Source organism: Pseudomonas sp. zjy_15, assembly GCF_043101865.1.
GTDB classification, from domain to species: domain Bacteria; phylum Pseudomonadota; class Gammaproteobacteria; order Pseudomonadales; family Pseudomonadaceae; genus Aquipseudomonas; species Aquipseudomonas putida_Y.
In genome coordinates this window covers 54,009-99,016 of sequence record NZ_JBICII010000137.1, presented here as the reverse complement: position 1 = coordinate 99,016, position 45,008 = coordinate 54,009, and the positions used below count along the sequence as shown (strand labels likewise).

At 62.8% G+C, this 45,008-nt stretch carries 37 protein-coding genes (1 of these 37 only partly in view); 22 read left to right on the top strand and 15 right to left on the bottom strand.

Features of this window, described 5'->3' with window-relative positions:
• Nucleotides 1-130 precede the first annotated feature (130 nt).
• The 6 genes from recC (at nucleotide 131) to ACF8EF_RS25385 (ending at nucleotide 11,787) form a co-directional block, all read left to right on the top strand.
• Complete coding sequence (recC, locus tag ACF8EF_RS25410) at nucleotides 131-3,613, top strand: exodeoxyribonuclease V subunit gamma (RefSeq protein WP_176685805.1); 3,483 nt, start codon at nucleotides 131-133, stop codon at nucleotides 3,611-3,613.
• Complete coding sequence (recB, locus tag ACF8EF_RS25405) at nucleotides 3,610-7,284, top strand: exodeoxyribonuclease V subunit beta (protein ID WP_392462195.1); 3,675 nt, start codon at nucleotides 3,610-3,612, stop codon at nucleotides 7,282-7,284. Before recC ends, recB begins: the two co-directional genes overlap by 4 nt.
• Nucleotides 7,281-9,356 (top strand): exodeoxyribonuclease V subunit alpha, encoded by a 2,076-nt coding sequence (gene recD / locus ACF8EF_RS25400; RefSeq protein ID WP_392462194.1) that lies wholly within the window; start codon nucleotides 7,281-7,283, stop codon nucleotides 9,354-9,356. The genes recB and recD overlap by 4 nt, the downstream gene beginning before the upstream one ends.
• 100 nt (nucleotides 9,357-9,456) lie before the next feature.
• A complete protein-coding gene (locus ACF8EF_RS25395; RefSeq protein ID WP_392462192.1) occupies nucleotides 9,457-10,023 on the top strand; it encodes a YfiR family protein in 567 nt (188 codons plus the stop codon).
• On the top strand, nucleotides 10,020-11,291 hold the full coding sequence (locus tag ACF8EF_RS25390; protein ID WP_392462190.1) for a diguanylate cyclase domain-containing protein: 1,272 nt from the start codon (nucleotides 10,020-10,022) through the stop codon (nucleotides 11,289-11,291). Before ACF8EF_RS25395 ends, ACF8EF_RS25390 begins: the two co-directional genes overlap by 4 nt.
• A gap of 4 nt (nucleotides 11,292-11,295) precedes the next feature.
• A complete protein-coding gene (locus ACF8EF_RS25385; protein ID WP_129932575.1) occupies nucleotides 11,296-11,787 on the top strand; it encodes an OmpA family protein in 492 nt (163 codons plus the stop codon).
• A gap of 284 nt (nucleotides 11,788-12,071) precedes the next feature.
• Here ACF8EF_RS25385 and ACF8EF_RS25380 read toward each other — a convergent pair whose 3' ends face one another.
• Nucleotides 12,072-13,022, bottom strand: a complete 951-nt coding sequence (locus ACF8EF_RS25380; RefSeq protein WP_176682500.1) for a LysR family transcriptional regulator — start codon at nucleotides 13,020-13,022, stop codon at nucleotides 12,072-12,074.
• Nucleotides 13,023-13,154: 132 nt separating this feature from the next.
• Here ACF8EF_RS25380 and ACF8EF_RS25375 point away from each other — a divergent pair, with 132 nt between their 5' ends.
• The gene (locus tag ACF8EF_RS25375) at nucleotides 13,155-14,681 is read left to right on the top strand and encodes a CoA-acylating methylmalonate-semialdehyde dehydrogenase (RefSeq protein WP_010955322.1); all 1,527 of its coding nucleotides are present in this window, start codon (nucleotides 13,155-13,157) and stop codon (nucleotides 14,679-14,681) included.
• 10 nt (nucleotides 14,682-14,691) lie between these two features.
• Nucleotides 14,692-15,579 carry a 3-hydroxyisobutyrate dehydrogenase gene (mmsB, locus tag ACF8EF_RS25370; protein WP_176682502.1) on the top strand — a complete coding sequence of 296 codons (888 nt, stop codon included), beginning with the start codon at nucleotides 14,692-14,694 and terminating at the stop codon, nucleotides 15,577-15,579.
• Nucleotides 15,580-15,771: 192 nt separating this feature from the next.
• Here the strand turns inward: mmsB and ACF8EF_RS25365 are convergent, their stop codons facing one another.
• Both ACF8EF_RS25365 and ACF8EF_RS25360 read right to left on the bottom strand, forming a co-directional pair.
• Complete coding sequence (locus ACF8EF_RS25365; protein ID WP_003251579.1) at nucleotides 15,772-16,116, bottom strand: cupin domain-containing protein; 345 nt, start codon at nucleotides 16,114-16,116, stop codon at nucleotides 15,772-15,774.
• A 141-nt stretch (nucleotides 16,117-16,257) separates the two neighbouring features.
• Entirely contained in the window at nucleotides 16,258-17,139 is an 882-nt protein-coding gene (locus tag ACF8EF_RS25360; RefSeq protein WP_392462189.1) for a LysR substrate-binding domain-containing protein, read from the bottom strand.
• Between the two features lie 78 nt (nucleotides 17,140-17,217).
• Here ACF8EF_RS25360 and ACF8EF_RS25355 point away from each other — a divergent pair, with 78 nt between their 5' ends.
• The gene (locus ACF8EF_RS25355) at nucleotides 17,218-17,982 is read left to right on the top strand and encodes a sulfite exporter TauE/SafE family protein (protein WP_176682504.1); all 765 of its coding nucleotides are present in this window, start codon (nucleotides 17,218-17,220) and stop codon (nucleotides 17,980-17,982) included.
• Here ACF8EF_RS25355 and ACF8EF_RS25350 read toward each other — a convergent pair.
• Nucleotides 17,972-18,286, bottom strand: a complete 315-nt coding sequence (locus ACF8EF_RS25350; protein ID WP_010955318.1) for a putative quinol monooxygenase — start codon at nucleotides 18,284-18,286, stop codon at nucleotides 17,972-17,974. The genes ACF8EF_RS25355 and ACF8EF_RS25350 overlap by 11 nt on opposite strands.
• A 163-nt stretch (nucleotides 18,287-18,449) precedes the next feature.
• On the opposite strand from ACF8EF_RS25350, the gene ACF8EF_RS25345 reads away from it, so the two are divergent.
• The 3 genes from ACF8EF_RS25345 to ggt all read left to right on the top strand — a co-directional run bounded on the left by ACF8EF_RS25345 (nucleotide 18,450) and on the right by ggt (nucleotide 21,905).
• Nucleotides 18,450-19,040 (top strand): NAD(P)H-dependent oxidoreductase, encoded by a 591-nt coding sequence (locus ACF8EF_RS25345; protein WP_176682506.1) that lies wholly within the window; start codon nucleotides 18,450-18,452, stop codon nucleotides 19,038-19,040.
• A 183-nt stretch (nucleotides 19,041-19,223) separates the two neighbouring features.
• Nucleotides 19,224-20,120: a LysR family transcriptional regulator gene (locus tag ACF8EF_RS25340; RefSeq protein WP_392462187.1), complete on the top strand. Its 897-nt coding sequence runs from the start codon at nucleotides 19,224-19,226 to the stop codon at nucleotides 20,118-20,120.
• A gap of 117 nt (nucleotides 20,121-20,237) precedes the next feature.
• On the top strand, nucleotides 20,238-21,905 hold the full coding sequence (gene ggt / locus ACF8EF_RS25335; protein ID WP_021784305.1) for a gamma-glutamyltransferase: 1,668 nt from the start codon (nucleotides 20,238-20,240) through the stop codon (nucleotides 21,903-21,905).
• Between the two features lie 139 nt (nucleotides 21,906-22,044).
• On the opposite strand, the gene ACF8EF_RS25330 is transcribed toward ggt, so the two are convergent.
• Together ACF8EF_RS25330 and ACF8EF_RS25325 are read right to left on the bottom strand one after the other, a co-directional pair.
• A complete protein-coding gene (locus tag ACF8EF_RS25330) occupies nucleotides 22,045-24,006 on the bottom strand; it encodes a methyl-accepting chemotaxis protein (protein ID WP_392462197.1) in 1,962 nt (653 codons plus the stop codon).
• A gap of 129 nt (nucleotides 24,007-24,135) precedes the next feature.
• The gene (locus ACF8EF_RS25325; protein WP_392462186.1) at nucleotides 24,136-25,017 is read right to left on the bottom strand and encodes a neutral zinc metallopeptidase; all 882 of its coding nucleotides are present in this window, start codon (nucleotides 25,015-25,017) and stop codon (nucleotides 24,136-24,138) included.
• 200 nt (nucleotides 25,018-25,217) lie between these two features.
• Between ACF8EF_RS25325 and pcaH the strand changes: the two genes are divergently transcribed.
• Entirely contained in the window at nucleotides 25,218-25,937 is a 720-nt protein-coding gene (pcaH, locus tag ACF8EF_RS25320) for a protocatechuate 3,4-dioxygenase subunit beta (protein ID WP_009682255.1), read from the top strand.
• Nucleotides 25,938-25,947: 10 nt separating this feature from the next.
• The gene (gene pcaG / locus ACF8EF_RS25315) at nucleotides 25,948-26,553 is read left to right on the top strand and encodes a protocatechuate 3,4-dioxygenase subunit alpha (protein ID WP_010955312.1); all 606 of its coding nucleotides are present in this window, start codon (nucleotides 25,948-25,950) and stop codon (nucleotides 26,551-26,553) included.
• A gap of 137 nt (nucleotides 26,554-26,690) precedes the next feature.
• Here pcaG and trmA read toward each other — a convergent pair whose 3' ends face one another.
• The 3 genes from trmA to ACF8EF_RS25300 form a co-directional block, all read right to left on the bottom strand.
• Entirely contained in the window at nucleotides 26,691-27,776 is a 1,086-nt protein-coding gene (gene trmA / locus ACF8EF_RS25310) for a tRNA (uridine(54)-C5)-methyltransferase TrmA (protein ID WP_392462184.1), read from the bottom strand.
• Nucleotides 27,773-29,068 (bottom strand): NCS2 family permease, encoded by a 1,296-nt coding sequence (locus ACF8EF_RS25305; RefSeq protein ID WP_176682511.1) that lies wholly within the window; start codon nucleotides 29,066-29,068, stop codon nucleotides 27,773-27,775. The genes trmA and ACF8EF_RS25305 overlap by 4 nt, the downstream gene beginning before the upstream one ends.
• A gap of 229 nt (nucleotides 29,069-29,297) precedes the next feature.
• The gene (locus ACF8EF_RS25300; RefSeq protein ID WP_176682512.1) at nucleotides 29,298-30,518 is read right to left on the bottom strand and encodes an MFS transporter; all 1,221 of its coding nucleotides are present in this window, start codon (nucleotides 30,516-30,518) and stop codon (nucleotides 29,298-29,300) included.
• Nucleotides 30,519-30,861: 343 nt separating this feature from the next.
• Here ACF8EF_RS25300 and ACF8EF_RS25295 point away from each other — a divergent pair, with 343 nt between their 5' ends.
• From ACF8EF_RS25295 to ACF8EF_RS25285, 3 genes are read left to right on the top strand one after another with little or no spacing between them, the layout of a single operon-like run.
• Complete coding sequence (locus tag ACF8EF_RS25295; protein WP_019438403.1) at nucleotides 30,862-32,298, top strand: cytochrome ubiquinol oxidase subunit I; 1,437 nt, start codon at nucleotides 30,862-30,864, stop codon at nucleotides 32,296-32,298.
• Between the two features lie 3 nt (nucleotides 32,299-32,301).
• A complete protein-coding gene (gene cydB, locus ACF8EF_RS25290; protein WP_003251612.1) occupies nucleotides 32,302-33,309 on the top strand; it encodes a cytochrome d ubiquinol oxidase subunit II in 1,008 nt (335 codons plus the stop codon).
• Nucleotides 33,310-33,318: 9 nt separating this feature from the next.
• On the top strand, nucleotides 33,319-33,474 hold the full coding sequence (locus tag ACF8EF_RS25285; protein ID WP_012274180.1) for a DUF2474 domain-containing protein: 156 nt from the start codon (nucleotides 33,319-33,321) through the stop codon (nucleotides 33,472-33,474).
• 105 nt (nucleotides 33,475-33,579) lie between these two features.
• Here the strand turns inward: ACF8EF_RS25285 and ACF8EF_RS25280 are convergent, their stop codons facing one another.
• Both ACF8EF_RS25280 and ACF8EF_RS25275 read right to left on the bottom strand, forming a co-directional pair.
• Nucleotides 33,580-34,704 carry a methyltransferase gene (locus ACF8EF_RS25280; protein ID WP_176682513.1) on the bottom strand — a complete coding sequence of 375 codons (1,125 nt, stop codon included), beginning with the start codon at nucleotides 34,702-34,704 and terminating at the stop codon, nucleotides 33,580-33,582.
• A 96-nt stretch (nucleotides 34,705-34,800) separates the two neighbouring features.
• Complete coding sequence (locus ACF8EF_RS25275; protein WP_392462182.1) at nucleotides 34,801-35,508, bottom strand: autoinducer binding domain-containing protein; 708 nt, start codon at nucleotides 35,506-35,508, stop codon at nucleotides 34,801-34,803.
• Nucleotides 35,509-35,724: 216 nt separating this feature from the next.
• Between ACF8EF_RS25275 and ACF8EF_RS25270 the strand changes: the two genes are divergently transcribed.
• The gene (locus ACF8EF_RS25270) at nucleotides 35,725-36,501 is read left to right on the top strand and encodes a ferredoxin--NADP reductase (RefSeq protein ID WP_176682515.1); all 777 of its coding nucleotides are present in this window, start codon (nucleotides 35,725-35,727) and stop codon (nucleotides 36,499-36,501) included.
• A gap of 424 nt (nucleotides 36,502-36,925) precedes the next feature.
• On the opposite strand, the gene mscL is transcribed toward ACF8EF_RS25270, so the two are convergent.
• A complete protein-coding gene (mscL, locus tag ACF8EF_RS25265; RefSeq protein WP_176682516.1) occupies nucleotides 36,926-37,345 on the bottom strand; it encodes a large-conductance mechanosensitive channel protein MscL in 420 nt (139 codons plus the stop codon).
• Between the two features lie 176 nt (nucleotides 37,346-37,521).
• Here mscL and radA point away from each other — a divergent pair, with 176 nt between their 5' ends.
• Entirely contained in the window at nucleotides 37,522-38,892 is a 1,371-nt protein-coding gene (gene radA, locus ACF8EF_RS25260) for a DNA repair protein RadA (protein ID WP_003251626.1), read from the top strand.
• 35 nt (nucleotides 38,893-38,927) lie between these two features.
• Here radA and ACF8EF_RS25255 read toward each other — a convergent pair whose 3' ends face one another.
• Nucleotides 38,928-40,445 carry a nucleobase:cation symporter-2 family protein gene (locus ACF8EF_RS25255; RefSeq protein ID WP_176682517.1) on the bottom strand — a complete coding sequence of 506 codons (1,518 nt, stop codon included), beginning with the start codon at nucleotides 40,443-40,445 and terminating at the stop codon, nucleotides 38,928-38,930.
• Nucleotides 40,446-40,708: 263 nt separating this feature from the next.
• Entirely contained in the window at nucleotides 40,709-41,071 is a 363-nt protein-coding gene (locus ACF8EF_RS25250; protein WP_176682518.1) for a PilZ domain-containing protein, read from the bottom strand.
• 176 nt (nucleotides 41,072-41,247) lie between these two features.
• On the opposite strand from ACF8EF_RS25250, the gene ACF8EF_RS25245 reads away from it, so the two are divergent.
• From ACF8EF_RS25245 to yjiA, 3 genes are all read left to right on the top strand, one after another.
• The gene (locus ACF8EF_RS25245) at nucleotides 41,248-43,314 is read left to right on the top strand and encodes a carbon starvation CstA family protein (protein WP_176682519.1); all 2,067 of its coding nucleotides are present in this window, start codon (nucleotides 41,248-41,250) and stop codon (nucleotides 43,312-43,314) included.
• Nucleotides 43,315-43,331: 17 nt separating this feature from the next.
• A complete protein-coding gene (locus ACF8EF_RS25240) occupies nucleotides 43,332-43,529 on the top strand; it encodes a YbdD/YjiX family protein (protein WP_003251633.1) in 198 nt (65 codons plus the stop codon).
• A gap of 77 nt (nucleotides 43,530-43,606) precedes the next feature.
• A complete protein-coding gene (gene yjiA, locus ACF8EF_RS25235) occupies nucleotides 43,607-44,584 on the top strand; it encodes a GTPase (protein WP_176682520.1) in 978 nt (325 codons plus the stop codon).
• Here yjiA and ACF8EF_RS25230 read toward each other — a convergent pair.
• On the bottom strand, nucleotides 44,544-45,008 hold the 3' end of the coding sequence (locus tag ACF8EF_RS25230; RefSeq protein ID WP_339534836.1) for a methylenetetrahydrofolate reductase C-terminal domain-containing protein. The gene runs 1,023 nt beyond the window's last position; only the last 465 of its 1,488 coding nucleotides appear in the window; the start codon falls outside the window, past its right edge — the gene reads right to left on this strand; it ends in the stop codon at nucleotides 44,544-44,546. The genes yjiA and ACF8EF_RS25230 overlap by 41 nt on opposite strands.

Genomic DNA, 45,008 nt, shown 5'->3' with positions numbered 1-45,008 from the left:
GGGCCAAAAAATCTGGCCCTGCTCGAATCCAGCGGGCACGCCCGCTCCCGCGGCCTGATGGCATTCGGCCGTTTTATGTACGCATGATATCGTTCCCCTCTCAGCCATCAGCGCCTCCAGAGACCTTCCGATGCTCAACACCGCCCATCTCCACCCTGGCTTCATGATCGTCCACGGCAACCGCCTCGACGACCTGCGTAGCCTGGTAGTGAGCTGGATGCGTCGCTACCCGCTGGCGCCTCTGGAAAACGAAATTGCCCTGGTGCAAAGCAACGGTATCGCCCAATGGCTCAAGCTGGCCCTGGCTGAAGATCCACTGGAGGATGACCTGGGCGGCTGCGGCATCGCCGCTGCAATCGATGTGCAACTGCCCGGTAGCTTTATGTGGCAGCTGTACCGCAGCGTGCTTGGCCGTAGCGAAATTCCCGAAGTGTCCCTGCTCGACAAGGCACCACTGACCTGGCGTCTGATGCGCCTGCTGCCAGCGCTCATCGAGCGCCCGCACTTCGAGCCACTGCGGCGCTTCCTCACCGACGACAGTGACTTGCGCAAGCGCTACCAGCTGGCCGAGCGCCTGGCCGACCTGTTCGACCAGTACCAGGTCTACCGCGCCGATTGGCTCAAGGACTGGGCCACCGGCGAGCATGTCATCAACACGGCCCGCGGCGAGCGCAAAGTCCTGCCGCCAGGCAACCGCTGGCAAGCCGAGTTGTGGCGAGCATTGCTGGAGGATGTTGGCGAGCAAGGCATGGCACAGAGCCGCGCCGGAGTACACCAACGCTTCATCGAGCGCATCTCCAGCCTGGAGCAGGCGCCTGCCGGGCTGCCACCGAGGGTGATCGTGTTCGGTATCTCTTCGCTGCCGGCCCAGGCCCTGGAAGCGCTGGCAGGCCTGTCGCGTTTCAGTCAGGTCCTGTTATGTGTACACAACCCATGCCGCCACCACTGGGCCGATATCGTCGCCGACAAGGACCTGTTGCGCCACCAGTACAAACGCCAGCAACGCAAGCAAGGCATGCCCTTGCAACTGGACGACCAGACACTTCACCAGCATGCCCATCCGTTGCTGGCAGCCTGGGGTAAACAAGGCCGCGACTACATCAACCTGCTCGACAGCTATGACGACCCGGGCAGCTACCAGGGCGTGTTCAGCGACGGCCGCATCGACCTGTTCAGCGATGGTTCACCCACCACGCTGCTCAACGAACTGCAGGACGACATTCTGGAGTTGCGCCCGCTCGCCGAGAGCCGTGAACTGTGGCCGCCAGTGGACACCACAAAAGACCGCTCGATCCGCTTCCATATCGCGCACAGCCCGCAACGTGAAGTGGAGATCCTCCACGACCAGCTGTTGGCCCGCTTCAGCGCCGACCCTACTTTGCGCCCGCGCGACGTGATCGTCATGCTGCCGGACATCGACACTTACGCGCCACATATCCGCGCCGTCTTTGGCCAGTTGCAGCGCAACGACCCGCGCTACATCCCGTTCACCCTGACAGACCAGGGCCAGCGTGGTCGCGAGCCTTTGCTGATCGCGCTTGAGCACCTGCTCAAACTGCCTGACAGCCGCTTCGCGGTCAGCGAAGTGCTCGACTTGCTGGACGTGCCGGCAGTCCGCGCCCGCTTCGGCATTCGCGAAAACGACCTGCCTACGCTGCACCGCTGGATCGAGGGCGCTGGCATCCGTTGGGGCCTTGACGCCGACCAGCGGGCGAGCCTTGGTTTGCCCGCCGGGCTTGAACAGAACAGTTGGCGTTTCGGCCTGCGCCGCATGCTGTTGGGTTATGCCGTGGGGGTAGGCGAGGCCTGTGATGGCATTGAACCCTACGATGAAATCGGTGGCCTGGACGCTGCACTGATCGGCCCGCTGGTCGCGTTGCTCGATGCGCTCGAAGTCGCCTGCCAGGCCTTGTCCGAGCCTGCTACCGTCAGCCAGTGGGGAGAGCGACTGCATGCTTTGCTGAACGTGTTCTTCCTCGCCGAGGACGAGGGTGATGAATTCCTGTTGATGCAACTGCAGGATTTGCGCGATAGCTGGCTTGAGGTATGCGAGACCGTCGGCCTGCACGACCCGCTACCGCTTACCGTGGTACGTGAAGCCTGGCTGTCGGGCCTCGATCAGGGCAAGCTGTCGCAACGTTTCCTCGCCGGCTCGGTCAACTTCTGCACACTCATGCCCATGCGCGCGATCCCTTTCAGGGTGGTCTGCCTGCTGGGCATGAACGATGGCGACTACCCGCGTGCGCAGCAACCGCTGGACTTCGACCTGATGGCCAGCGACTACCGCCCCGGTGACCGCTCACGCCGCGAAGACGACCGTTACCTGCTGCTTGAAGCGCTACTGTCTGCACGTGACCAACTGTATGTCAGCTGGGTGGGGCGCAGTATCCGCGACAACAGCGAACGCCCGGCCTCGGTGCTGATCGGCCAGTTGCGCGATCACATCGCTGCCGGCTGGCATTTGGCCGACGCGCAGCAGGGGCAGCCAGTGAAACCGGGCGAGCAACTGTTGCACGCACTGACCCAGGAACACCCGCTGCAGCCGTTCAGCCCTCGGTACTTCCAGAAGGACAGTCCTCTGTTCAGCTATGCCCATGAATGGCAGGTGCTGCACCAGCAGGGTGAGGCAGACGAGCAAAGCGAGCCGGGCCTGCCGCCTTATCAGGACGCTGAAGCCCTCAGTCTGCACCAGCTGAATGATTTCTTGCGCCACCCGGTCCGGCACTTCTTCAGCCAGCGCTTGAAGGTGTACTTTGAGGCGCTGGAAGCGCCGACCCCGGACGAAGAGCCCTTCGTCCTCGATACCCTGCAACGCTACAGCGCCAGTGAAAGCCTGCTTGGCGCCGCCTTGGCCGCACCGGACCACGCCGAACAGGCCTTGCGCGCCCAGGCCCGACGCCTGCAGGCCTGCGGTTTACTGCCGCTAGCCGGTTTCGGCGAACTGCTGCAGAACGAGTTGATCGAACCGCTGCCGGATCTGCTGCAACGTCACCAGCAATTGCTGCAACGCTGGCCACAGCTGGTCGAGGGCGCTTTGCCGGTGCATTTCGAGCACGGTCAGCATCGACTTGAGGGCTGGCTGGGCCGGGTGTTCCAGGCGGAAGATCAGAGCCTGCTCAGCATCACCACAGTACCCAACACCATCAGTGCCGGGCGCAACAACCTCAAGTGGCACCGCCTCATTGCGCCCTGGGTTACGCACCTGGCGGCCTGTGCAGCGGGCTACCCCTATAACAGTGCATTGGTAGCCAGTGACCTGACCCTGTTGCTTGCACCGCTGCCGCAAGCGCTGGCCGCGCAACTGCTGGGCGACCTGTTGGTGGCCCGTCAGGCGGCAATGAATGCGCCGTTGCCAGTCGCGGCCAAGACCGCATTCGCCTGGTTGGCCCAGGACGATGCCGATAAAGCAATGGCCGCAGCCGCTCGCGCCTACGAAGGCGACGAACGCACCAGCTTTGGCGAGCGAAGTGAAAGCATTGCCCTGGCCCGCCAGTTCCGGGACTTTGCAGCACTCACCGCTGACGAGACGTTTGAAGGCTGGTGCGAAACCTTGTACCGCCCGTTGTTCACCGCCCCTTGGCAGACCTTGGGCAACACGGAGAAAGGCGCATGACCCAGGACCGTCCTCTGGCACTGAGTTTCCCTCTGCACGGTAGCCAGCTGATCGAGGCCAGCGCTGGCACGGGCAAGACCTTCACCATTTCGGCGCTGTACCTGCGCCTGATCCTCGGTCACGGTGGCGAGCAGGGCTTCGAGCGCGAGCTGCTGCCACCGCAGATCCTCGTGGTGACCTTCACCGACGCCGCCACCAAAGAGCTGCGTGAGCGCATCCGCGCCCGCCTGGCTGAAGCCGCACGTTTTTTCCGTGGCGAACTGGAAGGCGCCGATCCACTGTTGCACCAGCTGCGTGACGATTACCCGCAAGAGACTTGGCCGCGTTGCGCCGGCCGGTTGGAAATCGCCGTGCAGTGGATGGACGAGGCTGCAGTATCGACCATCCATGGCTGGTGCCAGCGCATGCTGCGCGAGCATGCCTTCGACAGTGGCAGCCTGTTTACCCAGACCCTGGAAACCGACCACAGCGAGTTGTTGGGCCAGGTCATGCGCGATTACTGGCGGCGCTTCTGCTATGGGATGCAAGGTGACCCACTGGCCTGGGTGCGCAGCAACTGGGGGAGCCCCGACGCCTTGCTGCCGCGCATTCGCCCGCTGTTCGGCCGTGTGCGCGCCCAGCAGGATGGGCCAGAGCCCGCCGCATTGATCCAGGCGTCGCTGCAGCAACGTGGCACTCAGTTGGCGCGGATCAAGGCACCATGGGCGCAATGGGCCGAGGAACTGCGGCAAATCTGCCGCGATGCGCTGACCGCCAAACAGGTCGATGGCCGCAAGATGCAAGCCCGTTACTTCGAGCCCTGGTTCGACAAGCTCTGCGCTTGGGCCAGCGATGAGCAACTGGTAGAGCTCGACTTGGGCACCGGCTTTACCCGGCTGACCCCGGTGGGCATGGCCGAGGCCTGGAAGGGAGAACCTCCCGAGCACCCAGCCCTCAACGCCATGCAGCACTTGCAGCAACAATTGCAGGCCCTGGACAGCCCGGATGCCCCGCTGCTCGAGCACGCCGCCAGTTGGGTATCGGCGCGTTTCGAAGTGGAGAAGCGCCGGCGTGCAGAAATGGGCTTCGACGACATGCTCGTGCGCTTGCAGCACGCACTCGCCAGCGAGGCCGGCGAGCGTCTGGCCAGCCTGATCCGTGAGCAGTTCCCGGTAGCGCTGATCGACGAATTCCAGGACACCGACCCGGTTCAGTACGGCATTTTCGAGCGCATTTACCAGATCAGCGAGAATCGCGCAGAAACCGGCCTGTTCATGATCGGCGACCCCAAGCAGGCGATCTACGCCTTCCGGGGTGCCGACATCTACACCTACCTTGCCGCGCGACGTGCCACCAGCGGCCGCCTGCACAGCCTGGACACCAACTACCGCTCCAGCAAAGCCATGGTCTCGGCGGTCAACCAGGTGTTCCTGCAGGCTGAGGCGCGTGAAGCGGGGCGGGGGGCATTCCTGTTCCGCGAGGCCGATGACAACCCGCTGCCATTCATCGAGGTGCGCGCCAAGGGGCGTGGCGAACAGCTGCTGATTGACGGTGAGGTCAGTGCGGCCCTGCAATGCTGGCAGCTGGAAAGTGAAGAGCCAGTCTCCAGCAGCGTTTACCGCCAGCAACTGGCCGCCAGTTGTGCCAGCCATATTGTTGCCTTGCTCAATGGCGGCCAGCAGGGCACGGCGGGCTTCCAGAATGCCGAAGGCGAATTGCGCGCCTGCTTGCCCTCGGACATTGCCATCCTGGTGCGCGATGGCCATGAGGCGCAGATGGTCCGCGCCGAACTGGCCGCACGCGAGGTTCGCAGCGTCTACCTGTCCGACAAGGACTCGGTGTTTGCCGCCCAGGAAGCCCACGACCTGCTGGCATGGCTGAAGGCCTGCGCCGAGCCTGACTCGGAGCGCCTGCTCAAGGCTGCTCTGGCAAGCCTGACACTGGGCCTGTCGCTGGCTGCGCTGGACCGGCTTAACCAGGACGAGCGGGTCTGGGAAAGCTGGGTGATGCGTTTTCGCCTGTACCGCGACACCTGGCAGCGCCAGGGGGTGTTGCCGATGTTGCGCCACCTGCTGCATGACTTCCAGCTACCGCGCACGCTGATCCGCCGCAGTGATGGCGAGCGGGTGCTGACCAACCTGCTGCACCTGGCCGAGCTGCTGCAGCAGGCCGCCGGCGAACTGGACGGCGAACAGGCGCTTATCCGCCACCTGGCCGAGCATCTGGCCAGTTCCGGGCAGGCCGGTGAAGAGCAGATCCTGCGCCTGGAGAGCGACGAACAGTTGGTCAAGGTGGTGACCATCCACAAATCCAAGGGCCTGGAATATCCCTTGGTCTACCTGCCATTCATTTGCACCAGCAAACCGGTGGATGGCAGCCGCCTACCGCTGGCCTGGCATGACAGTGAAGGTAACGCCCATCTCACCCTCACACCCGACCAGGAGCAGATCGAGCGCGCTGACGACGAGCGCCTGGCCGAAGACCTGCGCCTGCTCTACGTGGCCCTGACTCGCGCCCAGCATGCTTGCTGGCTGGGTGTCGCCGACCTCAAGCGCGGTAATCAGAAGAGCTCGCAGCTGCACCGCTCGGCTTTTGGCTACCTGCTGGGGGGCGGCCTGGCCTTGGCTGGCTCGGCGCAGCTAGCGGACTGGTTGCAGGCTTTGGCGGCGAAGTGCCCGCACATCACTTGCCCAGGCCTGCCGCAGGCGGATGAGCAGATGTACCGCATGCCACACGCCGAGCGTGAACTGCTGCCAGCACGCAGGCCACGCCGTGCGGCTGCCGAGCACTGGTGGATCGCTTCCTACAGTGCCCTTCGTGTCGGCGATCAGACCCTCGACGCCGACAGCTCGCAGGCCCAGCAACTGCTGGATGACGAGGTGGCCGATGCCCAGGTGTTGCGCGAGGTCCCGGCCGACAGCGGCGATATCCATCGCTTCCCGCGGGGGCCTAACCCCGGCACCTTCCTCCATGGCTTGCTGGAGTGGGCAGGCCGCGAGGGCTTCAGCGAGGTCAGCGGTGACCCTCAGCTGATCGAGCGTACCGTTGGTCAGCGCTGCAACCGCCGTGACTGGACCGGCTGGATCCCCACCCTGAGCCACTGGATGCAACGTTTGCTGGGCGAGGCGTTGCCACTGCCGGGCGGCGACCAGAGCGTAACCCTGGGCCAACTGCGTCATTACCAGATCGAAATGGAGTTCTGGTTCGCCAGCCACCGGGTCGACGCAGAACAACTCGATCGCCTGGTGGCACGCCACACCCACCCCGGTCTGGCGCGCCCGGCTGCGCAGCCGACCGTGCTCAACGGCATGTTCAAAGGGTTCATCGACCTGGCGTTCGAGCTGGACGGGCGTTACTACGTGACCGACTACAAATCCAACTGGCTGGGTGCGGACATCCAGGCCTACGATGCCATGGCTATGGAAAAGGCGATTCTTGACCACCGCTATGACCTGCAGTACGTGCTGTACCTGCTGGCCCTGCATCGCCAGTTGCGTGCGCGGCTGGCGGACTACGATTATGACCGCCATATTGGCGGCGCCCTGTTCATCTTCCTGCGCGGTGCCAGCAGCAGCGGCCACGGCGTGTACCACGTCAAGCCACCGCGTGAGCTGATCGAAAGCCTCGATGCGTTGTTCCGTGGCGAGCACGCGCCGGTACAGCAGGACCTGTTTGCCGGAGTTGCGCCATGAGCCGAAGCCTTGTCGACCTGTTGCCTACCCCTCTGCACGCAGAGCACCTGCTGGCGCTGGCACCACAGGACAACAGTGGTGACCTGCTGCAATTGCTCGACCGCTGGGTCGAGCGGGGCTGGCTACGTGCCCTGGATCGCGCATTCGTGTCGTTCCTGGACGAGCGCGCACCCGGCAGTGATCCCTTGTTATTGCTGGCGGCGGCGCTGGCCAGCCACCAGCTGGGGCACGGACATGTCTGCCTCGACCTGCAACAAACCTTGGCCGAGCCTGATTTCGCCCTGTCGTTGCCGCCGGAAGGTGACGCCCTGATCGGCCCTTTGCTACTGCCATCGCAACTGCTCGCCAACCTCGACTTGAATGCCTGGCTTCAGCGCATCAGCGCCAGCCCACTGGTGGCGGCAGGTGATGCGCCTGGCCAGCAAGCCCGGCCACTGGTACTCAGTGGCGAGCGCCTTTACCTGCGCCGTTACTGGAGTTATGAGCGGCGCATCGACCATGCCCTGCGCCAGCGCCTGAGTCAGGCCGAAGCACCGCCTGCAGACCTGCCAGAGCGCCTGGCGCAATTGTTCGAGGGCGGCGCGCCAGCTGGCCAGGTGGACTGGCAGAAGCTCGCCTGTGCCTTGGCCACCCGTGCCGGTTTCAGCATCATCACGGGCGGTCCCGGTACCGGCAAGACGACCACCGTGGTACGCCTGTTGGCGTTGCTGCAGGCGCCGGCAGTGGAGCGGGGCAGGCCACTGCGCATTCGCCTGGCTGCACCGACCGGCAAGGCCGCTGCGCGCCTGACCGAATCCATTGGCCAGCAAGTCGAGCGCCTGCAAGTCAGCGCCGAAGTACGCGGGCAAATCCCTACTGAAGTCAGCACCGTGCATCGCCTGCTCGGCAGCCGCCCGGGCTCGCGGCACTTCCGCCATCATGCTGGCAACCCCTTGCCGTTGGATGTGCTGGTGGTCGACGAGGCGTCGATGATCGACCTGGAAATGATGGCCAACCTGCTCGATGCCTTGCCGCCGCGGGCGCGTCTGGTGCTGCTGGGCGACAAGGACCAGTTGGCCTCGGTCGAGGCCGGCGCGGTGCTGGGTGACCTGTGCCGGGATGCTGAGGAGGGCTTTTACTCACCGGCGACTGCAGCGTGGCTTCAGCAGGTCAGTGGCGAGTTGCTGGCCGGCAGTGGCCTCAAGGCCGGCGATGAGCAGCGTCACCCGCTGGCCCAGCAGGTGGTGATGCTGCGGTTTTCACGGCGTTTCGGTGAAGGCAGCGGAATTGGCCAGCTGGCCAGACTGGTCAATCGTCAGGATGCTCACGCGGCGCGCAACCTGCTGGCCACGCCGCCTGCCGACGTGCACAGCCTGTCGCTCAAGCACGAGCAGGATCGTGCTTTCGACCGCCTGTTACTCGACGGCCTGAACCGCGGGGCCGATGGCCCTCAAGGCTACCGCAGCTACCTGCGCACCCTTGGCCGTTACCGGCCGGCACTTGATACCGACTTTGACGACCCCGCCTGGGAGCAGTGGGCGGCCAAGGTGTTGCGCAGTTTCGAAGATTTCCAGTTGCTGTGCGCGGTGCGCCGGGGCGTCTGGGGTGTCGAAGGCCTCAACGAGCGGGTGGCGCGGGTGCTGCACAATGCCGGTCTGATCGACAGCCAGCAGCCTTGGTACGAAGGGCGCCCGGTGCTGGTGACCCGCAACGACTACGGCCTTGGCCTGATGAACGGTGACATCGGCATTGCCCTGCGCCTGCCCGATGAGCATGGCCAGCCGCTGCTGCGTGTGGCCTTCCCGCGCAACGACGGCAGTGGTGGTGTGCGGTTCGTTCTGCCGAGCCGGCTCAACGAAGTGGAAACGGTATTCGCCATGACCGTGCACAAGTCCCAAGGCTCGGAGTTCAGCCACACTGCCTTGGTGCTGCCGGATGCGCTCAACCCGGTGCTGACCAAGGAACTGGTGTACACCGGCATCACCCGGGCCAAGCATTGCTTCAGCCTGGTCGAGCCACGTCAAGGCATCTTCGAAGAAGCGGTGGCGCGCAAAGTACGGCGTATTTCCGGGTTGATGCTCGAACAGGTCTAGGGCCATGAAACCCATTACACGTGGCCGCATGCTCATACAATAAAGCGGCCATGTGCTATCGTTGCGCCGATATCGGAAGGGGCTTGAAGGGATTTCCCACATGAACGTGGCCGCAAGGCGAGTGACAAGCTGTGCGCTTTCGCTATTGCTGGCCGTCCTGTTCCTTTCTGCAGGCGCTGCCCAGGCAGACCCCGGTACAACCGCCGCCCAGGCACAGCAACGCGCCAAGGCAGTCACCCAGGTAGTACTGGGTATCTTCAGCTACGCCCGCTGGCCCGTCGAACCTTCTCCTTTGCGCCTGTGCCTGGTCGGCCCGACCGAGTACGCCGACGATCTCATCAAGGGCCATGTCCAGGAGTCTGGCCGGCCGCTGCAGGTGCGGCGCCTGCTGGCAGAAGACACCCAGGTCGCCCAGGCCTGCGATGCCATCTACATCGGCAAGCTTGACCAGGGCCAGCGGGATCGGCTGTTCCAGCGTATCGGCGGCCGCCCGGTGCTGAGCATCAGCGAGGCGGATGACCCATGCACGGTCGGCAGCCTGTTCTGCCTGCGGGTCAGCGACCAACAGGTGGCCTTTGAGGTCAATCTCGACTCGGTGGCACGCTCTGGCGTGCGCATTCACCCCAGCGTGCTGCAATTGTCGCGGCGCCGGGCGGGGCAGCCATGAAGCAGCCCCGCAAGCGTACCGTGCGCCCGACCCTGCGCTCGGTACTGGGCCGTGGCCACCTTAGCGTCGCCTTGCTTGCCGTTGGCCTGGCGGGTATTTCGCTCACCCTGCTGGGCGTGCTCGCCCTGCGAGTCTATGCCAACCATAACCTGCAACTGATCGCCCGCTCGATCAACTACACCGTAGAGGCGGCGGTGGTGTTCGATGACAGCGCCGCCGCCAATGAATCGCTGGCGTTGATTGCCAGTACCGAAGAAGTGGCCGAGGCCAAGGTCTTCAACAACGAGGGCGAGCAACTGGCGCACTGGCAACGCGACAATACCGGCATGCTCGCGCAGCTGGAGGTGCAGGTTGCCACTGCCTTGCTGGAAGAGCCGGTCATTCTGCCTATCGTGCACCAGAACCAGCAGGTGGGGCACATCGAGCTGGCAGGCCAGGGCAGGAGCCTGTTGCTGTTCCTGCTCAGCGGCTTGGCCGGGATTCTGTTCTGCACGGTCCTCAGCGCCCTGGCTGCCCAGTATCTGTCGCGGCGCCTGCTCAGCGATATCACCCGCCCGTTGCGTGGCCTGGCCAGTGTCGCCCATGCCGCCCGCCGCGAGCGCCGCTTCGACCGGCGCGTACCAGAAGCGCCGATTGCCGAGCTCAACGAACTGGGTAACGACTTCAATGCGCTGCTGGATGAACTGGAGGTGTGGCATAGCCACCTGCAGAGCGAAAACCAGACCCTGGCCCATCAGGCCAGCCACGACAGCCTGACCGGCTTGCCCAACCGCGCCTTCTTTGAAGGGCGCCTGAGCCGCAGCGTGCAAAATGCGGCGCGCCAGCAGGACCACCTGGCAGTGCTGTTCCTCGACAGCGACCACTTCAAGCAGATCAACGACACCCTCGGCCACGCCGTGGGTGACGAGGTGCTGATCAGCGTGGCCGAACGTGTGCGCGCCCAGCTGCGTGAGCAAGACCTGGTGGCGCGCCTGGGTGGCGACGAGTTTGCCGTGCTGTTGACGCCTTTGCATTCGCGCAAGGACGCCGAACACATTGCCGAGAAGATCGTTGCCAGCATGAAGTTGCCGGTGCAACTGGACAGTGGCCGCAGTATCTCCACCTCGCTGAGTGTCGGTATTGCCTATTACCCGGATGACGGCGCTGACCCCGCCAGTCTTCTCAATGCCGCCGATGCGGCAATGTACCAGGCCAAGCGCAAACGCCGTGGCCATTGGCAAGTGGCGCAGACGGAACGGTCCGCCAACGAAATCAGGAACAGGAGTTGAACCCGTGATGCAAGCTTTACGATTCCCGCTTTGGGCCTTGTTGCTCGCCCTGCTGGCGCTGACCGGTTGTCAGAGCGCACCCCCCAAGGGCCTTACCCCAGAACAGATTGCTGTGCTCAAGCGCGAAGGTTTCACCCCGACCGATGAAGGTTGGGCCTACGACTTGTCTGGCAAAGTGCTGTTCGGCAGCGATCTGGACAGCCTCAACGGCCAGAGCCAGGCGATTGTCGAGCGCATCGGCAAGGCGCTGCTCGGCGTTGGTATCCAGGGCGTGCGGGTGGACGGGCATGCCGACTCGTCGGGCAAGGCGGCATACAACCAGCAGCTTTCCGAGCGCCGCGCGCAAAGCGTGACCAAGGCACTGGTGGGGATTGGCATGCAGGCGCAGAACATTCAGAGCCGTGGCCTGGGCAGCAGCCAGCCGGTGGCGGACAACCGCACCAGCGCCGGGCGTACCGAGAACCGTCGGGTGTCCATCGTGGTAGCGTCCTACTGATCGTCGCCGCACGGGCAGTCACAATCTCCAGTGAGAGCGGGCGTGCCCGCGAAGCAGGCAACGCGGTGTCTGGCACCGGCTTCGCCGGTGTTCGCGGGCAAGCCCGCTCCCACAGGATCTGTGCTTGTCCTTGGAAATGCGCAGGCCCATCAGTCACATATCCCCTGTGGGAGCGGGCGTGCCCGCGAAGCAGGCAACGCGGTGTCTGGCAGCGGCTTCGCCGGTGTTCGCGGGCAAGCCCGCTCCTACAGGGGCTGTGTTGCCTTCGGAAATGCGCAGGCCCATCAGTCCTGGGCAAAGCGCATCTCGCGGGTTTGCCCCATCAACAACGGCGCATTCGCCTCGGTCACCCCGCGGATGTAATCCCACAGCAGGGTAATGCGCTTCAACTTGCGCAAGTCTTCCCGGCAGTACATCCAGAAGTGCCGCGTGACCTCGATCTCCTCCGGCAACACCGTGACCAATCGCGGGTCCTGCGCGGCGAGGAAGCACGGCAATATCGCCAGCCCACGCCCCTGCAGCGCTGCCGTGTACTGCGCGATCACGCTGGTACTGCGCAAATGCGCGCTGGCGTTGGGGATCAGGTTGGCCAGGTACAGCAGCTCGGAGCTGAACGCCAGGTCATCCACGTAACTGATGAACGGGTGTTTGGCCAGATCCGTCACCTGGCGGATCGGCGCGTGGCTGTCCAGGTAGTCCTGGGTGGCATACAACCGCAAGCGGTAGTCGCACAGCTTGCAGCACACATAAGGCCCATGCTCGGGCCGCTCCAGCGCGATGACGATGTCCGCCTCACGTTTGGACAGGCTGATGAAGTGCGGCAGCGGCAGGATGTCCACCGAAATCGCCGGGTAGGCGTCGACGAAGTGGCTTAGCTGCGGCGTGATGAAGAAGCTGCCAAAGCCCTCGGTGCAGCCCATGCGCACATGGCCCGACAATGCCACCCCCGACCCGGACACCTGCTCGCAAGCCATGTGCAGCGTGCTCTCGATGGATTCGGCATATCCCAACAGGCGCTGGCCCTCGGCGGTCAGCACAAAGCCGTTGGTGCGCGACTTTTCGAACAGCAAGGTGCCCAGCGCGCCCTCCAGCGAGCTGATGCGTCGCGACACGGTGGTGTAGTCCACGCTCAGCCGCTTGGCAGCACTGCTGGCCTTGCGGGTGCGAGCCACTTCGAGGAAAAACTTCAAATCGTCCCAGTTGAGCGCGCTCAGGGATGTGAGGTCTTTTTGCATGATGATCCGGTTTTTTTGTGCGTTCTTGTTGGATGTTTGCACATCTATACTCGAAACAAGCCTCAGGACGCCACCTCGCGTTTGCCCGGCGCTGGCGATCTCGTCCCGACAACAATTCCAAGGAGAACGCAGATGAACGCACCGCAATCCCCTAACAGCACCAAGGTTGAGCAGGTCAAGCTGCTGATCGACGGCCAGTGGGTCGAGTCCAAAACCACCGAATGGCGTGACATCGTCAACCCGGCCACCCAAGAGGTGCTGGCGCGCGTACCGTTCGCCACCGTCGAGGAAGTCGACGCAGCCGTGGCCGCCGCGCAACGCGCATTCCAGACCTGGCGTAACACCCCGATCGGCGCCCGCATGCGCATCATGCTCAAGCTGCAGGCGCTGATCCGCGAACACACCAAACGCATTGCCCAGGTGCTCAGCGCCGAGCAGGGCAAGACCCTGGCCGACGCTGAAGGCGATATCTTCCGCGGCCTGGAAGTGGTCGAGCATGCTGCGTCCATTGGTACCCTGCAGATGGGCGAATTCGCCGAGAACGTCGCCGGCGGTGTCGATACCTACACCTTGCGCCAGCCGATCGGCGTATGCGCTGGCATCACCCCGTTCAACTTCCCGGCAATGATCCCGCTGTGGATGTTCCCCATGGCCATCGTCTGCGGCAACACCTTCGTGCTCAAACCATCCGAGCAGGATCCGCTGTCGACCATGCTTCTGGTCGAGCTGGCGCTGGAAGCCGGCGTACCGGCCGGCGTGCTGAACGTGGTGCACGGCGGCAAGCAGGTGGTGGATGCCATTTGCACCCACCAGGACATCAAGGCGATTTCCTTCGTGGGCTCTACTGAAGTCGGCACGCACGTGTACAACCTCGGCAGCCAGCATGGCAAGCGTGTGCAGTCAATGATGGGCGCCAAGAACCACGCGGTGGTGCTGCCTGATGCCAACCGCACGCAAACCATCAATGCGCTGGTCGGTGCTGCCTTTGGTGCGGCGGGCCAGCGCTGCATGGCTACCTCGGTGGCGGTGTTGGTGGGCAAGGCCCGCGAATGGTTGCCGGATATCAAGGAGGCTGCCAGCAAGCTCAAGGTCAATGCAGGCTGTGAGCCGGGCACCGACGTTGGCCCGGTGGTTTCCAAGCGTGCCAAGGAGCGTGTGCTGGGCCTGATCGAAAGCGGTATCAAGGAAGGCGCCAAGCTGGAACTCGACGGCCGTGACGTCAAGGTACCTGGCTATGAGCAAGGCAACTTCGTCGGCCCGACCCTGTTCTCGGGCGTGAAGACCGACATGCAGGTGTATACCCAGGAAATCTTCGGCCCGGTGCTGGTGACCCTGGAAGTCGACACGCTCGACGAGGCCATCGCCCTGGTCAACGCTAACCCGTTCGGCAACGGCACCGGCCTGTTCACCCAGAGCGGCGCGGCAGCACGCAAGTTCCAGAGCGAAATCGATATCGGCCAGGTCGGCATCAACATCCCGATCCCGGTACCCGTACCGTTCTTCAGCTTCACCGGCTCGCGTGGTTCCAAGCTCGGTGATCTCGGGCCGTACGGCAAGCAAGTGGTGCAGTTCTACACTCAGACCAAGACTGTCACTGCTCGCTGGTTCGATGACGACAGCGTCAACGACGGTGTGAACACCACCATTAGCCTGCGCTAAGGAGTACGTCATGCGTATCGCATTCATCGGCCTGGGCAACATGGGCGCGCCCATGGCCCGCAACCTGATCAAGGCCGGGCATCAGCTCAACCTGTTCGACCTGAACAAGGCCGTGCTGGCCGAGCTGGCAGAACTGGGCGGGCAGATCAGCCCCTCGCCCAAGGACGCGGCGGCCAACAGCGAGCTGGTGATCACCATGCTGCCGGCCGCAGCCCATGTGCGTAGCGTGTACTTGAACGAGGACGGCGTATTGGCCGGCATTCGTCCTGGCACGCCGACCGTTGACTGCAGCACCATCGACCCGCAGACCGCACGTGATGTGTCCAGGGCTGCAGCGGCCAAGGGCGTGGACATGGGTGATGCACCGGTTTCCGGTGGCACTGGCGGCGCCGCGGCCGGCACCCTGACGTTCATGGTTGGCGCCAGTACCGAGTTGTTCGCCAGCCTCAAGCCGGTACTGGAGCAGATGGGTCGCAACATCGTGCACTGCGGGGAAGTCGGTACCGGCCAGATCGCCAAGATCTGCAACAACCTGCTGTTAGGCATTTCGATGATCGGCGTGTCCGAGGCCATGGCCCTGGGTAACGCGCTGGGTATCGATACCAAGGTGCTGGCCGGCATCATCAACAGTTCGACCGGACGTTGCTGGAGCTCGGACACCTATAACCCGTGGCCGGGCATCATCGAAACCGCACCGGCATCGCGTGGCTACACCGGTGGTTTTGGCGCGGAGCTCATGCTCAAGGACCTGGGGCTGGCTACCGAAGCGGCACGCCAGGCACACCAACCGGTGATTCTCGGTGCCGTGGCCCAGCAGTTGTACCAGGCCATGAGCCTGCGAGGCGAAGGTGGCAAGGACTTCTCGGCCATCGTCGAGGGTTATCGCAAGAAGGAGTGATGCAAGAGGTGGATTTCATCGCGGGCCAGGCGGCCTTCCCTCTGTAACTGCGCACCAGAGGGAAGGGCGTCTGCTCCGCGATTTTTTTCGTCCACGCTTACAGGTATTGCGCGGCCGTGGTAGGAGCGGGTTCACCCGCGAATGCTACAGAAGCCTCACCGCCGCATTAGCAGGTAAACCCGCGCCTACAAGTCAGGCGAAGACGAAATACTTGCGTACAGTCTCGACCACTTCCCAGGTACCTTTCATGCCTGGCTCGATCACGAACACATCACCTGCTTTCAGGTGCTTCGGCTCTTCGCCTTCCGGGGTGATGATGCAGTAGCCATCGAGGAAGTGGCAGAACTCCCATTTATCGTAGTTGACCTCGAACTTGCCCGGGGTGCAGATCCAGGTGCCCATGATCTTGCTGCCGTCGGCCGACAGGTAGGCATTGAGGTTGACGGTGTGCGGATCGCCGCCGATGCGCTTCCACTTGGTGGCGTCCACGACCGGCGTCGGGCAGGTTTCGCGCAGGACGGTGATGAAATCGGACATGGCACAACTCCTGGTGACTGGCTGAATGACTGGTCACCATAGGCCCAACGGCCGAGCCGCAGTTGCCTGGGCTCGACGTCCAGGTGTCTGGTCGCGCTATGGCAGGCGGTTTGCCTCGACAGTGGAGTGCGCCCCTGCGCGTCAGCCAGTAAAGGTGGCTACCAGTTCTGCGGCATAGCCTGGTAATGCCGCAAAATCCCGCGCGCACACCAGCAACCGGCGGTTGGCCCATGGCTCCTGCAGCGCCACCCAGTGCAACGGCAGCATGCCTTGCCAGCGCTGCACCGCTGCCAGCGGCACCACGCCGATTCCGGCCCCGCCCGCGACCATGCGGATCACCCCATCAAACCCCTCCGCACGCACCCGAACCTGCATGCGTTGCCCTTCGTGCAGCGCTTGCTCTTCCAGGTACAACCCCAATGCACTGAGCGCCCCCAGGCCTACATAGCCATGGGCCAGGCTATCGACGAAGCTTGGCGCCAGCGCACTGGCCAGAGGGTGGCCCAGCGGTGTCACTAGCACCAGCGGGTCGTCTCGAAACGGCCGGGTCTGCAGGTGCTCGCTGGGGGCGGCTGTGGAAACGATACCCAGGTCGGCCATGCCTTGGGTAATTGCCTGCACGATGCGCAAACTTGGCAGCTCTTGCACGTCCACGCTGACGCCCGGGTTTTCAGCCAGATAGCTGGCCAGCAGTTCGGGCAAGTATTCGGTCAGCGCTGCGGTGTTGCACAGCAGGCGCACTTGGCCTTGCTGCCCTTGCGCGTATTGGCCCAGGTCGAACTGCAGGCGTTCGACCTGCTGCGTTATCAGCCGTGCATGCTGCAACAGTGCCTGGCCAGCCGGCGTTGGTTGTACGCCACGGCGGTTACGTTCCAGCAAGGGAATGCCCAGCGATGCTTCCATGGCGCGGATGCGCGCACTGGCTGCCGGCAGCGACAGATGGCTGCGGCTGGCGCCGGCGGTGATGTTGCCGCACTCCAGGGTGTGCTGGAACAGCTTGAGGTCGGTCAGGTCGAAATGCATGTGGCTCTGTCCTGGCAAGAGGCTGGCTGAGTATATGGCAGATTCTCACGTTGTCCGGGGTGCGCCATCATCGGCCCCATGACTACCTTGCTCGCTTTCTACCAGAACATTGGCCCGGCACTGTCGTTGCTGGTTGTACTGACCTTCCTGCTGGCTGGCGCAGTGAAGGGGGTCATCGGTCTGGGCCTGCCGACCATTGCCATGGGCCTGTTGGGCCTGGCTATGCCGCCGGCGCAGGCTGCCGCATTGCTGATCGTGCCCTCGACGCTCACCAACCTGTGGCAGTTGGCCTGCGGCGGGCACCTGCGAGGGTTGTTGGTCCGCCTGGGGCCGATGCTGGTATTGATCTTTGTCGGCACCTTGCTGGGCAGCGCCTGGGTGGGAATCAACAGCGGCCCATGGGCTGCGCACGCGCTGGGGGGCGCCTTGCTGGTCTATGCGTTGTATGGGTTGGTCGGTTTGGGCCTGCATGTGAAACCGGCACACGAGCGCTGGCTGGGACCGCTTTGCGGGCTGGTCACGGGTGTGGTCACGGCGTCGACCGGGGTGTTCGTGATGCCAGCGGTGCCTTACCTGCAGAGCCTGGGTTTGAACCGCGAGCAGATGATCCAGGCCCTGGGCTTGTCGTTTACGGTGTCGACCCTGGCCTTGGCCCTAGGCCTGGCCGGGCAGGATGCCTTGGGTGGCCAGGCGCTAGGAGCGTCGCTGCTGATGCTGGCGCCGGCCTTGCTCGGCATGCTGGCGGGGCAGTGGCTGCGTCAGCGGATCAGCGCGCTGCTGTTCAAGCGTTGTTTTTTCATCGGCCTGGCCGCACTCGGCGGCCACCTGCTGATCAACGGTTAGCGGACGAAGCGCTGAGCATGTCGACCCTCTGGATATCGAAATCGCGCTCCAGGTAATCCATGCGTTTTTCGAAGAAGGCGGCCATGTGCGGGAGGGCCGAGTGCACGTCCAGTGCGGCCTTGTCGGCCCACACTTCGAAGAACACAAACAGGCTCGGGTCCTGCTGGTCGCGCAGCATGTGGTACTCGATGCAGCCGGGTTCCTGGCGGCTTGGCTCGACGTAGGGACGGAACAGGTTTTCGAACGCATCAGCCATTTCCGGGCGGGTCTTGGCTTTGAGGATAAAGGCGAACGGCTCACTCATGGGGCGCTACTCGGTGATGGGTGGTGAGTCGATTCTACGGCAATAATGCATTGCTCATTCGTGACTTCTGGTCAATTGTATTTTGCCCCGTCACCGCTGTATCCCGCCCCCGCGAGCCTCTAACCTGCCGGCATCAATTTTTGATTCGGCCGTGGAGGCCAGCATGAAAAAGATCCTTCTGCTCAATGGTGGTAAACAGTTCGCTCACTCCGAAGGCCGTCTCAACGCCACCTTGCATGACGCGGCCATCGCTCACCTGGACCGCGCCGGTTTCGATGTGCGCCAGACGTTCATCGATGGCGGCTACGATGCCCAGGAAGAGGTGGAGAAATTCCTCTGGGCCGATGTGGTGATCTATCAGATGCCCGGCTGGTGGATGGGCGCGCCGTGGACCGTGAAAAAGTACATCGACGAAGTGTTCACTGCCGGCCACGGCAGCCTGTATGCCAATGACGGTCGTACCCGATCGGACCACTCGCAGAAATACGGCAGCGGTGGTCTGGTGCACGGCAAGCAATACATGTTGTCGCTGACCTGGAACGCGCCGCAGCAGGCGTTCGATGACCCGAGCGATTTCTTTGAAGGCAAAGGGGTGGATGCCGTGTACTTCCCGTTCCACAAGGCCAACCAGTTCCTCGGCATGACCGGCCTGCCGACCTTCCTGGCTGTGGATGTGATGAAGCGCCCGGATGTGCCGGCGGCGTTGGCAGCTTATGAGGCTCATCTGGACAAGGTGTTTGGCAAGGCACAGTAATTTTATGCCTGTACGGGCCTATTCGCGGGCTTGCCCGCTCCCACAGGTATTACGCAGGTTTCAAGGACTTTGCAGTACTTGTGGGAGCGGGCAAGCCCGCGAATAGGCCCGTACAGGCGCCGCTGGACTTGGCCTAGACAAGCGGTTATCTAATCCTTGCACAGACCAACCACAGGCCCAGATGTGAAAACCCGATCCGAAGAACTCCAGGTATTCGTCGCCGTCATCGACTGCGGCTCGATTTCCGCTGCTGCCGAGCAGATGGGCCAGACCCCGTCTGCCGTCAGCCGCACCCTGTCGCGTCTGGAGGGCAAGCTGGGCACCACGCTGGTCAACCGCACCACCCGGCGCATGGACCTTACCGAAGAGGGGCGCTACTTTCTTGAGCGCTCGCGGCTGATCCTGCAGCAGATGGACGAGATGGAAGAGCGTCTGTCGATGAACCGCCAGACCCCGACCGGGCGATTGCGCATCAATGCTGCGGCGCCGTTCATGCTGCATGCCATCCTGCCGTGGATCGGCGAGTTCCGCCGCCAGTACCCGGGCATCGAACTGGAGCTCAACACTGACGACCTGATCATCGACCTGCTGGAGCAGAGCACCGATGTGGCGATCCGCATCGGTGAACTGGCCGACTCCAGCCTGCATGCGCGCAGCCTGGGTTGCAGCCCGGTGCAGGTGCTGGCCAGTCCGGCCTACCTGGAGCAGCACGGCACGCCACGGCAGGTCGAGGAGCTGGCCGAGCACTGTCTGCTCGGCTTCAGCCAACCTGAGTCGCTCAATCACTGGCCGCTACGCCATGCTCAGGGCGACCGCTGGAGCATCCGCCCGGCGCTGGTCGCTTCCAGCGGCGAAACCCTGCGCCAGTTGGCGCTGGCCGGGGAGGGCATCGTCAGCCTGTCGCACTTCATGACCCACGAAGATATCCGCACAGGGCGCCTGCAGGTGCTGCTGAGCGAGGCCAACAATGGCTACCGTCAGCCGATCCACGCGGTGTATTACCGCAATACCCAGTTGGCGCTGCGCATCCAGTGCTTCCTGGATTTCATCCAGCGCAAGCTGGCGATGTACGCCTGCTGAGTTGCCTGATCGCGACAAATCCTGTCCACAGGCGGCGAAACTTCCGACGGTTGATTGCACAGTCGAAGCGCTTCGGCCTTACTGACTGCTCAACAAAAACAACACCAAGGAAGTGTCATGCGTATTGTCCCTTTCCAGTATCTGGCTCTCGCAGCCGCGATCCTGAGCTGTTCCTCGGTTTACGCCGCCACCCTGGAGGGCGGCGCGGTGGCCGCCCCCGATCAATATGGTGCACAGGTGGCCGCCGATATTCTGAAAAAGGGCGGCAACGCGGTGGACGCGGCAGTGGCGACCGCCTTCACCCTGGCGGTGACTTACCCGGAAGCCGGTAATATCGGCGGTGGCGGCTTCATGACCCTGTTCGTCGATGGCAAGCCTTACTTCCTCGACTACCGTGAAGTCGCGCCCAAGGCCGCCACGCGCAACATGTACCTGGACGACAAGGGCGAGGTCATCGAGAACCTCAGCCTGGTCGGGGCACGCGCCGCAGGCGTACCCGGTACGGTAATGGGCCTGTGGGAGGCGCACCAGAAGTTCGGCAAGCTGCCCTGGAGCGAGTTGCTGACCCCGGCCATCGGCTATGCGAAAAACGGCTTCAAGGTGGCGGAAAAGCAGTACCAGTACCGCAACGATGCCCAGGGCATGTTCAAGACGGCGACCAACTTCAACGATTACTTCGGCAACATGAAGGTCGGCGAGCTGTTCAAGCAGCCGGAAATGGCCCAGACCCTGGAGCGTATAGCCGACAAGGGCGTGAGCGAGTTCTATCAAGGCAAGACCGCCGATTTGCTGGTGGCGCAGATGCAGGCTGACAAAGGCCTGATTACCAAAGACGACCTGAAGGATTACAAGGCGGTATGGCGTGAACCGATGGCCGTGAGCTGGCGTGGCAATGTGGTGTATACCGCGCCACCGCCGAGCTCGGGCGGTGTGGCGCTGGCCCAGTTGCTGGGCATCAAGGAAGACCGCGCGGCCGACTTCAAAGGGGTGGCGCATAACTCGGCGCAGTATATCCACCTGTTGGCCGAGATCGAGAAGCGGGTGTTCGCCGACCGCGCCGACTACCTGGGCGACCCGGCCTTCACCAAGGTGCCGGTGGACCAGCTGGTGGCCAAGGATTACCTGGCCAAGCGCGCAGCCCAGGTCAACCCGAAGGCCATCTCCGAGACCGACAAGGTCAAGCCGGGCCTCGAACCGCACCAGACCACGCATTTCTCGATCATCGACAAGCAGGGCAACGCGGTCAGCAATACCTACACCCTCAACCTCGACTACGGCAGTGGTGTGGTGGTGAAGGGCGCCGGTTTCCTGCTCAACGACGAGATGGATGATTTCAGCGCCAAACCGGGGGCGGCGAACGCCTTTGGAGTGGTCGGCGGTGATGCCAACGCGATCGAACCGGGCAAGCGCATGCTGTCGTCGATGAGTCCCAGCCTGATGACCCGCGATGGCAAGGTCGAGCTGGTTATCGGTACCCCGGGTGGTTCACGGATCTTTACCTCGATCTTCCAGGTGATGAACAACCTGTACGACTACGGCATGCCGCTGGACAAGGCGGTGGCGGCGCAGCGCGTGCACCATCAGTTGCTGCCCAAGGACACCATCTACTTCGACAGCTATGCGCCACTGACCGGGCCGGTAGCTGATGAGCTGAAGAAGATGGGCTATGTGCTGGAGGACCAGGGCTGGGAGATGGGTGACATCCAGGCGATTCGAGTCGATGGAGCGAAGCTTGAGACCGCTTCCGACCCACGTGGGCGTGGGGTGGGGATGATCGTCAAGTAGTACCTGTGAGCACGCCGGGAGGGCTTTGCCCTCCTATCGCGACACAAGGCCGCTCCCACGAGGACCTGCGTACGTCGATCAATGTGGGGGGCGGCCTTGAATCGCGAAAGGGCCGCAAAGCGGCCCCAGGTTCCAACGGTCAGACGCGGAACTGGCTGACCAGTGTCTGCAACTGCCCACCCAGCCGCGCCAGTTCAACACTCGACGCTGCCGTCTCGTCACTGGCTGCTGCGGTCTGCTCTGACACATCACGTACATTCAGGATGCTTCGGCTGATCTCTTCAGCCACCGCACTCTGCTGCTCTGCCGCTGCAGCAATCTGCTGGTTCATCGACTGGATGCTCGATACCGTACTGGTAATGCTCTCCAGTGATGACCCGGCCTTTCGCGCCAGTTCGACGCTGCTGTCGGTCAGGGTACGGCTGCCCTGCATGGCACTCGCCACTTGCTGGGTGCCGTGCTGCAGGCTGGCAATCAGCTCTTCGATCTCTTCGGTAGACTTCTGTGTGCGCTGGGCCAGGCCGCGCACTTCGTCGGCAACCACAGCAAAGCCACGGCCTGCCTCGCCGGCGCGTGCCGCCTCGATCGCTGCATTGAGCGCCAGCAGGTTGGTCTGTTCGGCCACCGACTTGATCACGTCCATCACGCTTCCAATCTTCTGGCTTTCCTGCTGCAGCAGGTTCATGGCCTCGGTAGAGCGGTGCATGTCTTCGGCCAAGCGTTCGATCTGGCCAATCGCTTCGCCCACCACGCGGTCGCCGGCCCGGGCTTCGTCATCGGCACCGGTGGCTGCATGTGAGGCCTGCTCGGCATTGCGCGCCACTTCCTGAACGGTAGCGGCCATTTCGTGCATGGCGGTGGCCACCTGGTCGGTCTCGACTTTCTGGCTGTTGGCGCCGGCGCTGGTCTGTTCGGTGACTGCCGACAGCTCTTCGGCGGCGCTGGCGATCTGGGTGACGCCATCGCGGATGCCGCTGATCAGCTCGCGCAGGGTGGTGCCCATACGTGCGATGCCTTGCTGCAGTACGCCCAGTTCGTCGCGGCGGGTGACGCGCATGTGCTGGGTAAGGTCGCCGCTGGCGATCTTTTCCACGGCCATCAGGGTGTCTTGCAAGGGGCGAGTGATCTGGCGGGTGATCAGCACCGCCGCCAGCACGCCGACCAGCAGCGCCAGCAGCGTGGCAATGGCCTGTAGGCTGCGGGCCTGGGTGCTCTCGATGTCACGGCGCTCTAACTGGATCTGGTACAGCGCGTCGCTGCGCTTGACGATGTCGGCGCCCTGCACGGTCATTTCGGCGCGCGAGGTGGTGATGTTGGCAACCGCGTCGCGGAACTGGCGCACGGCCTCACGATAGGCCAGTACCGCGTTTTCGAACTGTTGCAGGCGCGTGTCTTCGCTGGGCAGCTGGCGCTTGAGGTTGTCGGTATCGGCCAGTGCTGCATCCAGCTGGCGCAGGGCAGCCTGCTCGTTGGCGCTGCTGTTGTCGGCGATGTAGCCACGCACATCGATGCGTACCTGCAGCAATTGCTGGCGGGCCTTGCTGATCAGCTGGTACTGGGCCAGGCGCACGCTGTCAGCCTCGGGGCGAGCCATCACCTCCCGGCTGAGAGCATCCATGGCCTGGTCGGCGCGGATGGCCGAGCTGTCCATGGAAACGCGCGCCGCGCGGGTGGCGTCGTAGCCCTGGCGCATCTTGTTCAGCGACACCTTGTAGGCGCTGATGGTTTCGCCCAGTTCACCCAACAGCTTGATGTTCTCCGGGCTTTTGAAGGTGGTGGCCAGGTAGGCCTGCTGCTTGCTGAATGCATCCAGCTTGGCCAGGGTGTTGGCGGCGGCGGTATCGTCGCCGTTGGCGATCATGTACTGCAGGCGCGCAATGCGCAGATTGGTGAGGTCCTTGTTCAGCTGGCCGATATCACCCATCCAGTTGCTGCGGTCGATCAGGCTGCCCAGGCTGGTCCAGCCGGTGAGGGCCAGCAGGCCGGTGAGGACCAGCACCAGGCCGAAGCCCAGGCCGAGTTTAAGGTTGACGCTGATGTTGGCGAACCAGCTGTTCATGCACGCTCTCCAGAAGTTGATTTCGCTCTCTTGATCTTCGATCGCAAGGCGTTTTTGTTCTGGATGCCCGCTGATTCGTGCAGGTGTTATCGGCCATGATTGTGGAAGCTGAAACGCTTTTTCAGCAAAATATCAGCACGCGCTCTCATTCACTCGCTATTGGGCCGGGTATCAGAGGGTACGCGCACTGAAGGTATCGCAGCGGTTCACTTCACCTTCGGCAAACCCGGTCTTGAACCAGCGTACGCGCTGCGCCGAGGTGCCATGGGTGAACGAGTCCGGCACCACGCGCCCGCGGCCTTGCTGCTGCAGGCGGTCATCGCCAATGGCATTGGCTGCATTCAGCGCTTCCTCGACATCGCCTGGTTCCAGCCAGTTCAGGCGTTTCTGCGCCTGGTAGGCCCATACCCCGGCCAGGCAGTCGGCCTGCAACTCCTGGCGCACCAACAGGCCGTTGTCGCCCTCCATACGCTGGCCGCTGCGTCGTGCGGCATCGACCTTGGCCGAAACCCCCAGCAGTGTCTGCACATGGTGACCGATTTCGTGGGCGATCACGTAGGCCTGGGCGAAGTCGCCAGCTGCAGCGAAGCGGGTTTCCATTTCGCGGAAGAACGACATGTCCAGATACACCCGCTGGTCCGCCGGGCAATAGAACGGCCCGACCGCTGCCGAGGCAAAACCACAGGCCGAGTTGACCTGGCCACTGAACAGGACCAGCTTGGGGTCACGGTATTGTTTGCCGGCCTGGGCGAACAGGGCTTTCCAGGTGTCCTCGGTGTCGCCCAGAATCGAGGCGACGAACTCGGCCTGCTGGTCGTTGGCCGGAGGGGCCTTGCCGCTTGTGCCACTGGGTGCTGTCTGCTGTTGCTCCATCTGGCCGGCAAGCTGGCCAAGAATCTGCAGCGGGTCCTGCCCGGTGAGCCAGCCGATGCCGACGATCAGCAGAATCGCCCCGAGGCCCAGCCCTTTGCCGCCACCGAAACGCATGCCGCCGCCACCGCCACCTCTGGCATCGACCACGTTGTCGCTGCGTCGGCCTTTTCGCCATTCCATGAGTGCTCTCCCGAGCGTGAAACAAGAAGACAAAGATTAGTTCACGAAGGCGGTACGTGTCAGGCTGAGGTGTTGATACATAACCATTTGGTTATGTATCAAGTGGTCGATTTCAATATTCATCGCGTACCGCCTGCCGGAAACTGCAAGTCCGCCTGCCACGCCCAGGCGTTCTCACAATTCCAAGAGAGGAAACCGGCATGCCCGCCCAGGACAACAGCCGCTTCGTGATCCGTGATCGCAACTGGCACCCCAAAGCCCTTACGCCTGACTACAAGACCTCCGTTGCCCGCTCGCCGCGCCAGGCCCTGGTCAGCATTCCGCAGTCGATCAGCGAAACCACTGGTCCGGACTTTTCCCACCTGGGCTTCGGCGCCCACGACCATGATCTGCTGCTGAATTTCAATAACGGTGGCCTGCCAATCGGCGAGCGCATCATCGTCGCCGGTCGTGTCGTCGACCAGTACGGCAAGCCTGTGCCGAACACCTTGGTGGAGATGTGGCAGGCCAACGCCGGCGGCCGCTATCGCCACAAGAACGACCGCTATCTGGCGCCACTGGACCCGAACTTCGGCGGTGTTGGCCGGTGCCTGACCGACCGCGACGGCTACTACAGCTTCCGCACCATCAAGCCGGGCCCGTACCCATGGCGCAACGGCCCGAACGATTGGCGCCCGGCGCATATCCACTTCGCCATCAGCGGCCCGTCGATCGCCACCAAGCTGATCACCCAGTTGTATTTCGAAGGTGACCCGCTGATCCCGATGTGCCCGATCGTCAAGTCGATCGCCAACCCGCAAGCCGTGCAGCAGTTGATCGCCAAGCTCGACATGAGCAACGCCAACCCGATGGACTGCCTGGCCTACCGCTTCGACATCGTGCTGCGCGGCCAGCGCAAGACCCACTTCGAAAACTGCTGAGGACCCCGCCATGCCAATCGAACTGCTGCCGGAAACCCCTTCGCAGACTGCCGGCCCCTACGTGCACATCGGCCTGGCCCTGGAAGCCGCTGGCAACCCGACCCGCGACCAGGAAATCTGGAACTGCCTGGCCAAGCCAGACGCCCCGGGCGAGCACATTCTGCTGATCGGCCATGTATACGACGGGAACGGCCACCTGGTGCGCGATTCGTTCCTGGAAGTGTGGCAGGCCGACGCCAACGGTGAGTACCAGGATGCCTACAACCTGGAAAACGCCTTCAACAGCTTTGGCCGCACGGCTACCACCTTCGATGCCGGTGAGTGGACGCTGCAAACGGTCAAGCCGGGTGTGGTGAACAACGCTGCTGGCGTGCCGATGGCACCGCACATCAACATCAGCCTGTTTGCCCGTGGGATCAATATCCACCTGCACACGCGCCTGTATTTCGATGATGAGGCCCAGGCCAACGCCAAGTGCCCGGTGCTCAACCTGATCGAGCAGCCGCAGCGGCGTGAAACCTTGATTGCCAAGCGTTGTGAAGTGGACGGGAAGACGGCATATCGCTTCGATATCCGTATTCAGGGGGAAGGGGAGACCGTCTTCTTCGACTTCTGAGGTGAAGCTTGGGGCCGCTCTGCGGCCCATTCGCGGGCAAGCCCGCTCCTACAACGATCTGCGTACACCGACGCCGATCAATGTGGGAGCGGGCTTGCCCGCGAATGGGCTGCAAAGCAGCCCCGGCGATACAACGATCAGCGCCGAACCAGCAAAACCCCACTTTCCATATGGTGGGTATACGGGAACTGGTCAAACAATGCACAGCGCTCGATACGGTGGGTGTCCTGCAACTGGGCAATGTTCGCTGCCAGTGTTTCCGGGTTGCACGAAATGTACAGGATGCGTTCGAATCGACGGGTCAGCTCGCAGGTATCCGGGTCCATCCCCGCACGCGGTGGGTCGACGAACACGGTACCGAACTGATAACTCTTCAGGTCGATGCCTTCCAGGCGACGGAACGGCCGCACCTCATTGAGTGCCTGGGTCAGTTCCTCTGCCGACAAACGTACCAGCCGCACGTTATCCACAGCGTTCTCGTCGAGGTTGCTCAGTGCAGCATTGACCGACGTCTTGCTGATTTCGGTGGCCAGCACCTGGCGTACACGCGTGGCCAGCGGCAGGGTGAAGTTGCCGTTGCCGCAATACAGCTCCAGCAAGTCATCCTCACGCTCGCCAATGGCCTCGAAGGCCCAGCTGAGCATCTTCTGGTTCACTGCGCCGTTGGGCTGGGTGAACGCACCCTCAGGCTGGCGATAGCTGAACACGCGGCCAGCCACGTCGAGCTTTTCCACCGCGTAGTCACGGCCGATTACCAGACGCTTGCCCTTGGAACGGCCAATGACGCTCACGCCCAGCGCTTCCGCCAGTTGCCGTGCCTCCACTTCCCAGGCCTCGTCCAGCGGGCGGTGATAACACATCGTGATCATTGCATCGCCAGCCAGGGTGGTGAGGAACTCCACCTGGAACAGGCGGTTGCCCAGTTCTTCGCTGGCTTGCCAGGCCGCCTTCAGGCGCGGCATCAGTGCGTTGATGCGCTGGCTGGCAATGGGGAAATCGTCGATCAGGATTGCCTTGTGCTTCTCGCCCGGGGCGAACATGGCGTAGTGGCGCTGGCCATCCTCGCGCCACAGGCGGAACTCGGCGCGCAGGCGGTAATGCTCGCGCGGTGAGTCGAAAACAGTCGGCTCCGGCGCGCCGAACGGCGCCAGCAGCTCGCGCAGCCGGGCCACTTTGGCATCCAGCTGGGGGGCGTAGGAGGAGGGGTCGAAAGCAGCACTCATGCGTTGAACCAGCCTAGCTTGATGACGAACAGGATGGAAAGGATCACCAGCGCCGGGTTCAGGTCGCGGTGGCGGCCCGAAATCAGCTTGACGGCGGTCCAGGCGATGAAGCCGAAGGCGATGCCGTTGGCGATCGAGTAGGTCAGCGGCATGGCCAGGGCAGTCACGACAACCGGCGCGGCTTCGGTCACGTCGTCCCAGTTTATTTCTGCCAGGCCCGAGGCCATCAGCACGGCGACGAACAGCAACGCCGGGGCCGTGGCGAAGGCCGGTACGCTACCGGCCAGCGGAGCGAAGAACAGCGCCAGCAGGAACAGCACGGCAACCACGATGGCAGTCAGGCCGGTACGGCCACCGGCGCTCACACCCGCAGCAGATTCGATGTAGCTGGTGGTGGTCGAGGTACCCAGCAGCGAACCGGCCATGGCAGCGGTGCTGTCGGCGATCAGGGCCCGGCCCATCTTCGGCATGTGGCCGTCCTTGCCCATCAGGCCCGCGCGCTTGGCCACGGCGATCAGGGTGCCGGAGTTGTCGAACAGGTCGACGAACAGGAACGCGAAGATCACGCTGACAAGGCCCACATCGAGGGCGCCGGCGATGTCCAGCTGCAGGAAGGTGGGTGCCAGCGACGGTGGCATCGACACGATCCCGCCGAACGGCGTGACGCCCATGGCGATCGACGCGACGGTGACGGCCAGGATGCCGATCAATACCGCGCCGCGCACCTTCAGCGACTCAAGGCCGACGATCAGGAAGAAGCCCAGCGTGGCGAGAATCACCGAAGGCTGCTTGAGGTCGCCCATGCCCACCAAAGTGGCTGGGTTATCGACGACGATGCCGGCGTTATTCAGGGCGATCAATGCCAGGAACAGGCCGATACCGGCGGCAATCGCCGAACGCAGCGGCAGCGGAATGCTGTTCACGATCCACTCGCGGATGCGGAAGATCGACAGCAGGAAGAACATCACCGCCGACAGGAACACGGCACCCAGCGCCACCTGCCAGGTGTGGCCCATGTGCAGCACCACGGTGTAGGTGAAGAACGCGTTCAGGCCCATGCCCGGTGCCAGGGCGATCGGGTAGTTGGCAATCAGGCCCATGGTGGCGGAGCCGATGGCCGCTGCCAGGCAGGTGGCGACGAAGATCGCGCCCTTGTCCATGCCGGTCTCACCGAGGATGCTCGGGTTGACGAACAGGATGTAGGCCATGGCCAGGAAGGTGGTGACGCCCGCGAGAATCTCGGTGCGCACGTTGGTGTTGTGTGCTCTTAGTTGAAACAGCCTTTCCAGCATTCCCGCTCCCCAAGGCGCCCCCGGCGCCATGAATGTATCGACCCCATCAGCAAAGCACAGACCGTACCGGATGCCGTGGTTTTGTGTGGGGAGGAAAAAAGCCGCGCATCATACCAGCATGCATGGCGGGGGCCTATGGCCGTTGGGGAATGGGTTTTTCTGGCTCTTCGCGGGTAAGGTCCCCGGTAGGCGCGGGCTTGCCCGCGAAGAGGCCGGCACAGGTAACCCATCACCCGTTATGCAACCGATCCCGCTTGGCCAGGGTAGGGAACAGTTTTATCCACACCCCGGTCACCACCAAGGTGCCCACCCCACCCAGCACCACCGCCGGCACTGTACCAAACCAGTGCGCGGTCACCCCCGATTCGAACTCACCGAGTTGGTTCGAGGCACCGATGAACAAGCCGTTCACTGCGCTCACCCGCCCACGCATTTCATCCGGTGTCTCCAGCTGCACGAACGAACTGCGAATGACCATACTGATCATGTCTGCCGCACCCAGTACCACCAGTACCGCCAGCGAGAACCAGAACGAGGTCGACAGGCCGAAGGCGATGGTCGCCACGCCGAACACGCCGACCGCAGTGAACATCGTCCGCCCGACGTTGCGCTGGAACGGGAAGCGCGCCAGCCAGAGCGACATCAGCAACGCCCCCACCGCTGGCGCCGAGCGCAACAGGCCAAGGCCCATCGGGCCGGTCAGCAGGATGTCCTTGGCAAATACCGGCAGCAACGCGGTGGCCCCGCCCAGCAATACTGCGAACAGGTCCAGCGAGATGGCGCCGAGGATGTCGGGCCGGCTGCGAATGAAGCGGATGCCAGCCAGCAGCGATTCGATGCTGGCTCGCCCGCGCTGGGCGACCTGGCCGTGTGCCTGCAGGCTCAGGGTCAGCACGCAGGCAATGGCGTACAAGGCCACCGTCGGGCCATACACCCACATGCTGCCAAAGGCATACAGGAAACCGCCCACCGCCGGCGCCACGATGGTCGCCGACTGGGTGGCCGAGGCCGACGCCGCCACTGCCCGCGGGAACAGCCCGGCCGGTACCACATTGGGCAACAGCGCCTGGGTTGCCGGCATTTCGAATGAGCGGCTGGCGCCGAGCAGGAAGGCCAGGGCAAAGATCAGTTCGCGGGTGACGTTGTCGGTAGCGCTGCCCACCGCCAGTGCCAGGGCAATCAGCCCCTGAAGGCTCTGGCACAGGGCGGCGACCTTGCGCCTGTCATAGCGGTCGGCGACATGGCCGGTGTGCAGCATGAACAGCACCCGTGGGGCGAACTCGACCAGGCCGACCAGGCCCAGGTCCAGTACGTTGCCGGTCAATTGGTAGAGGTGCCAGCCGATGGCCACGGTGAGCATCTGGAAGCCGCTGGCGGTGAACACACGGGCCAGCCAGAAGGCCAGAAAAGGACGATGGTGACGCAACAACTGCGGTGCGGAATCGGACATCGGAAATCAGTGGCCTCGGCGCAGTAGAGGGGCGCGCAGCGTATCACCTGTTTGTAACAAGCAGTTACTGTTTGCTCAGGTCGGCACTTTTCTACTGTTTATTAAAGAGGGTGAGGCAACAGGTCACGCGGCAATCCACCACACGCCCCATCGGGCCATTCGGGACTATGCTTCCAAGCATTCATTGATCTGGGTCAATCGTTCCAGATCAATGAATTGGCCGTCTGGCCGGAATCCCTGCGATCGAACAGAACAATTCCAACACGCCGTACTCGACCCAGTGGGGGCAGTGGGCGACTGGGGCCACAAGCCCGGACGCCGGATTATCTGAAGAGGAAGCACCATGTTCGGAATAGAGGCCTTAGAGCTCGCCCGAATGCAGTTTGCCTTTACCGTGTCATTCCACATCCTGTTCCCGGCCATCACCATTGGCCTGGCGAGCTACCTGGCAGTCCTTGAAGGCCTCTGGCTGCGGACCCACAACCAGGTTTACCGTGACCTCTATCACTTCTGGTCGAAGATCTTCGCCGTCAACTTCGGCATGGGCGTGGTCTCCGGCCTGGTCATGGCCTACCAGTTCGGCACCAACTGGAGCCGCTTCTCCGACTTTGCCGGCGCCGTCACCGGCCCGCTGCTCACCTACGAAGTACTGACTGCGTTCTTCCTCGAGGCCGGCTTCCTGGGCGTCATGCTGTTTGGCTGGAATCGCGTCGGCCGTGGTCTGCACTTCTTCTCCACGGTGATGGTAGCGCTCGGTACGCTGGTTTCGACCTTCTGGATTCTCGCCTCGAACAGCTGGATGCAAACCCCGCAAGGTCACGAGATCATCGATGGTCGGGTGGTGCCGGTGGACTGGTTTGCGGTGGTGTTCAACCCCTCGTTCCCCTACCGCCTGATGCACATGGCCACTGCCGCGTTCGTTTCCACCGCGTTCTTCGTCGGTGCCTCGGCGGCCTGGCACCTGCTGCGCGGGCGTGACAACCCGGCCGTACGCAAGATGCTGTCGATGGCCATGTGGATGGCACTGATCGTCGCCCCGATTCAGGCAGTGATCGGTGATTTCCACGGCCTCAATACCCTCAAGCACCAGCCGGTGAAAATTGCCGCGATCGAAGGCCACTGGGAGAACGTGCCCGGTGAGCCGACTCCGCTGATCCTGTTTGGCATTCCCGACATGGAGGCCGAGACTACCCGGTTCAAGATCGAGATCCCGGCGCTCGGCAGCCTGATCCTGACCCATAGCCTGGACAAGCAGGTGCCGGCGATGAAGGAGTTCCCGCCCGAGGACCGGCCTAACTCCACCATCGTATTCTGGTCGTTCCGGATCATGGTCGGGCTTGGTTTCCTGATGATCTTCGTCGGCCTGTGGAGCCTGTGGTTGCGCAAACGCGGCACACTGTACAGTTCGCGCCCGTTCCTGCATGTGGCCCTGTGGATGGGGCCATCCGGGCTGATCGCGGTGCTGGCCGGCTGGTTCACTACCGAAATTGGCCGCCAGCCCTGGGTGGTGTACGGCCTGATGCGCACGGCGGACGGTGTTTCCAACCACAGCTACGCGCAGCTCGGCTTCACCCTTGTGGCCTTCGTGGTGGTGTACTTCGCCCTGTTTGGCACCGGCCTTGGCTACATGATGCGCCTGGTGCGCAAAGGGCCGCAGACCGGCGAGGGTGATGAGCACACACCGGGAGGCCCAGGCCAGAAACGCACGCCGGCACGGCCTTTGTCCGCCGCCGATGATGGCCGCGAGGCCACCTCTGCCAGCCTGAACAAGGGGAACTGAACCATGGGTATCGACCTTCCACTGATCTGGGCCGTGATCATCATCTTCGGCGTCATGATGTACGTGGTGATGGACGGATTCGACCTGGGGATCGGCATGCTCTTCCCCTTCGTCAAGGGCGAGCAGGACCGTGATGTAATGATGAACACTGTCGCGCCGGTATGGGACGGCAACGAAACCTGGTTGATCCTGGGCGGTGCCGGACTGTTCGGGGCCTTCCCGATGGCCTATGCCGTGGTCCTCGAGGCCCTGTACCTGCCCCTGATCCTGATGCTGATCGGCCTGATCTTCCGGGGCGTGGCCTTCGAGTTCCGCTTCAAGGCCAAGGCTGACAAGCGGCATATCTGGGACAAGGCTTTCATCTGGGGTTCGCTGATTGCCACCTTCTTCCAGGGCGTGGCGTTGGGTGCGTTCCTGGAAGGCTTCAAGGTGGTCGACCGGCATTTCGCCGGTGGCACCCTGGACTGGCTGACCCCGTTCAGCCTGTTCTGCGGGCTGGGGTTGATCGTGGCCTACACCCTGCTGGGTTGCACCTGGCTGATCATGAAGACTGAAGGGCCGCTGCAACAGAAGATGCACGACATGGCCCGGCCGCTGGCGCTGGTGCTGCTGGTGGTGATCGGTATCGTCAGCCTGTGGACCCCAATCGCCTACCCGCAGATTGCCGACCGCTGGTTCAGCATGCCCAACCTGATCTGGTTCATGCCGGTACCGCTGCTGGTGCTGGTGACGTTCTACGGGTTGCTCAAAGCGGTGGCGCGCAATGCGCACTACACGCCGTTCCTGCTCACGCTGGTATTGATCTTCCTTGGCTACAGCGGCTTGGGAATCAGCCTGTGGCCTAACATCATCCCGCCGTCGATCTCGATCTGGGATGCCGCAGCGCCACCGCAAAGCCAGGGCTTCATGCTGGTGGGTACCCTGTTCATCCTGCCGTTTATCCTCATGTATACCTTCTGGAGCTACTACGTGTTCCGCGGCAAGGTGACCCACGAAGACGGCTATCACTAGGAGGGCCGCATGATGACTGGCAAGCATGGCTTGGAAGACAAGAAACCGCTGTGGCAGCGACTGGGTTGGCTGTTGCTGATCTGGGCGATGAGCGTCGCGGCGCTGGGTGTGGCGGCCTGGGTGATGCGGCTGTTCATGGGGGCGGCGGGCCTGACCACACATTGATAAAGAGCGGCAGCGGGCTTGCCCGCGAAGCAGGCAACGCGCTAGATGGCACCGGCGTTGCCGGTGTTCGCGGGCAAGCCCGCTCCTACGGGGGCGGTGGCGCGCTTACTTGCGGGCTTTCAGAATGACGAACTTGGGCGTTGCCGCCACCTGCTCCACCCCCCGGAACAACCGCGCCAGCTTGCTGTGATAGCCCAGGTGCCGGTTACCCACGATGTACAGCGCCCCACCTACCACCAGCGCTTCACGCGCCTGCTGGAACATGCGCCAGGCCAGGAAATCACCTACTACCTGCTGTTGGTGGAACGGCGGGTTGCACAGCACCACGTCCAGCGACTGCTTCTCCAGCCCGGCCAGGCCATCGGCCGCGACGAAGGTCGCCGGGCGCTCGCCCAACGCTGCCTGCCAGTTCTCCTGCGCCGATTGCACCGCCATGTACGACTCGTCGACCAGGGTGTACTCGGCCTCCGGGTTGGCCAGGGCGCTGGCAATCGCGAGTACGCCGTTACCGCAGCCCAGGTCTGCCACCCGCGCACGGCCGAGGTCGCGTGGCAGATGCGGGAGGAACGCCCGGGTACCGATATCCAGGCCTTCACGGCAGAACACGTTGGCGTGGTTGATCAATTCCAGTGCCGGCACGTCGAGGCGGTAGCCGCTAGGGTAGGGGGACTTGGCGAGCGGCCGCTCGGCAACCGTTGCAGTCAGCAAGCGGGCTTTTTTCTGTGCCAGCGAAGCCTGTACGGGGCCGATGTACTTCTCCATCAGGTCGCCGGCCGCCCGTGGCAGGTGCTTGATCATCGCCCCGGCAATCACCTGCGCACCGGGGGCCAGCTGGCCTTGCAGGCGGATCAGTTGTTCTTCGAGCAGGGCCAGGGTCTTGGGTACACGCACCAGCACCCGATCAAACGGGCCTTGCCAGTGCTCGCTGGCCGGTACGAACGGCACACTGTCGAATGGCAGGCCATTGCGCGCCAGGTTCTTTTCCAGGGCCAGATGCCCCAGGTGCGAGTCACCGCTGCTGACCACCTGCAGCTGGCCCGCCAGGCTGGCGGCCAGGGCACCGAAGCTGTCATTGAGCACCAGTACCCGGCAATTGGCGTCAGGTGCCTGATCGTGTAGCTGCGCAAGCAGGTACTCGTCGGCGGCATCGAAAGCCTGCAACGGGTCGTTGGCCTGCTCCGGCTGGCGGATCAGGTCGAGTTCGGCGTAGGGGGTGGTCAACAGGGGCATGGCGTCTGGCTCGGGTACGAAACTGCCCGTTGCGGTTCGCCCCGGGCTTTGCCGGGCGATTCTACAGGGCTTTGCCCAAGGCCGCAGGCTTGGAGGTCAGATCCAGCCACGCAAGGCGGCAATGGCGATGGCTCCGGCCTTGTTGGCTGCATTGGTCTTGGTGATCACGCTGCGGATATGGAAGTTGACCGTGCTTTGCGACAGGGAGAGGATGCAGGCTACATCGGCAGCGGTCTTGCCGGCGGCAGACCATTTCAGCACTTCCAGTTCACGCTCGCTCATTTTCGGTTGGGGTGGGCACAGTGCGTTCAGGTGATGCTCGCCCAGTACCGCGTGAAGGGTGTGGCACAGCCACTGCACACTACCGGCTTTGTCGTACAGCTCGAACACATCGATGTGGCCGTTTGGTCGAGCGACACTGATCTGGCTTTCGTTGTGCTGCAGATCGTGAAGCGACTGTGTCCAGCCGTGGCGCAAGCCATGCTGGCAGGCCATTTCGCGAAATTGCGGGGCTTCCTTGTACAGTTCATCGGTCCACAGCACCGGCGTCGTCGAGCTGTGGCTCAGGTTCGCCGCCGGGTCCTGCTTGTAGAAGTCGTCGCGCTGGTAGCGCTCGATCCACTCACTTGGGTAGTTGCTGTAGAGGTACAGCCTTGGCGTTTGTGTAGCGATCTGAATACGGATGTTCAGCCCAAGGTAATCCATGCCCAGGCCCTGAGCCAGGTGGACTGCGATGTCGAACAGCTTCTGCGGGCTCCGTTCGTTGACGAAGGCATGAAGATGTTCAGGTTTCCATTGATACATCTGAGGCACTCCTTGGAGGCGCGCAGAATCCAATCCGTTTGAGTACCCGGAAGATTGTAGGAAAAGACCTACCATCCTGTTGGGAATTTTTTGTTATAGCGATCAGGATTTTCTGCGACTTCGGCCCGGTTGCACTCTATGAGGCCCTACAAAGCGGTGGTTTTTATCCTGGCCACTTTAGGCGACACTGTGCACACGCCAACCCTGGAGCCCGATATGACCGCTAGCGCCGACAAGTTCACCCGCCAGACACTGCTCGATGTTCAGCCACTGACGCCGAACCTCTTCAGCCTGCGGGTTACGCGCGACGCGGGGTTCCGCTTCCGTTCCGGCCAATTTGCCCGGCTAGGTGTGACCAAGGCCGATGGTAGCGTGGTGTGGCGCGCCTATTCCATGGTCAGCGCGCCCCATGATGAGTATCTGGACTTCTTTTCCATCGTGGTGCCAGGTGGTGAGTTCACCAGTGAGCTGAGCCGTTTGGGGGCAGGCGATACGTTGCTGATCGACCGCCAGGCGTTCGGCTTCCTCACCCTCGACCGCTTCGTCGGTGGTCGTGATCTATGGCTGCTGGCCACCGGTACCGGCATTGCGCCCTTTATGTCGATCCTGCAGGACTTCGAGGCCTGGGAGCGTTTCGACAGCATCAAGCTGGTGTATTCGGTACGCGAAGCCAAGGAGCTGGCCTATGTGGATGAGATTGCCGGGCTGGAACAGCGCGATTATCTGGCTGAGTACGCGGGCAAGTTGCAGTTCATTCCCGTGGTGACCCGTGAACAGCACCCGGGGGCGCTGAACCAGCGGATTACGACGTTGATCGAGAATGGCGAACTGGAGAGGGCGGCAGGGCTTGAACTGTCACCGGAGCATTCGCGGGTGATGCTGTGCGGTAACCCGGAAATGATCGACGAAACCCGCAAGGTCCTCAAGGCGCGAGACTTGCAACTGAGCCTGAGCAAGCGGCCCGGGCAGGTGGCTGTCGAGAACTACTGGTAAGACCATTGCGGCCGTTGTGGGGCCTGTAGGAGCGGGTTTACCCGCGAAAGGGCCGGGCCTGCTGGCCAATCTCCACCCGCCGTTCACCGTTGCTGTCGCCACCGTATTCGCGGGTAAACCCGCTCCTACACACAAATCGTTGGTGGACACGCATCGGTGGTTGGACACAGGCCGCCGTAGGAGCGGGTTCACCCGCGAAGAGGCCGGGCCTGCTGGCCAATCTCCACCCGCCGTTCACCGTTGCTGTCGCCACCGTATTCGCGGGTAAACCCGTTCCTACACAGATGGGGGGGGCACACATCGGAGGTTGGACACAGGCCGCCGTAGGAGCGGGTTCACCCGCGAACACCGGCGAAGCCGGTGCCATCCATCGCATTGCTTTCTTCGCGAGCATGCCCGCTCCCCACAGCGCCTCCGGCAATTTTCAAGGCAAGCGGTTCTGGTTCTGCGTCTTGAGCAAATCGCGAATTTCGGTCAGCAGCGTCTCTTCAGCCGAAGGCACAGGCGGCGTAGTCGGTGCCACGGCTTCTTCACGCTTGAGCTTGTTGATTGCTTTCACGCCCATGAAGATGGCAAAGGCCACGATCACGAAGTCGATCACGGTCTGGATGAACTTGCCATACGCCAGCATCACCGCTGGCAAGTCACCTTCGGCAGCCTTCAGGGTAATGGCCAGGTCGCTGAAGTCCACGCCACCGATCAACAGGCCCAGTGGCGGCATGATCACGTCGCCGACGAAGGACGAGACGATCTTGCCGAAGGCCGCGCCGATGATGATACCGACCGCCATGTCGACGACATTGCCTTTGACTGCGAAAGCCTTGAACTCGTTGAGCATGCCCATGTTTGGTTCCTTGTAACAAAAGGTAAGGTTAAGGCAGTGTAAGCCACTAAAACGCTTCATGCGTTGTGTTCAGGGCTACTGACTGCAGTTAGAACGAATAGTTTTGTCGCATCCCGAGGCGTTCGAGACACGTCCTGCTCGGCTATCATGGCGAATTTTTCCAGGAGACCCCACCCATGGCCAAGGCCAAGCGCTTGTATGGCTGCACCGAATGCGGCGCGACTTTCCCCAAATGGGCCGGCCAGTGCGGCGAATGCGGGGCCTGGAATACCCTGGTCGAAACCATGATCGAAAGCGGCGGCGCTGCTGCACCCAGTAGCGGCCGCGCTGGCTGGACAGGACAGCAGGCGCAGATCAAGACCCTGGCCGAAGTCAGTGTCGAGGAAATCCCGCGTTTCACGACCAGCAGCACCGAACTGGACCGTGTGCTGGGTGGCGGCCTGGTGGATGGCTCGGTGGTGCTGATCGGCGGTGACCCCGGCATCGGCAAATCGACCATTTTGCTACAGACCTTGTGCAACATCGCCGTGGGCATGCCGGCACTGTATGTCACAGGGGAGGAGTCGCAGCAGCAGGTGGCCATGCGCTCCCGGCGGCTGGGCCTGCCCCAGGACCAGCTCAAGGTGATGACCGAAACCTGCATCGAGACGATCATTGCCACGGCGCGGGTCGAGAAGCCGAGGGTAATGGTGATCGACTCGATCCAGACCATTTTCACCGAGCAGTTGCAATCGGCCCCGGGCGGCGTGGCCCAGGTGCGCGAAAGCACAGCGTTGCTGGTGCGCTACGCCAAGCAAAGCGGTACGGCAATCTTCCTGGTCGGCCACGTGACCAAGGAAGGCTCGCTGGCTGGCCCAAGGGTGCTGGAGCACATGGTCGACACTGTGCTGTATTTTGAAGGTGAGTCCGATGGCCGCCTGCGCTTGCTGCGGGCGGTCAAGAACCGCTTTGGCGCGGTCAACGAACTGGGCGTGTTCGGCATGACCGATCGTGGCCTCAAGGAGGTCTCGAACCCGTCGGCGATCTTCCTCAACCGTACCCAGGAAGAGGTGCCGGGTAGCGTGGTGATGGCAACCTGGGAGGGGACCCGGCCGATGCTGGTCGAGGTGCAGGCGCTGGTCGACGATAGCCATCTGGCCAACCCGCGGCGGGTGACCTTGGGCCTGGACCAGAACCGCCTGGCCATGTTGTTGGCGGTACTCCACCGTCATGGCGGTATCCCGACCCATGACCAGGACGTGTTTCTCAACGTGGTCGGCGGGGTGAAGGTGCTGGAAACGGCTTCGGACCTGGCGCTGCTGGCGGCGGTGATGTCCAGCTTGCGTAACCGGCCACTGGCCCATGGTTTGCTGGTGTTTGGCGAGATTGGCTTGTCGGGCGAGGTACGGCCGGTGCCCAGTGGCCAGGAGCGCTTGAAGGAAGCGGCCAAGCACGGCTTCAAGCGTGCCATCGTACCCAAGGGCAATGCGCCGAAAGAAGCGCCGGCGGGTTTGCAGGTGATTGCCGTTACCCGCCTGGAACAGGCGCTGGATGCGTTGTTCGAATAATGTGCAGGAGCGAGCAAGCTCGCTCCTGCACACAGTCAATGCTCGGCAACTGGCGTGCGCTTGACCGTTTCATTGCCATGCTCGTCCAGTTCCAGCATTGGCACTTCGTTACCCTCGGCATCGAACAGCTTGCCATCCTTGAAGTAGTCCCCATCACGCAGCGCGGAAATGTCCGAATACTGGATGGTCCGCTCGTAGGCTGCAGCGAACACTGACTGGTTTTCCGAGTTGCCGGTGGTGAAGTGGTTGAAGATCAGGTTCAGCAGGATGGCCATGATCGCCGCCGAGCTGATGCCGGAGTGGAAGATGGTCTCGAACCAGTTCGGGAAGTGGTGGTAGAAGGTCGGCGCGGCAATCGGGATCATGCCGAAGCCCAGCGAGGCGGCAACGATGATCAGGTTGACGTTGTTCTTGTAGCTGACCTTGGACAGGGTGCGGATACCGCTGGCCGCCACGGTGCCGAACAGCACGATACCGGCGCCGCCCAGTACCGGGGTAGGCACGGCGGCAATCACCCGTCCCATGACCGGCAGCAGGCCGAGTACCACCAGAATCACGCCGCCGGTAGCCACCACGTAGCGGCTCTTGACCCCGGTCACCGCCACAAGGCCAACGTTCTGGGCGAACGCGCTCTGGGTGAACGAACCGAAAATCGGCGCCAGGATGCTCGATGCCATGTCGGCGCGCAGGCCGTTGCCCAGGCGCTTTGAGTCCACCTTGGTGTCGATGATCTCACCGACGGCGAGGATATCGGCCGACGTTTCCACCAGGGTCACCATGATCACGATGCACATCGACAGGATCGCGGCGATGTGGAACTCCGGCATGCCAAAGTGGAACGGCGAGGGGAAGGCGAACATCGGGCCTTCGCTGACCTTGCTGAAATCGGTCATGCCCAATGCCCAGGCGATCAACGTGCCGACCACCATGGCCAGCAGGATCGACAGGCGTGAGATGGTTGCGTTGCCAAGCTTGCTCAGCAGCAGCACGATGGCGAAGGTCAGCCCGGCCAGGCCGATGTTGGCCATGCTGCCGAACTCCGGCGAGGCGCTGTTGCCACCCATCACCCAGCGTGCGGCAACCGGCATCAGGGTCAGGCCGATGGTGGTGATGACGATACCGGTCACCAGCGGCGGGAAGAACTTGGTGATGCGCGAGAACACCGGCGTGATCAGAAAGCCGATCAGCGACGCTGCCATGACCGCGCCGAGTACGCCTGGCAGGCCACCGCCCCCCTCGCTGCTCAGAATCGCCCCCATGGTCGCCACACCGGCGAACGACACGCCTTGTACCAGCGGCAACTGGCAACCAAAGAACGGCAGACCAAGGGTCTGCAGAAGGGTGGCCAGGCCACCGGCAAACAGCGAGGCGGCGATCAGCATGCCGATTTCGGCACCATTCAGGCCCGCGGCCTGCCCCAGGATCAGGGGTACTGCGACGATCCCACCATACATGGTCAGCACATGCTGCAGACCATAGGCCAGGTTGGCACCAAGGCCGAGGTTTTCATCCTCGGGTCGCTTGGCGGGAGACGTGCTAGGGGACGTAGTCATGGAGCAGGCTCTCTGTTTATTGTTGTGCCGCTACTGTAGACACTTCACTCAATTGATTGCTACAAGAATTGTATACAATATTTTGATCGGAGCGCGAACAGATCCGGCCGCAGGGCGTGCTAAAACCCAATGCAGAAGGCGTACCAACTTGGCAGAAGCTGTATTAGAAGGGTGTGTACAAAGCAACGCTACCCAGGCTTAAAGCTGTCTGGGTAGACAAGAAACACTCTGTGGGGAGGCTATTAGCTAGCTAAGAGATTTCATTATTCGATGAGTTCGCGCAGCTCACGCATCATTTCGGTGCTGTCAGCCACGTTCAGTTCCACAAGACGGTGCAAGTGGCTCAGCGAGTCGAGGTCGATGTAGAGGCAGATGAAGCCCAGGCGGTCCGCTTCCTCGTGGCGCAGTTCGACCTGCATCTGCACGCGGGCATCTTCGCCCAGGTGGATGATGGCGTCGAAGTCCTGCGTCAGGTCGGCATCCCAATCTGCCGGGCGTTCTATCAGCAAGCCTTTGAGTGAAAGGTCCAGCAGTTTTGCAGGCCAGCGTTTCAGTCCCTGGTGTAGCTCGGCGGGCGCATCGAAGTCGATGCGTTGAAAGCGGCGGCGTTCGTCGTGATCGCTCATGGCATGGATCCTCAATAGGTCGTCAGGTGTCATCCTGACTATATTTAGAACTGCATGTGCATCAGGTACTGCAATCTGGCCGCAGAGGCTCTAGAACAAAGCAAGTGTGGCAATGCCGCTTGACTCGCCCTAGACTCGGTGGGCGGTCTTTCCAATCCACCAGCTGGAAGCTAACCATGAACAACAATAATAGCCTGCTACGCCATATTCCGTGGCTGGCGCTGGCAGTCATAGGCGCCTGCGCACTGGGTGTGGTTGCCCTGCGTCGCGGCGAGGCGATCAACGCCTTGTGGATCGTGGTCGCGGCGGTGGCCATCTACCTGGTCGCCTATCGTTACTACAGCCTGTTCATCGCCACCAAGGTGATGCAACTCGACCCGCGCCGTGCCACCCCGGCGGTGCTCAACAACGATGGCCTGGACTACGTTCCGACCAACAAACACATTCTTTTCGGCCACCACTTCGCCGCCATCGCCGGCGCAGGCCCCTTGGTCGGGCCGGTACTCGCCGCGCAAATGGGCTACCTGCCCGGCACGCTGTGGCTGATCGCCGGCGTGGTGCTGGCCGGTGCGGTGCAGGACTTCATGGTCCTGTTCATGTCTACCCGCCGCAATGGCCGCTCGCTGGGCGACATGGTGCGCGAGGAGATGGGCAAAATCCCGGGCACCATCGCCCTGTTCGGCTGCTTCCTGATCATGATCATCATCCTTGCGGTGCTGGCGCTGATCGTGGTCAAGGCCCTGGCCGAAAGCCCGTGGGGCATGTTCACGGTGATGGCGACCATCCCGATCGCGATGTTCATGGGCATTTATATGCGCTACATCCGTCCGGGCCGTATTGGCGAAATCTCGGTGGTTGGCGTGGTACTGCTGCTGGCTTCCATCTGGCTGGGGGGCGTGATCGCTGCGGATCCGGTGTGGGGCCCGGCGTTCACGTTCACCGGCGTACAGATCACCTGGATGCTGGTGGGCTACGGGTTTGTCGCCGCCGTGCTGCCGGTATGGCTGGTACTGGCGCCGCGTGACTACCTGTCGACCTTCCTCAAGATCGGTACGATCCTTGGCCTGGCCATCGGTATCCTGATCATCGCACCCGAGCTGAAAATGCCGGCGCTGACCCAGTTCACCGACGGCACCGGCCCGGTGTGGAAGGGTACCCTGTTCCCGTTCCTGTTCATCACCATTGCCTGTGGTGCGGTGTCTGGCTTCCACGCGCTGATTTCCTCGGGGACCACCCCGAAGCTGCTGGATAACGAAACCAACGCCCGCTATATCGGCTATGGCGGCATGCTGATGGAATCGTTCGTCGCCATCATGGCCATGGTTGCGGCCTCGGTGATCGAGCCGGGCGTGTACTTCGCCATGAACAGCCCGGCTGCCGTGGTCGGTTCCGATGTTGTGTCGGTAGCGCAGACGGTCAGCAGTTGGGGCTTCCTGATTACACCTGAGCAGCTCGAAGCGGTCGCCCGTGACATTGGCGAGCACACCGTCCTGGCCCGTGCCGGTGGCGCGCCAACCCTGGCGGTCGGTATCGCGCAGATCCTGCACCAAGTCTTGCCAGGTGAAAACACCATGGCCTTCTGGTACCACTTCGCGATCTTGTTCGAGGCGCTGTTCATCCTCACTGCGGTGGATGCCGGTACCCGTGCCGGGCGCTTCATGTTGCAAGACCTGCTGGGCAGCTTCGTGCCGGCGCTCAAGCGCACCGACTCGTGGGGGGCCAACCTGCTCGCCACCGCTGGCTGCGTGGCACTCTGGGGCTATCTGCTGTACCAGGGCGTAATCGACCCGCTGGGCGGCATCAACACCCTGTGGCCGCTGTTTGGTATCTCCAACCAGATGCTGGCCGGTATCGCCTTGATGCTCGGTACTGTGGTGCTGATCAAGATGAAGCGTCAGCGCTACATCTGGGTCACCCTGCTGCCGGCCGTGTGGCTGTTGATCTGCACCACTGCAGCAGGCCTGATCAAGCTGTTCGACCCGAACCCGGCTGTCGGCTTCCTGGCCCTGGCCAAGAAGTACAGCACTGCGCTGGACGCCGGCCAGGTACTGGCCCCGGCCAAAGACATCGGGCAGATGCAGCACGTGATCTTCAACGCCTACACCAACGCGGGCCTGACGGTCTTGTTCCTGCTGGTGGTCTTCAGCATCCTGTTCTTCGCCATCAAGGTCGGCTACGTCGCCCTGGGCCGCAAGGAGCGCAGCGACAAGGAAACCCCGTTCCAGGCGCTGCCTGACGCGTAATAGAGAGGACTGCAATCATGTTCAACGACCTGGGTCGACTGGGAAAATACCTGGGGCAGGCAGCCCGCCTGATGGTCGGCATGCCCGACTACGACAACTATGTCGAACACATGCAGAAAACGCATCCGGACAAGCCGGTGATGAGCTACGAGGCGTTCTTCCGCGAACGCCAGGAAGCACGTTACGGTGGCAAATCCGGCCCCAAGTGCTGTTGAGCCTGCGGTACGTGTGAACCTGTGGGAGCCTGGGTAACCGGCTCCCACAGTCATTTTCAGATTCAGGAGTATTTTGCGTGCAGACGCCCATTCCCGTAACCGTCCTCACTGGCTTCCTCGGTGCCGGCAAGACTACCTTGCTCAGGCACATGCTCAAGGCCGAGCATGGCCTGAAGCTCGCCGTGATCGAAAACGAATTCAGCGAGGCCGGCATCGACAGCCAACTGCTGGGTGATCAGCCGGTGCAGGTAATGACCTTGGCCAACGGCTGTGTATGCTGCAGCATCCATGGCGACTTGACCCGCGCCCTGTACCTGCTGCTTGAACGTCTGGATGCCGGCGAGATTGCCTTCGACCGCCTGGTGATCGAGTGCACCGGCCTGGCCGACCCGGCGCCGGTAGCGCAAACGTTCTTCATCGACGAGGAGCTGCGTGAGCGCTACATCCTCGACGGCATCATCACCCTCGTCGATGCCGCGCATGCCGAACTGCACCTGACCCAGACCATCGCTCAGGCCCAGGTCGGCTTTGCCGACCGTCTGCTGCTGAGCAAGACCGACCTGGTCGAGCCAGCTGCGGTTGAAGCCCTGCGCGAACGCCTGGGCCGCATCAATAGCAGGGCTGCGATCCGTGTGGTCGAACACGGCTGCATCGACCTGGCTGAACTACTGGATGTGCGCGGTTTCAACCTCAACCCTGACCTTGGGGTAAACCTGAAACCGATGTTGCGACCCGTGCTCAAGCCTGCCACCCCGGACCGCATCTCCACGATGGTGCTGCGCACCGAAGCCCCGCTGGATATCGACCGCCTCAGCAGCTTCATGAACGAGCTGCTGGAAACCCACGGCAAACAGCTGCTGCGCTACAAGGGCGTGCTGAACATTGCTGGCGAGGAGCGCAAGCTGGTGTTCCAGGGCGTGCTCAAGCTTTATGGCTTCGACTGGGACGCCGAGTGGGCCGCAGGCGAAGCGCGCGAGAGCGTGATGGTGTTCATTGCCGATGAACTGCCCGAGGCTACGATTCGGGCTGGCTTCGAGGCAATGGCTGCGGGCTGAGCCGCTGGGGCGCCTGCCCTGCGAACCACTGCGGCCATGAGCTGCGGTGTCGGGTTTCGACCTCGATGCACGGGATCAGGCGTTCGGTCAGCACAGCGGTTTGCCGCACTGCTTTGGCGGTGCGGTATTTGACGCTGTGGATGCACTCGCGGTCGCCGAACTCGCAGCGGTTCAGGGCGGTTCCGCCGCAGGGGCCATTGGCCAGGCCTTTAGGGCAGGTTTCCGGGCAGGTGTACAAGGTGTCTTCCAGGCGGCAACGGCCGCAGGTGTCGCAACCCACCAGCGGGCGCTTCACACTGCGCTCGAGCGTGTGCAGCACTTGTGCGCCAACGCGTGTTGCCCATAGAGGCTGGCGCACTGCCCAACCGAAGGCCTTGCTCAGGCCGTTGCGCCGGCTGAACAGCAGTGAATGCATGCCATGCAT

Bases quoted from the DNA above. Each gene is read 5' to 3' on its own strand.
- ACF8EF_RS25390 (WP_392462190.1), top strand. From the start codon at position 10,020: ATGAAGCAGCCCCGCAAGCGTACCGTGCGCCCGACCCTGCGCTCGGTA.
- recC (WP_176685805.1), top strand. From the start codon at position 131: ATGCTCAACACCGCCCATCTCCACCCTGGCTTCATGATCGTCCACGGC.
- recD (WP_392462194.1), top strand. From the start codon at position 7,281: ATGAGCCGAAGCCTTGTCGACCTGTTGCCTACCCCTCTGCACGCAGAG.
- ACF8EF_RS25345 (WP_176682506.1), top strand. From the start codon at position 18,450: ATGAAAAAGATCCTTCTGCTCAATGGTGGTAAACAGTTCGCTCACTCC.
- ACF8EF_RS25365 (WP_003251579.1), bottom strand. From the start codon at position 16,116: ATGTCCGATTTCATCACCGTCCTGCGCGAAACCTGCCCGACGCCGGTC.
- ACF8EF_RS25285 (WP_012274180.1), top strand. From the start codon at position 33,319: ATGATGACTGGCAAGCATGGCTTGGAAGACAAGAAACCGCTGTGGCAG.
- ACF8EF_RS25360 (WP_392462189.1), bottom strand. From the start codon at position 17,139: ATGCATTTCGACCTGACCGACCTCAAGCTGTTCCAGCACACCCTGGAG.
- mmsB (WP_176682502.1), top strand. From the start codon at position 14,692: ATGCGTATCGCATTCATCGGCCTGGGCAACATGGGCGCGCCCATGGCC.
- recB (WP_392462195.1), top strand. From the start codon at position 3,610: ATGACCCAGGACCGTCCTCTGGCACTGAGTTTCCCTCTGCACGGTAGC.
- ACF8EF_RS25355 (WP_176682504.1), top strand. From the start codon at position 17,218: ATGACTACCTTGCTCGCTTTCTACCAGAACATTGGCCCGGCACTGTCG.
- ACF8EF_RS25375 (WP_010955322.1), top strand. From the start codon at position 13,155: ATGAACGCACCGCAATCCCCTAACAGCACCAAGGTTGAGCAGGTCAAG.
- ACF8EF_RS25380 (WP_176682500.1), bottom strand. From the start codon at position 13,022: ATGCAAAAAGACCTCACATCCCTGAGCGCGCTCAACTGGGACGATTTG.
- ACF8EF_RS25305 (WP_176682511.1), bottom strand. From the start codon at position 29,068: ATGCTGGAAAGGCTGTTTCAACTAAGAGCACACAACACCAACGTGCGC.
- ACF8EF_RS25300 (WP_176682512.1), bottom strand. From the start codon at position 30,518: ATGTCCGATTCCGCACCGCAGTTGTTGCGTCACCATCGTCCTTTTCTG.
- cydB (WP_003251612.1), top strand. From the start codon at position 32,302: ATGGGTATCGACCTTCCACTGATCTGGGCCGTGATCATCATCTTCGGC.
- ACF8EF_RS25295 (WP_019438403.1), top strand. From the start codon at position 30,862: ATGTTCGGAATAGAGGCCTTAGAGCTCGCCCGAATGCAGTTTGCCTTT.
- ACF8EF_RS25275 (WP_392462182.1), bottom strand. From the start codon at position 35,508: ATGTATCAATGGAAACCTGAACATCTTCATGCCTTCGTCAACGAACGG.
- radA (WP_003251626.1), top strand. From the start codon at position 37,522: ATGGCCAAGGCCAAGCGCTTGTATGGCTGCACCGAATGCGGCGCGACT.
- ACF8EF_RS25280 (WP_176682513.1), bottom strand. From the start codon at position 34,704: ATGCCCCTGTTGACCACCCCCTACGCCGAACTCGACCTGATCCGCCAG.
- ACF8EF_RS25270 (WP_176682515.1), top strand. From the start codon at position 35,725: ATGACCGCTAGCGCCGACAAGTTCACCCGCCAGACACTGCTCGATGTT.
- ACF8EF_RS25240 (WP_003251633.1), top strand. From the start codon at position 43,332: ATGTTCAACGACCTGGGTCGACTGGGAAAATACCTGGGGCAGGCAGCC.
- ACF8EF_RS25255 (WP_176682517.1), bottom strand. From the start codon at position 40,445: ATGACTACGTCCCCTAGCACGTCTCCCGCCAAGCGACCCGAGGATGAA.
- pcaG (WP_010955312.1), top strand. From the start codon at position 25,948: ATGCCAATCGAACTGCTGCCGGAAACCCCTTCGCAGACTGCCGGCCCC.
- trmA (WP_392462184.1), bottom strand. From the start codon at position 27,776: ATGAGTGCTGCTTTCGACCCCTCCTCCTACGCCCCCCAGCTGGATGCC.
- ACF8EF_RS25325 (WP_392462186.1), bottom strand. From the start codon at position 25,017: ATGGAATGGCGAAAAGGCCGACGCAGCGACAACGTGGTCGATGCCAGA.
- mscL (WP_176682516.1), bottom strand. From the start codon at position 37,345: ATGGGCATGCTCAACGAGTTCAAGGCTTTCGCAGTCAAAGGCAATGTC.
- ACF8EF_RS25245 (WP_176682519.1), top strand. From the start codon at position 41,248: ATGAACAACAATAATAGCCTGCTACGCCATATTCCGTGGCTGGCGCTG.
- pcaH (WP_009682255.1), top strand. From the start codon at position 25,218: ATGCCCGCCCAGGACAACAGCCGCTTCGTGATCCGTGATCGCAACTGG.
- ACF8EF_RS25395 (WP_392462192.1), top strand. From the start codon at position 9,457: ATGAACGTGGCCGCAAGGCGAGTGACAAGCTGTGCGCTTTCGCTATTG.
- ACF8EF_RS25250 (WP_176682518.1), bottom strand. From the start codon at position 41,071: ATGAGCGATCACGACGAACGCCGCCGCTTTCAACGCATCGACTTCGAT.
- ACF8EF_RS25350 (WP_010955318.1), bottom strand. From the start codon at position 18,286: ATGAGTGAGCCGTTCGCCTTTATCCTCAAAGCCAAGACCCGCCCGGAA.
- ggt (WP_021784305.1), top strand. From the start codon at position 20,238: ATGCGTATTGTCCCTTTCCAGTATCTGGCTCTCGCAGCCGCGATCCTG.